This window comes from Microcoleus sp. B13-B6, from assembly GCF_036705405.1.
GTDB lineage: Bacteria > Cyanobacteriota > Cyanobacteriia > Cyanobacteriales > Microcoleaceae > Microcoleus.
The window spans coordinates 1-57,671 of record NZ_JAUBUJ010000042.1 but is presented as its reverse complement, the minus strand read 5'-3'; the positions used below and the strand labels follow the sequence as shown (position 1 = coordinate 57,671).

The following is a 57,671-nucleotide window of genomic DNA, read 5'->3' as shown; positions in this document are numbered from 1 at the left end:
TTACTCAAAGTCAGGTGGTTTTGTTCAAGCCGGGTGAGGTGGCGACAACTCAGGTTGTTTTGGCAGGATTTAGGGTGGCGGTGGATGAATTAATGGCGTAGTTTTGTTGTTATTATTATTGTACTGTACGAAATAAGTAAAAATTTATGAAAATTGTATTTTTTGGCACTCCCGATTTTGCTGTTCCTACTTTATCCAGTTTGCTGAGTCACCCAGAATTTGAGGTTGTGGGTGTGGTGACTCAGCCGGACAAACGTCGGGGAAGAGGGAATCAATTGATGCCTTCACCTGTAAAAGATGTGGCTTTAAATCACAGTCTCCCGGTTTGGCAGCCGCGCCGAATTAAGAAGGATGCGGAAACGCTTGCTAAGTTGCAGGAAGCGGAGGCGGATGTGTTTGTGGTGGTGGCTTACGGCCAAATTCTGTCTCAAGAAATTCTGGATATTCCTAGTTTGGCTTGCGTTAACGTTCACGGTTCAATTTTGCCGAAGTATCGCGGTGCCGCGCCGATTCAGCGCTGTCTTTTTGACGGGGAAAAGACAACAGGAATTACTACTATGCTGATGGATGCGGGGATGGATACTGGGGCGATGCTGTTGAAGGCTTTTGCTGGTATTTCGCTGTTGGATAATGCTGATTCTTTGGCGGATAGGTTGGCGGAAGTTGGGGCGGATTTGTTGGTGGAAACTTTGGTAAAATTGAGAGACGATAAGGTTAAAGCTGTTGTTCAAGATGATGCTGAGGCGACTTATGCGCCGATGATTAAGAGTGCGGATTATGTCCTGAATTGGTCGAAAAGTGCGATCGCCCTTCACAATCAAGTTAGGGGCTTTTTCCCGGATTGCACGACGACTTTTCGCGGCAATTCTCTGAAGGTGATAGCTACTGTACCCGTCGGGCCGGAATATTGGCTGCAAATGCCAGCGGATTTGAGAGTTTTGGAACGCGAATGGCCTGTTTTAGCCCAGTTGTCGGGCGCAAATGGGGAAGTTGTCAAGGTTGTGAAGGGGTTGGGGGCGATCGTCCAAACCGCTGATGGTTTGTTATTGTTGCGGGAGGTGCAGTTGGCGGGGAAAAAGGTGCAGTCTGGGGCGGATTTTGCCAATGGAACTCGGTTGGCGGTGGGTGAGATTTTTGGGAGTTAAATAGTATATTTAGGGCGGGCAAGATGCCCCCACTACAATATTTGACAGCCAAATCATTTTGTAATTAGATGCGCGATTCTTGACTAAAATTCAACCAAAACTTCCTCCGCACCGCCCAACAAACCCTGCGCCGCTTCCAACATACTCTCCGCAACATCTTTCAAATCTTCGCGACTTGCCAGATAAGTTTTCAAAGCTTCTAAGGGTTCTATACTATTATTAGCATTCAATTCTGGCAACCGGGGTCTCGCTAACTGACTGACTAATTCCGGTTGAATTGTGTAGCTATGCGCTTCGCCCAGAAGTGCGTGCAATTCTCCGTTGTCGATTAAATCTAATTGTTCCGATCGCAATTGGTAAATTAATCTCACAACCGCATCTTGGATTTCCTTCTTGCCAATAGCTTTAACTAACTCGGCTTGCGGGTTTTCCGATTCTGCCACATTCACTTTAATAGTCTGAAACACCCGCACTGGCAAAGTGCAAAATTCCCACTCTGCTTTCCCCCGTTCCAAATTAACTAACACAAAACCTTTATCTTCTTTCTCTTCGCTAAAATCAACTCGTTCGATACTTCCGGGGTAAATTACGGGCGGATTGTTGGAAGCATTGAGATTTTGGTGTTTGTGAACGTGGCCGAGAGCAACGTAATCAAAACAAGGGCGAGTTAGCATGGAAACGGGTATGTTAAAACCTTTGCCAACTGCTAAAAAACGTTCGGCGCCCAGACTGGCTTTATCTGCCATTAAGTGCGCTAAAAGTACGGTTGGTATGTCGGGGTTGAGGCGGCGAATTTCGCCTTCCATTGCGATCGTCAGTTTTTCGGTTAATAATTGGTTAACATCGCCCATAGACAGGCTTTCAGTCTCGGAACGTGTCATTAAGGTCGATCGAGTCAACCAAGGCAATGTTACCACCTGTACGGGCCCGCTGCGGGTTTGAATGAGGTGAGTGTCCAGGCGATCGCCTACAATAAACTTAGGTATTCCCAAAGTCCGATAAATTCCCAAACTCGCGCCGCCTTGTCCCTGAGAATGTTGGTCGTGATTTCCTACTAGCAAAACTGTCGGAATTTGCGCGTCAACCAAGCGGCTGAATTGGCGAGCAAAAGCCTCTTTAACAAACGGTGGAGGCGTCGAATCCGGGAAAGCATCGCCGCCGAATATGACTAAATCTACGGGTTCAGAAATTGCTCTATCCATACATTTACTCAGCGTCGCCGCGAAGTCTTCCAGCCGCGTATTTAAACCTGTTTCGGGATTAATCCGGCCGTGGGAAAAGCCGCTGCCCATGTGAATGTCTGAAAGGTGTAAGATTTTAATCATTTAAGCACGGTGGTGTTGTAGTAGACGTAACAGAAGAGTACACATCAAAAACCTGCTCAAAGTGTGGACAGGTCCATACTAAATTAGGCGGGTCTAAAGTCTTTAAATGTCCAGAGTGCGGACACACTCTGGACAGAGACAAAAACGGTGCTTTCAATATTTTGTTGAAAGCTTTGAGAGATACCTCCTTGATAGGAGAGCTTGCTGCTTTCTCTATCTTGCCATACACGGTTATTCCTGGCGAGCGTCCGGGATTTACCGGGTTAAATGTATCTGTCTAGTTGAATGGAAACTGGTTCTGGTGCTAATGCTTCCGGCCCAGGTGGCGTTGCAGTTGGCAATGCAGTTTCCTGTGTTGGTTGTGTGGGTGGTGTTTCCCCTATTAGTGATGCTGTGGGTGTTGTTGCGAGCGATACAACGAATGGTGGTGCTTGCACACCTGTTTTTATCTGTGTTAGCTTATTACTTAGAAGGGAATATGTGTCAACGATTACCGTCCGTGGTCGTTGTTCGAGAATGAGGAGCAGTTGAATGCTTCTGATTCGGGGCCGATGGTTGTTCTGGTTAAGCCATCCACTCCAGCAAAACGGAAAGCTTCAACAAAATTTACTTTTGAGGGTTTTCCAGTTCCAAGTTTTGGGGCGTTAATAACAAATTTATCGACAATCGCTAAAAATCGAGTCTAGCCTAAATTGCGTCTGGTTTCAGTTAGTTTCGACCAACTGACGATGCCGGCTCCTTTGCAACGCAGAGAGCTTTGGATTTACTGAAGGTTTCCCTAATATTGTAGTTATCTATTGGGCGAGGGCGTTAGCCCTATTGCCCGACTGATGGGGTTTTTGCTTGGATGCGATCGACCAATTGAGGAAAGTTCCGCACTAAAAGTTGAGACTATTTCAACTTGGTGACTGCTTTCGGGAAAGCAACGCTTACGCATCACACCAGGAAGCATACGCGAGCTCGCTTTCTATTTAGCTACCCTTAAACAACGAAACTCTACCTTACATCTTGCACCAGTCGAATAATCTCACATTCCATCTGCCCTGCTTGACAACAGGGGTGAAAACCCAAAGTTAATTTCTGGCTTCTCTGACTGAGGTGAAACTTCCTAATTGGTGCATTGTCTTACTTAGAGGCATCCAGCACAGCCATGATTTTTCCATTCAAAGCACGTTTGAAGAGCCAGAAGAATTCACCAAAAATGGTGCTGCCGTTAATTAACCAACATTGGTTGGTGCGGATCGTCCTGCGCTCTATTTTCTACTTCCGCCAAGATTTATGGCTGATAGTCACACTCTTGCTTTTAATCGGGGCATCGGTGCTTTTCAACCTTCTCAACGCCTGGCCGATCGCGATTCTAGTCGATACGGTTTTGTCACCAACTCCGAAATCCAACTGGATTCATACACTGTTTCTTGCCCCGTTCGGTGAAAGGACGCTGAACCGAATTTTCGGAATGGCGTTCGTCGCGATGATTATTAGAATCCTGAGCGATACCGTCTTCATGCTCCGTAGGATGTTGAACTACCGCATCCAGTACAACGGAACCTTGCGCGTTCGTACCGAACTCTACGACAAAATGCAGGCGCACAGTCTCGGTTGGCACGGCGAGCGATCGCAGGGTGACGCAATCTATCGGTTGAGCTACGACAGTCTCGGCCCCTGGGGGGTAATCGATACGCTCATCGGCTCCACGGCCGCATCGGTGACGCTGACGGCGATGATCTGGATCATGTTGTCGCGCCACGTCCTTCTCACCGTGTTTGCGCTTTCGTTCACTCCGCTTCTAATACTGGCGAATTGGTACTTCGAGGGAAGGATTAGGAGTCGAGCCCTGGAGTCGAAGCAGACCGATGCGGTGATGACCTCAACCATGCAGCAAGCTATAGAATTGATCGGGCTAATCCAGTCATTCGGTCGAGAAGCAACGGAGTCGCGACGCTTCGGGCAGGCGGTCGAACGCAGCGTCAAGGCCTCCATGCGGCTCAATTGGCAAGAAAATCTCTATCCGCTAGCGGTTCAGGTAGTCTTCGCCCTGGGAAGCGGGGTAATCTTAGGCTACGGCGGATACCTAGTTTATCGCGACCAGTTCTTGCGTCCGGTACAGGGCGGCGTGACCATTGGCGATCTGCTCGTATTCATGGCGTACCTGGGGCAGTTCTGGGACCCGATAGGTTGGGTGTTGGGGTTCACGACCAAGATCCAGACGTTTGTAGCTTCATGCGATCGCGTCTTTACGGTTCTTGACGAGCCTCCCGCCATACAAGACGCGCCTGAGGCGCGATCGCTTACCGTCTATCCCCGCACACTAGCATTTGCCGACGTGAGCTTTGAGTACAACGCTGGGCAACCCGTTTTACGGAATATCAGCGCTAGTATCGAGCCCGGTCAGATGGTGGCGTTTTTGGGCGCTAGCGGGACGGGAAAGAGTACGCTGCTCAATCTTTTGCCTCGCTTCTATGACCCGACATCGGGCAGCGTCCTTCTCGACGGCTTTGACCTCCGCACCCTTAAACTTACCGATGTCCGCAAACACATGGCGCTCGTCTCGCAAGGCAGCCCACTCTTTCCCGGAACGATCGCAGAAAATATTGCTTACGGTCGCCCGGATGCTCTGCTCTCGGATATTCGAGAGGCGGCGGTTGAATCTGGGGCAGCCGAGTTCATCGAAACCTTGCCGGATCAGTATGATACCTCGATCGCTGAGGGCGGTCAAAACCTATCGGGGGGACAGCGACAGCGCCTAGCTATCGCGCGGGCACTCGTCACTAAGGCTCCCATACTCATCCTCGACGAACCCACGAATGCGCTGGACTTGAAGCACGAGCAGTGGGTATTAGAGACTTTGCAACGTCTACGTCGCAACAGAACCATCATCTTGGTCACGCACCGACTCGAAACTGCCGTAGACTGCGATCGGATTTTTGTGATGCAGGAGGGCGAGATTAAGGAGTCTGGCACCCACGGCGAACTCCTTACCCAGCAGGGGTTCTATTACCGAATGTTGGGCTACAACCCAGTCAGGTCAATAGGGCTTACTGATAAACCCTGCATCGAGTAGGAGTACGACATGGCGAACTTATTTCTTATCCTTTTGCTTCAATTGGTTGCCTGTCTGCCTAGTAAATTATCTTTTGGGTTAGTAGTGATGACTTCAGCCCTCCTTTAGCTTCGGCAGAAAAACTAAAGTCTTTACTAAGAACTAGGTTTAAGGTTTTTGTCCAAGTACAGACGAGAGGAGATTACTACTAAAAATATTGTTTCATACATCACAATACCATGCCGGGTACTTTTTGATAAACTTGTGCGATCTGGCAGCGAAAATCTATACTCATTAACTCTAACTCATCTCCTTGTCGGTAAATCTGAGAAACCCAATTTCCCTCAGCATTAAGCCGAAAACACTCAATTTTAATCTCAGATTGAGTGATGAGTACGTATTCTTGCAAACTCGGAGAAGTTTGGTAATCGGCAAATTTATCGCCTCTGTCGAAAGCTGCTGTTGAGGGCGACAATACCTCAACTACTAAAGATGGATATAAAATGAAATCTTCCGTAGTTGAGGTATCCCTTTCGTCGCAAGTCACCGCTACATCAGGATAGTAATAGCAATTTGCCTCTTCCAGTCGGACTTTTATATCTGATGAAAGAACTAAGCAGGAACTCTCGCGGAGATGATTGTTAAGCAAACTTGCTAAATTTACTGAAATAACAATATGAGGTTTTTTTGCCCCTGTCATTGCATAAACCTGTCCGCGTCTGTATTCGTGTTTGATCGGGCTTACTCGCTCGCCTTCTAGGTAATCTTCTGGGGAGATGTAGAAATTATTTTTGCTGATAACCATTGATTTTTACTCCGCTGATTTTATCTGATCCTATGTGTTGGAACTCACATATTTTGGGAAGGAAACGGCAGTGCCGTTTCCCTACAAATTTAACAAAACTCCAGAAATCGTGCGTGCCATAATTTGCCACTTTCCGTCAAACCCTGCGATCGCACTTTAATTTTGACATTTTTGGGGTTAGCCTCGTAGAGTCGGGCAATTTCCTGCATTTCCTCCCCGCTAAACCCGGTTCCCACTGTTCCTACTGGCACTAATTTGCCATCAATTTCTTGCGCTACTTTGACGGCGCTAAACGGCCTCCCCGCTACTTTTGTCGCCGTCAAACCCACAATAAACAAATCGTGTTCTTGACAGTATTTAGTTCTCACCATCGGATATTTTTTCACATCTTTTCCGCCGACATAGTGACAGTTGTGCAACACCCAAACTTCGCCTTCTTTATTTTCAGATTCCTGCTGATTTGCCAGGACGAGTTTTTCGGGGGTGGTGCGAAATGTCGGTACAACTTCAAAGGCTGGGGATAAATTCGCCAGCATTTCGCCAACTTCAACACCCGCTGCAATCCGTTCGGATTCTGCCACGGTAGTTAAATCATTGCCTTTGAAAAACAAACTTTTAAAAATAGCATAAATTGTGTTGGGCTGAGTAGTCGGAAAACCGCTTTCAATATTAACTGTAGCAGCTTGCGCCCCGGTGCGGTGTTCGCTGCCGGTACAGCTTTTGTAATACAGTTCGCCGTCTAAAACAAAGGTGCCAATTTTAGCCGCTGTGTCGATTAATGTGCGATCGATCTCAATCGATGCCTGTTGCCGCAGGTTAGTCGATCGCGATTGGTAGTATACTTTATCTGGCGTGGCAATGACCACTACTCGATTGCCGTCGCGCTTGGGCTGTCCCCAATAATCGGGATTTTCGATGTAATAAGAACGCTCACTCGGCGCGTCAACCGGCTGCATTGTCACAATCCTTCCCGGCTGCAAATGCGGCGGCAATTCGGGAACTACGGGGTTATTAACAGTCTCTATGTTGGCAGCGGTAGCTGATTTGGCAGCAGCAAGATTGGTGCTAGATTTGTTTGGAGGATTCAGGGCGATCGGCTTTTCTCCGGTTTCCAATTCAAACGCTCTTTTCCAAAAGCCGATCGCCATTTCCGGGTATCCTTCCGACTCCGCGCACAGTGCAAAACCAATAACTTTTGCCGTACCGATGCCGCGCCCGTAATCAGCCAAATACTGCACGGCCCCCGCTTCTCCCATCAAGTGCAATCCTCGCGTGACGATGCGATTGTTCCAGCGTTCTCGAATGTCGGCGCTAATTTTTTTAGCTGCTTTTCGCTTGGCTTCTGCGTATTCGGTGCAGTCCATACTGCCTCCTTTATGTAGGGCTATTTATATACTATACTAAAGATTGATTTATTAGTCAAGTATAATTTGACAATTAGGTGGTGTGAATAAATTTAACTCTTTCATTTGTGAACTAGATTTATTTTTTAACCGCAGAGGCGCAGAGGGCACAGAGGAAGAGAAGAAAGAGAGGGATGGGGTGTAGTGTTTTGATTGTCAAACGCGGTAATCTGTTCGCTGCCAATGCTAAGATAACTTCGATCGCGCATTGCGACCAATAAAGCCCTGAGTTGTGTCTTACTCGCGTTGAGTTCGCCAACTGCCGATCGGACATTTCAGAATTTAAGATCGAGTTTAATCTTACTGTTATGATGCGATTGATTTTGTACACCAAACCCGGATGCCACTTGTGCGAAGGGTTGCAAGAAAAACTGGAACAGATTGAAAGCCTGAACTTTCAACTCGAAGTCAGAGATATTACCGAACGCGATGACTGGTTTCAAGCTTATCAGTACGAAGTTCCTGTTTTGTTTAAAGTGCAGCCCCAGCCAACAAATTCTGCTAGCGAGGCTGGATTCTCCCCTGAAGAACTGTTACCCCGTCCTTCTCCCCGCTGTAGTGTCGCCCAATTGGAGCAAATGTTACAGAAATATTTGCAAATCGATCCGTCACAATAATACGATTTACTCAGATGTTGCACCCTTGTCAAGAACGGGCAAGATGCCCGTTCCACAAACAATGAGTTTTCTTGTGGAACAGGCATCTTGCCTGTTCCTAAACAAGTAATTGAATGGTGCAAAATGTGAGATTTACCCAAAAACTCAGGTTTTAATCCTGACATCGGGGTACTCGGTGTGCAGCTTACTCTAGGCAGATAGATTTTACATCGCGCACCAAAAAAAATTAGGCTTTGCACCGCCCACAGCAAAAACCTGTAGAGAGTGGCTCAAAAATCGGTTCCGCCAGTCATATTCAAGACATCCAAGTGAGGAGTTTTTCAGATGAAATTGAGAGAATTATTAGCAGCAGTTCCCAGCATTTCCTTTGATGCCAAACATCCCGCCCTCGATGCCGAAGTCAAGGGTTTATCCACTAATTCCCACGCTTGTCAGGCGGGCGATTTGTTTTTGGGAATGCCGGGAACTCGGGTTGATGGGGGAGATTTTTGGCAAAGTGCGATCGAATCTGGTGCACTTGCCGCCATAATTTCCACCCAAGCAGCCGAGAAGACACCCCCCCAACCCCCCCTTGCTAAGGGGGGGCTAGAAGAGGTTCCCTGCGTCATCGCAGCAGCCGATATGGCCCAAGTTTGCGGTCAAATAGCAACTGCTTTTTACGGCAATCCAGCTAGCAAATTAAAACTTGTCGGCGTTACCGGGACTAACGGCAAAACTACAACAACTCATTTAATCGAATTTTTGCTTAATGAAATGCAGTTGCCGACGGCGATTTTCGGCACGCTTTACACTCGCTGGCCGGGCTTTCAACAAACTGCACTTTACACCACACCTTTTGCGGTTGACCTGCAAAAGCAATTAGCAGAAGCTGTAGCAGCCGGATGCAAACACGGGGTGATGGAAGTCAGTTCCCACGCTTTAGCACAGCAGCGAGTTTTAGGGTGTAATTTTGAAGTTGCTGTCTTTACAAATTTGACTCAAGACCATCTCGATTATCACCGCGATATGGAGGATTATTTTGAGGCTAAATCGCTTTTATTTGGTTCCGATTACCTCAAAAATCGCGCTATCATTAATATTGACGATCCCTACGGACAGCGGATAGTTGAAAGTTTAAAGTCCGATCGACTTTGGAGTTATAGCACTGTTCTGAAAACGGCAGATTTGTATGCTTTTGATTTGGAGTATCAGCCCAATGGAGTTAAGGGAATGCTGCACACTCCGAAGGGCGAAACGGCTTTTGTTTTGCCTTTAGTCGGTCAGTTCAATTTATCAAATATGTTGGCTGCTGTTGGTGCTGCTTTAGAATTGGGTTTAGATTTGTCCGCAATTGTGGAGAAATTATCTCAGTTTTCGGGAGTTCCGGGACGGATGGAACGGGTGCAAATTAGTCCCGACCAAGATATTAGCGTTATTGTGGATTACGCGCACACTCCAGACAGTTTGGAGAACTTGTTGAAGGCGTCGCGGCCGTTTATTCCCGGTCAGATGATTTGCGTGTTTGGCTGCGGTGGCGATCGCGATCGCACTAAGCGGCCGATCATGGGTAAAATAGTGGCAGAATTAGCCGATTTAACTGTTGTTACTTCCGACAATCCGCGCACTGAAAATCCCGATCGCATTTTGGAGGATGTTTTAGCAGGAATTCCCGCCGCAGTAAAGCCGATGGTTTTGTGCGATCGCGCCGCTGCAATTCGCACTGCTATTATGGACGCTAAACCGGGAGATGGCGTGCTGATTGCAGGAAAGGGACACGAAGATTATCAAATTTTGGGCACCGAAAAAGTCCATTTTGACGATCGAGAACAAGCGCGAGATGCCTTGAAAGCCAGAATGAATTCGGTTAACTGACTTCGGTTAACTGTTAACGGTTAACCGAATCCGGTTAACCGTTAACGGTTAGCTGTTCGCGCGCTGCGAAATTTGTTATATTTTTAAGTATTAATACCAAGGAAGAATCTGATTTGCACTAGATTGTAAGAGTAAATCAAATATTTATCTAAAAAATAATTATTGCTATGATAGAATTAACTGGCTATCAAATTCTCGCTCGAATTTACTCAGGCACTCGCACCCTAGTTTATCGCGGAATTCGCCTCTCGGACCAAAAACCGGTCGCCATCAAAGTCTTGCGGAACGAGTATCCCAGCTTCAGCGAACTCTTGCATTTTCGCAATCAATACACGATCGCCAAAAACCTAAATTTGCCCGGAATCATCCAAACCTACAGCTTGGAACCCTACCGGAACGGCTATGCGCTGATTGTGGAAGACTTCGGGGGAATTTCTCTGAAGGAATGGACGGGGAAAGGAAAAGCCGTGCCATCTCTTGTTGATTTTTTCCAAATTGCGATCGACCTAAGCAATACATTAGATATACTTTACCGCCACCGCATCATTCACAAAGACATTAAACCAGCCAACATTTTAATAAATCCTGAGACTCAACAAGTCAAACTCATTGACTTTAGTATTGCATCTTTGCTGCCGCGAGAAACTCAAATGCTGATGAGTCCCAACGTGATCGAAGGAACACTCAGCTACTTATCTCCCGAACAAACAGGAAGAATGAATCGCGGCCTTGACTACCGCACAGATTTTTATTCATTAGGTATAACTTTTTACGAATTGCTGACAGGAAAATTGCCATTTCAATCCAGCGATCCGATGGAATTGATCCACTGCCATATTGCCCAGCACCCACCATCTGTACGTGAAATTAATCCCGAAATACCCATTGTCCTCTCGGAAATTGTCAGCAAATTGATTGCCAAGAATGCCGAATGTCGCTATCAGAGTGCATTAGGGCTGAAAGCAGATTTAAAAAAATGTTTGCAACAACTCAATGATACAGGTAAAATTGAGAGTTTTGCCATTGGGCGACGAGATTTTTGCGATCGCTTTATCATACCCGAAAAACTCTACGGCAGAGCAACCGAAGTCGCTGCATTATTAGCAGCATTCGAGCGAATAGCAAACCCCTCTAAATCTCGTTCCCCACAAGAGCCTGGGAACGAGAGAAACCAGGGAAAAGAAGACTCACGCCTTACTAAGGGCGGCTGGGCGGACTCGAACTTATCCCGCAGCCAAATGATGCTAGTTGCCGGATTTTCCGGCATTGGGAAAACCGCTGTAGTCAATGAAATTCACAAACCCATAGTTCGGCAACGCGGTTATTTTATCAAAGGCAAATACGACCAATTTCAACGCAACATTCCCTTTAGTGCTTTTGTGCAAGCCTTCCGAGATTTAATGGATCAATTACTCTCAGAAAGCGACGCTCAGCTAGAACGATGGCAAAGGAAAATTATCAAGGCTCTTGGCGAAAACGGTCAAGTTATTGTAGAAGTAATTCCTGAATTGGAGCGAATTATTGGCAAACAACAGCCTGTCTCGGAACTTTCGGGAAGTGCCGCCGAAAATCGTTTCAATTTACTATTTCAAAAATTTATCTCGGTTTTTGCTACAAAAGAACATCCCTTAGTGATTTTTTTGGATGATTTGCAATGGTCAGATTCAGCATCTCTGAAGCTTTTGCAAGTGTTGATGAGTGAAAAAGATAGTCAGAATTTGCTGGTAATTGGGGCATATCGAGATAACGAAGTATCTCCGGCTCATCCATTTATGTTGGCAGTAGCAGAGATGGAAAAATCCCAAGTAACGGTAAATACTATTACCTTGGAACCTCTGAGTCAAACGGATATTAACGATTTGATAGCAGATACGCTCTCGTGCGAGATCCCTCTTGCTCAGCCATTAACCGAGTTAGTTTATCAAAAAACCAAAGGCAATCCATTTTTTGCCACGCAATTTCTCAGGGCGCTACAGGAAGATGGGCTGATTGCGTTTGATCCCACCCCCCTTTCATGCCCCCTTACGGAGGGGGGAGAGAGGGGGGTAACATCCCCCGTTATCAGGGGAGGACACAGGGGGGTAACAGGGGGGTGGCAGTGCGATATCGCCAAAGTCAAAGCCCTAACTATCACCGATGATGTAGTGGAGTTTATGGCGGTGCAATTGCAGAAATTGCCGCCAAAAACTCAGGATGTGCTGAAGTTGGCTGCGTGCATTGGAGCGCAGTTTGATTTGAATACATTGGCGGTAGTCAGCGAGAAGTCGCCGGAAGAAACTGCTGCCGATTTATGGAAATCCTTGCAAGAAGGATTCATCTTACCAACCAGTGAAATTTACAAGTTTTATATAGGGAAAGAAGAGGGGAAAAGCACCCCCAACGTGCCAAATACCGCCGCTCAATTACCTCACTACAAATTTCTCCACGATCGGGTTCAGCAAGCTGCTTATTCATTAATTCCCGCTCACCAAAAGCAAGCAACCCATCTCAAAATTGGACAGTTACTTCTTCCGAATTTCTCCGAGGTTGAAAGAGGAGAAGAGGTGTTCGATATTATTAATCACTTTATCATTGGCTCGGAGCTAATAACGCAGCAAGAAGAACGAACCAAGCTTGCTAAGATTAGCCTCTTTGCAGGGCAGAGAGCTAAACTCTCAACTGCTTATGAATCGGCGACTAAATATCTCGCTTTCGGTTTAACTTTTCTACCAGCTAATAAATGGGAGTCGGCTTATAAATTAACATTTACGATGTATCTAGAAAGCCTTGAGGCTGAATTTTTAGCAGGTCATTTTGAGGAAGCTGAAAATTTGATAAAAATCGCATTTAGTTATGCCAACTCAAGTCTTGAGCGAGCCAAAATTATTGCGATTCAGCTAACTCATTATCAAAATAATGCCCTGTATCAAAAGGCGATTCAGGTAGGAATTGAAGGGCTGACACTGTTAGGCTTAGAACTGGCGATTATGCCAAACGAAGCAGAGTTAGAAGAGATGGCTCTGGAAGTTAAAAAAACCTTAAATCAGCGCCAAGTTGCAGGACTAATCGACGCACCACTCATTGTCGATGAAGAACGCCAGATGCAGATCAAACTGCTAATGAACATGGTACCGCCCACTTACCTAACTAATCAGGAGTTGTTAGTGTTGGTTGTTTTACACATGACCAATCTCTGTTTGCAATACGGGAATACAAATGTGGCGGGTTTTGTTTATGTTTGGTATGGAACAATTCTCTGCCAACGCTTTCAAGACTATGAATTGGGCTATGAGTTTGGACTTTTAGGGTTGAAGGTGAATGAAAAATTTCATAACACCACCCTGAATGGCAAAATTTATATGTCCTTCGGCAACTTTATCAACCATTGGCGCAAGCACGTTAGTTCTAATCTTGTTCTGCAACAAGCTGCTTATCAGGGGGCAATGGAGGTAGGGGATTTTTCTTGGTGTCATCACAGTGCTCTGTTCAGTTTCTGGCAGCAGGCGATCGTCTCAAGCGATATTCACAGTTTGCTGGCTCGACATGAAAAGTACATCAGCTTTGCGGAACGGACTGAGATTACGACAGCCTTTGCCCTAATTCTTCAGTGCAAGCTCCTAGAGAACTTGCAAGGGCTAACGATAGGGAAGTATAGCCTTAGCTCTGAAACATTTGATGAAGAGTCGGCGCTAGCAACATTCAATGAAATTGGCTATGGCTATGGCAGTAGCACTTACTATTTCGCTAAAGCCTTTTTGTTTTTTACCTATGGTGAGTATGCTAAAGCTTATGAAATGTTAGTAGCTGCGGCCGAGTTTACTAATGCACTATATGGACAATTTCAACCGGTTCTGCATTGTTTTTATCAGTCTTTGACTGTCTTGCAACTTTATGGGGAAGCACCGGAAAAACAACCAAAAGATTATCAAGAATTGGTTCAGAATAATCGGCAACAACTTCAAATTTGGGCACACAACTGTCCTGAAAACTGTCTGTCCAAATTTCTACTTTTAGAGGCGGAGATGGCCCGTGTTGCTGAAGAAAAATGGCAGGCTGCTGATTTTTACGATCGCGCCATTCAACTCGCTAAAGAAAACGAATTCCTCAACGAAGAAGCCTTAGCAAACGAACTCGCAGCTAAATTATACCTCAATTGGGGCAAAGAAAAAGTTGCCGCAGGCTATATGCAGGAAGCCTATTATTGTTACGCTCGCTGGGGAGCAAAAGCCAAAACCGATGACCTAGAAAAACGTTATCCCGATCTGCTGCGTCCCATCTTACAACAGTGCGTCCAACCCTTCACTATTTTAGAAACCCTATCCACCCTCACCAATCCCACCTACTCAATTCCTTCGATCACCCATCACACTACCTCAAGCACCTCCATTAACCAGGCTCTAGATTTTTCGACTCTGCTGCAAATCTCCCAAATGATTTCCAGCACGATCGACCTGGATGAGTTGCTGCAAATTGTGACCCAAACCATGCTACAAAACTCTGGAGCCGATCGCTGTGTACTGATGCTGTGCCAAGATCAACAATGGCAAGTGCGGGCGATAGCTACCTGGGAAAACATTAGCCTGCAAAGGGAACCCCTAGAGAACAATCCCACCGTTCCCGTTAAATTAATCCAGTATGTCAAAAACACCCTAGCAGCAGTTGCCATCGATCACCTCAAAACTGATCTGCCTGTGATTGACGATTATTTAGACCACCACCAACCAGAGAGTTTGCTGGGTTTGCCAATTCTAAATCAGGGGAACTTGGTCGGCATTTTGTATCTAGAAAATCGGATAACCAGTGGGGTGTTTAGTCGCGATCGCCTCCTAGTGCTGAATTTTCTCTCTAGTCAAGCGGCGATCGCTCTGGAGAATGCCCGCCTCTATCACCAAGTGCAGCAGACTTTGAATGAACTTCAGCAAGCTCAGATGCACATGATCCAAAGTGAAAAGATGTCAGCATTAGGTAATCTAGTGGCAGGGGTTGCCCATGAAATCAACAACCCCGTTGGTTTTATTGCCGGGAACATTAATGAAGCTCATGCTGGAGTTCAAGACTTAATTGATTATTTGCGCCTGTATCAAGAAAAGTTTCCTCCATCCGAAGCAGAATTGATTGAGAAAGCAGAGGAAATAGATTTAGATTATCTAGTAGAAGATTTACCCAAGATGTTGAGTTCAATGAAAATAGGATGCGAGCGCATCAAAAACATCAGCACCTCCCTCCGCACTTTCTCTCGCGCGGATACGGCACATAAAGTTGAGGCCAATATCCACGAAGGCCTCAACAGCACTTTGATGATTTTACGCCATCGCCTGAAAGCGAACGACAAGCATCCAGAAATTGAAATCATTAAAGAGTACGGCAATATTCCCAAAGTAAAATGTTATTTGGGACAATTAAACCAGGTATTTATGAATTTGTTAGCAAATGCGATCGATGCCTTAGAAGAATCGAATCAAGGACGGACTTTTGCCGAAATTCAAGCCCATCCCAATCACATCACTATTCAGACAAAAGTAGAAAGTGAAAAGGTAAAAATTTCCATCGCCGATAACGGAAAAGGAATGTCAGAAGAGGTGAAAAATCATATCTTCGACCATCTATTTACCACTAAAGATGTGGGCAAAGGAACTGGGTTAGGACTGGCGATCGCGCGTCAAATTGTAGAAGAAAAACACGGCGGCAAACTGAGTTGTTTTTCTACACCGGGAGAAGGAACCGAGTTTGTCATTGAGATTTTAATTGATTAATGCGATCCGGCTGTAGGGGCGGGTTTTACCAACAATATTTGAGGCTCACAAACAATCTATAAAAACCCGCCCCCACCCAACCAATAACCCTGATTAACCTGATGTTCGATCCCCTTCAAAAAATATTAATTCGGATTTGTCGTTGGGCTGGGGCGGGTTTATTATATTGTTCATTTCTGACAGAGATGGTTGGTAAAACCCGCCCCTACAGATTTGGCCAATAATTAATCACTATTGCAACGGCAAAAATACCGTCATCACCTCGCCCTTTTGGGGCCGCTGGCGAATTACCAACTTCCCGCCAGCAGCCCGAAATAAATTCTTAGTCACGCTCAAATTTAAACTCAAACTTCCCGTCTCCGGCTGCACCATCAACAAAGGCCCGATCGATCGCAAAGGAGCATTCGCCGCTTCTGCAAAAGTCGATGCGACATTACCTTCAGGTAAGTGTTCCGATTCCAACTGCAACTTTAACTGATCGCCCGCCAATGTCACCTCCACCTGAATGCGACTCCCCGAAGGCAAAGTTCGAGTAAAATTCTCAATCAAATTAGTTAAAACCTGATCCAGCATCGTCGGATCGCTGACTACCGCTGGCAACTTTTTCGGCACAATAACTTCCAAAGTGTGGTTTCGCACAGCCGCCTGTTTTTGCCAGCGGGGAATGCTATTTTGTAGCACTTCACCGAGGGACATTGCTGTTAGCTGCACGCCAGAATTTTTAGCTTGCGACATTTCCAATTCCACGGCGCGGAAAATTAAACCGAAGCGATCGATCTGAGCGGTACACTCAGCATCAATCATTTCCAAACGCTTGACCACCACCGCATCGAGTTTGGGACGTTTCAGCAACAATCGAGTCAGCGTGCGGATAGTAGCCAAAGGAGTGCGGACTTCGTGGGCGATCGCCTGTAGCAATTCCACCTCTTTAGTAGCCAGAGGCATTGGAGATTTGCAGTTGATATCTGTAGCCGATAACTTGTGATGTCTATGGTTCAAACCATCATCACTTCTTTCATCTTTTATCCTGCCTGCTTCATCTTTCCCAATCGGCAAATTATGCAACAGCAAGCGGCTGAACTGCATCACTGTTTGATAATGGGGCTCCACAGGCAAAAACTGCTGGAACAGCGCGTCTAATTTAGTAGAATTATTAGTTAATTTGCTAACCGGTAAATTGAAGCTACCGTCAGAATTGGCAAGCAAACATTCGCTTTCAGTCACCCGGCGCCGCAAAACCTCCCAAGCTTTGGCGACTACTTGCGGATCGAAAGAAAATAGAAAAGCCGGAATTCCCGCAGAATTTTCACCCAAAACCATCACCAGGCTAAAACTAGCAGTTAAAACCAAACAAAACTGCTCGTTGGCTAAGGGATCGCCACTTGCCAAAGCCAAAGCCGGGGCCGCCGCAGGCACTGATGTTTGCACATCAGCCGCCGGCATTAAAGCTAAAGTTTGTCTAGCCCGAAAAGACCACAAAGCTGCATCGTTGTCGGGAATACTGGTAAAAATCCAATTGGCAAAGCCGTTGGCCAAAGCGGGGTCAGTCAAAACCGAAGATGGGCCAGACAACACCAATCCCTGACAGGAATTGGGGATTGTCGATCGACCATTTGCTCGATCGGCATCTGTTTTTTGTCCTGCTTTTTGCCGATCGAGCATTTGATTCAAAGCTGCGATCGCCCCATACCATTCCTGTTCAGCTTTCAGCCGAGAAGCCCCACGGCTTACAGGACACCGATGGCGGTTGTTTTCTCCCGCCAACTTAGCATCAAAGAGACGGAGGTCATTTTCTTGGCCTTCGGAGGCTAAAATTTCGCTTATTGTCGGTAAAAAGTAAGTATTCACAGTTATAAACCCACCTTCGGAGGCATGAAGGGTGAAGTATTTATGTATAGGAAAGTTCAGGAGTTAGGAGTCAGTCGATTTTAGATTTTAGATTTTAGATTTTAGATTTACCCCACAGATAAATCTGGGAGATTGAACTAGGGTCTAAAATTTTTATCTTTCCACGACTTAAGTACGTGGCACGGTATCCGTTTTTGGGCTGGGTCAAGCACCAGCACGATCGAAAAATCCCGCATAATTTCTTGCGCCTTCCTCCTAACTCACAGGATATCCACATTTGTCAACTAACGATATTGGCAGAACCGTACCAATAAGTCGCAATCTCCGCGCTTGGGGCGATATTTTGGACGATCGCCCTGACAAAAGTGCAAAATGAAGTAAGTTAAACACCGTGCTTTCCTTATGCCCACCTCGATCGCCGACTCGAAAAATCTGCTGTCAGACTTAATGGCACGCTACCGCCACCAAGTCGATTATCTGGCAATTCGACTGGAAGAAGCCGAAGGCACCGACATCCTGCTGCGGGGCGAAAAAATTGAAACCCTCAGCGAAGGAGTCTCAATTGGCGGCCAAGTCAGGGCTTGTCACAAAGGCGGCTGGGGCTTTGCCAGTTTTAACCGACTTTCCACCCTCGCCGAAAGAATCGAAGAAGCCATCGCCGCGGCAAAACTGATCGGCGAAGAAGAAACGATCCTGGCGCCAGTTACGCCAGTACAAGACATTTGCTTGCTGCCGCTGACAGGAACAGACCCCCGTCTGGTTCCCCTAATTGACAAAAAGCAATTGTGCGATCGTTACGCGGCCATCCTCCGCAGCATTGACCCCCGCATCGCCACAATCTCCGTGCGCTACGGCGACAGCACCCAGCGCATCATCCTCGCCACCTCCGAAGGCACCATGCTAGAACAAGGTTGGGCAGACATGGAAATGCGCTTTGCCGCCACAGCCCGCAGCGGGGAAACCGTACAAACCGGCCGCGAAACTACTGGTTCCCGCAAAGCTTACGAAGATTTAACCGATCTTGATGTGCAAGTTCGCAGCGCCGCCCAGAGAGCCGTAGATTCCCTAGCCTTACCCCCCGTCCAAGGCAACACCTACACCGTCGTCATCGACCCGATTTTGACCGGATTATTCGTCCACGAAGCCTTCGGACACCTTTCCGAAGCCGACATGGCCTACGAAAATCCCGACATTTTGGAAATTATGACCCTCGGTCGCCAGTTCGGCCCCAAAAACTTGCAAATTTTCGACGGTGCAGCGCCAGAGGGACACCGGGGCAGCTATTTCTACGACGACGAAGGCACTCCGGCGACTACTACTCAGTTAATTAAAGACGGCGCTTTAGTCGGGCGACTGCACTCGCGGGAAACGGCGGGTAAATTGGGAGAAACGCCTACTGGTAATGCTCGCTGTTTGAATTATCATTATCCGCCGATCGTCCGCATGACGAATACTTGGATCGAACGAGGTGACACGCCAGTTGCAGACTTATTTTCTGGAATCAAAGAAGGGGTTTATGCGCGCAATTGGCAAGGCGGCACGACTAACTGCGAAATGTTTACTTTCAGTGCCGGCGAAGCTTGGATGATCCGCGACGGAAAACTAGACAATCCGGTGCGGGATGTTACTCTTTCGGGTAATGTTTTCAGCACTTTAGCTGATATTGAGGCGATCGGCGACGATTTCTACTGGGATGAATCCGGCGGCTGCGGCAAGGCAGGGCAAAGCGGTTTGCCCGTCGGCTGTGGCGGCCCGAGTTTGCGGATTCGCGATGTCGTTGTTGGTGGCGAAGCTGCTGAGGAGGATTGATATCAAGTCCGCTTAAATTCACATCAGGCATCATTCTTAGGAACAGGCTTTCCGGCTTGTTCCTAAGAAAATTAAATTTTCTGGTGGGGTGTCCCGCCCGCCCCAAAAATATAGAAATCTTAATCCTAGATTTTTGTTGGCATTCCGAGATTTAATTCTACATATCACTGACGTTATCTCGGCGAGAGCACCCCGGAGTCGGGGAGGAGTTACAGCGTTTTGATTTGCTACCGCTATCTTTAGCTAATAACAGTTTTTGAGATGTAGTAAACTGATTTTCCGATCTTAAACTGTTTTCTGGTTTTTGAGTAACAGCTATGGCGCTAGCCAATAGTGCGCTTAATAATGCCAATTGCTTCAGAGTATACATTGTGAAGTTTTAGCTCAAAGTTTCTTCTCCCCGATACAGACTTTTTTTTGCATATCCGGAACTAATGGCGGTTAATTTTTAGTTTGATAAATTCTGAATTCCTTCGTTAATATAAAAAAAGCAAAATTTACACAAGTAATAAGTCAGTAGATTTCGCTTTTTTTTTGCAAAAATAGCCATTTATTTGGGTTTATCTCCCGCCGCCTCGTGGTGGCGGGGTAGTTGGATCGTTGTTATCTGCGTAAAAGGTCTGAGTCTCGGCTACGGCGGTTAAAATTTCTGGAACACTGTTGTCTTGAGCAAAAAAGGTCGATCGAGTTTCTAAGCTTTGAGCATTAACTGCGCCAGCACTCAGTAACAGGCTTGACATCAGGATGGAAGAGTAAACGCGCATCATAAATTTTGGTGTTTGTATTTTCCCCTTCTTGATACGCAGTCTGTACTCTGCTATCAGGATAAAAAAATAATTGTGGCGAAGTCATCAATTAGTAAGTGACTGCACCTGCAATTTTTTTGATTTTTGGTTAAAAGCGGGTGAAATCCATCATCTAGCTCGCTTGTTCGCTGGTAATTTCTAGTTATCTGCTACTGGCGGGCCACCAGCAGAACTCAAGACCATGTTCAAAAAAATAATGCTACTCTTCTATGCCCGTATTCCCAACCCTGGTAGTTATAAATCATTCCCAAATCTAAAATCTAAAATCTAAAATCTAAAATGGTATCGCCCCTGGAATCCTTTTGAAACAGTCTTCCAAGAAAGAAACAAAAACCGCCAATTGTAAAGTTTTACTACTTTTATGATTAACTCGATAATTTATTGAGGTGAAGCGGCAACCCGGGGATTAAAGACACAACAGGAGAGTACCCAGGCGCGCCATCAGCACGTTACATATAAATATCTTGGTGAATGAGATTCCTTAAAGGGGGCAATGCCTAATTTTTCACATTAACTTCATAAATGGTTGCTATTGTATTTTTAAATAAATTGTGAACCTTTTATTTTTTCTGATCTTTTCTGATCTGGCTTTGTGACAAGAGCGCTGACGCGCCACTCCGAAAGAGGAGTCGAAAGCGGTTGGGGAAAAAAAGCCCGTTCACAAAATCGTGGAGTCAATCTCAAATCTCAACTCTCAAATCGAACTGCCGCGCAGGAATTAAAAAAACCAGGTTTTAAAACTGATATCGCCGAGTCAATCTCAAGTATCAAATCTCACAGCGACTGACTTGCACATCTACCTGCAGGAATAGCGAGTCGAGGGTTGACGAGTTGTCCAAAATAACGTCAGCTTGTTGACACTTTTGAGCTAGTGGCAACTGGGCGTTAATACGGGCATTAGCTCGATCGTAACTTAAGCCGTCTCGCTGCATTAGTCGTTCTAACTGCACTTCGGGTGAACAGTACACTACCCAAATTTCGGTACACAAGTCAGTCATGTTAGCTTCAAACAGCAGCGGCACTACCAAAACCAAAGTCAACGTGTCAGCCTTGGCACAGAAACCGGGTTTTTTTTCAACAATACTCGGTTCTAGCTTGTGGTCAAACAAGTCGGTTTCTTGAGTCTTTGTACTTAAATCCTGTGTCCCTTGGGATACCAAACTCGATGCAGCAATGCAGCTTTGAGTTTCCTCAACTAATCGGCGGCGCACGTAAGGGTGAATCTGTTGTTCCAACCACTGCCGCTCGTCTGCGTTACAAAAAATAATACTTCCCAACTCTGGCCGATTTAAATTGCCGTCCGGGAGCAAAATACCCGCGCCGTATCGTTTTACAATAGAGTCAAGTATTGGCGAACCGGGGTTCACAGCTTCGCGGGCGTAAATATCGCCATCTAAAATCGGAAATCCACAGGCATCTGCCAGATAATTAGATATAGCGGTTTTACCCGTGGCGATGCCCCCAGTTAAACCGATCCGACGGACAATTAGATCGCTCATAATTTTCTCTGTTTAAACTTCCTGTGTTTCGACACTTACTGTCAGTCTTTGCTATGTTGGTGACACAATCAAATTTAGACTTAAATTTTAAGATTTGCGATCGAGAGTTCGCGTTAAGAAGTGTCAGCATAGGGGTGCGATCGACTCTTTTTTACCTAAAATCTCAATTTTCAACTCGAATTAAGGTCTAGACCGAGGCAAACTTATGAATGCTCAACGTGCTGTGCGGTCGATTCTGGCAGCAATTCCCTTTGCTGGATTTTTGATATTAGATTTTTTCCCCAACCTGGTTTTCCTCAAAGAAAACAGCAGGGGATGGGTACTGGTGGCAATTTATCCCCAATCTCAAATTGCTGCAGCACAATCCATTACTCCAGCCCCAGACGGCACCGGAACCACTGTCACCGCCCCAGGTACAGGGTCGCCTCCTCGCTACGACATTAAAGGTGGCACTACCTCCAGAGACGGAGCAAATTTGTTCCACAGTTTTACTCGGTTTGGTCTGAATGCTGGCGAAACTGCCAATTTCATCTCCAACCCAAGCGTTAAAAATATCCTCGGCCGCGTTGTCGGGGGCGACGCTTCCTTAATTAACGGCCTAATTCAAGTTAGCGGCGGCAATTCTAATTTGTTGCTGATGAATCCCGCAGGCATTATCTTCGGAACAAATGCCCGACTCGACGTGTCCGGGTCTTTTTTGGCTACCACCGCTAGCGGTATCGGTTTTGACAACGGCTGGTTCAACGGTACTGGGGCGAACGACTTCGCGGCCCTCGTCGGAACGCCGAATGCTTTTGTTTTTGGCACACAGCCCGCGAGTATTGTCAATGCCGGTAACTTGGCTGTCGGCGCGGGGCAAAATTTGACTTTGCTGGGCGGTACGGTGATCAGTACGGGCCCACTTTCAGCCCCAGGCGGTCAAATTACTGTGGTGGCGGTTGGAGACAAAAATCTGGTGCGGTTGAGTCAAAACGGACTTTTGCTGAGTTTAGAAGTTTCTCCAGCAGCCGGAGTGTCGGGTTCCGAAGGTGTTCCCTTCTCTCCGCTGAGTTTACCTGGACTGCTTTCGGGCCCCGGCGTGGCTAACGCTACGGGTATAACTACGAACGCTCAAGGTGAAGTCGTGCTCACAGGCGGCCAAACAGTGCCTGCCGGTGCTGGAACTGCGCTGGTAGCGGGTTCTGCGGACGTGTCTGCCAGGGGGGGCGTCGGAGGCAGCGTCAACGTGTTGGGCGACAAGGTAGGGCTGTTTGGAGCGAAGATTGAGGCTTCGGGGCCGGACGGTGGCGGAACGGTGCGGATCGGGGGAGATTACCGAGGCGAGGGAACTGTGCCGAATGCCAGGATGACTTACGTGGATGGCAAAAGTTCGATCGCAGCCAACGCAACTGAATCAGGCAACGGCGGCCGAGTTTTGGTCTGGGCTGACAACACAACAGCATTTTTGGGCAGCATCAGCGCAAAGGGCGTTTCTGCAACGGGAACCGCAGGTGTTGGGGGGTTTGTGGAAGTTTCGGGCAAGCAAAGATTGATTTTTAACGGTAATGTTGATACCTCTGGGACAAACGGTTTGGGGACTTTGCTGTTAGATCCAGACAATATTTTCATTACAGATTCCCCAGAAGCTGCGGGCGATGCGGAAATAATTGCCAACAATAATATTTTGGCAACAGGAACGCTACCAGGACAGGAAAACAATTCTGAGCCTTCGCTGACAATTTCGGCTACAGCTTTGGAAAGTATGTCGGCTACGTCAAATGTGGTTCTCGAAGCCCTCAATGATATTACAATTGCTGATTTGGCGGACAATCAGTTGAGCTTTCAAGCAACTACTGGTTCGGTAACATTTAGAGCAGATGCCGATCGCAATGGTGCGGGTGCTTTTTCTATGAATGCGGCCGATACAATTAGCACCGGTGGCGGTGCGATCGCCCTGGAGGGAAGTCAAATTACTGCGGGCAATTTGTCAAGTAACGGCGGAAATATTAGTTTGATTAGTCCGGGTTCGACTGTTGCAAACAATATTTCTTCATCCAATCCCAGCACCGGCAGCAGCGGGAATATTGCGATCGAAGGCCTGAACGTAACGGCCCAAAAACTTGATGCCAGCGGCCCGGAAGCGGCGGGAAATGTAACTGTGACGGCTCGGAATGTTCTGGGGGTTAGCTCGATCGCAGCGGGTGCTGGAAACATTACTTTGACTGGTAATGAAATTAATTTCAAAGGCGACAAAAATTCAGTCAGCGGCACTGGCTTTTTGGTACTGCAACCTTGGAACCCCGGTCAAAATATTGCGATCGGCGGTTCTGGAGATGTCGGCACTAATATTTATTTGAATCTGACGGCAAACGACCTCGGAAGTTTGCAAAATGGATTTGCTGGAATTACGATCGGCCGCAGCAACGGTATCGGTTCAATTCTGATGGCCAACGATTTCACATTTTACGATCCGCTAATTATTCAATCGCCAGCGGGTTTGGGAACAATCACTACCACAAGTTCCCTGACAGGGGCCGACAATGCCTCAATTACTCTCAAAGCTGACGGCAATATCCGTACCGGAAATATCACTACCAACAATCAGGAAATTCGCATCGTCAGCACCGCAGGCAATGTCACAACCGGTCAGCTAGTTACTGGAACTGCGCGCACTATCAACACTTCTGTCAATTCTTCCCAAGATATACGCAATTCGGCGGGAGATGTTAGTGTTACCGCACAGGGCACGGTGACTGCTGGGGCGATCGACACGAGGGGCGATCGCGCGGGGAATGTGACGCTGACGGGACCTAATGGAGTCACTGCGGGCGCGATCGAAGCTGGCGGCTCGAAAAGACCGGGAAATATTACTTTAACCGGCAGCGAGATTGACTTGACGGGTGACAAAAATTCGATCGCCAGCAACGGCAATCTGGTGCTGCAACCGGCCGATCCCAGTCAAAATATTATAATTCAAGGTTCGGGCAGTACAGAAGCTCTGAACTTGACTGCTGCTGAATTGAACACTTTTCGGAATGGGTTTGCTTCGATCGCGATCGGACGTTCTGACGGTAGCGGTGCGATCTCGATTGGTTCTCCAGCGCCCAATTCAACGCCGAATTCCACGCCAGTAGCGGTGACATTTCAAGATCCGACGACGATTCAATCGCCGTCGGGCACCGGCGCGATCGTGGGAACGGGTGCGATCGTCGGCACTGATAACGCCACCATCTCTCTGATGGGCGGTACTGTAGCCGTCGGAGACGTTACCTCGACTGCGGGGATTAACATCACTAGCAGTCAAGGCAAGTTGACTGCTGGTACGGTTTCATCTCGCTCAACTTCCGGGGAGGCTGGCCCTATCAATATTCGCAGCGCCGGTGCGGTAGAAACCGGCAACATCGATGCTTTTGGTGCCAGAAGCGGCGGAAATATTTCGATTGCGGCGCCGGGCCGGATCGTTACAGGGGTGATCAATTCGAGTTCGCAGTCGGGAAGTGCGGGTTCGAGCCAAATTACCGGGCAGAAAGATGTTGAAGTTGTTTCGATCAAAGCTCGTGGCAATACGGGCGGCGATGTGGCAATCGAAGCTGGGGGAGCGTTTCTGGCTGCGGGAACAGGAACGGCTGCTGAACGCGCCGAGGTTAGCATTTCTACAGACGGGCTGGCTCGATCGGGTTCACAGACGCTGCTGCAAAGCACTTGCTCGTCGGGAACCTGCACGGCGGCGACTGTTGGGACGGGAAACTTGAAGTCGAACACTGCGACTTCCTCAACTGCGATCGGGCCGCTGGCGATCGTGCCGAGTCCGGCACCAACTACCACCGTGGAACTGAAAACTACAGCCAATTCTCAACAAATTGTGACTCAGGTGAGTCTCGGCCCCGCAGCGCAGGTGCCCAAGAGCACTAACGCAAATGTCTCGCCAGAAGCTGCTGCTGTCTCTTTTGAGGATCAGTCGAACGAGAATGCTGCCGGCTCGGTACTGCTGTCGCCGTCGGTGTTACAAGACAATTTAGGCGCGCCTGCGACGACAGAAAACGGCACCTTGCAGGCAACTTCACAGAAGTCGGCGAGTGCGGTAACAGCAGAAAGTATCGGGAATGTGAGGGTTCCTGAGATTTCTCGATCGAACTCGATCGCGCAAATAAATCCGATCGACGCAGTGCAGCAAAGGGATAGAACTCAGGGCCGGGAATTTGAACGTTACTTTGGGGGCACTGTCACTGAAAAGTCAGTCACGCAGCAAAGTATTCGAGATACTCTCAGCAGCGTCAATCAGTTGACTGGGGTTAAACCGGCCATCCTTTACGTGTGGGCGAAAGAAAAACATTTAGAACTTGTGTTGTTATTGCCAGACGGCAAAAATGTTTTTAAAAGCGTGCCTGCAAGCCGCGAGACAGTCTTGCAAGTTGCTAAAAAATTCACTAATGCTATCAGAAGTCCCAGGAGATTGAATACTGCTGACTACAAGCAACCTGCCGAGGAACTTTACCAGTGGTTAATTGCACCGCTGCAACCGGAATTGGAGGCTAACAAGATTGACACCTTGGTGTTTTCGATGGATGTCGGTTTGCGAACTTTGCCTTTGGCTGCTCTTTACGACGGCAAGCAGTTTTTGGTAGAAAAGTACAGTTTGGGCTTGATTCCGAGTTTGAGTTTAACTGATACTCGCTATGCCGATGTTAAGGGTTCTGAAGTGTTAGCGATGGGTGCGTCGAATTTTCCTGCCAAATACGATCAAAATCCTTTGCCTGCGGTGCCACTGGAAATATCGACAATTGTGGGCAAGATTTGGCCGGGTTCGTCTTTTCTCAATGAAGCTTTTACTTTGGCAAATTTGAAGCAGAAGCGCAATCAACCGCAATACAAAATTATTCATTTAGCTACTCACGGCGATTTTCAGCCTGGGGGAGCCCAAAATTCTTACATTCAGTTTTGGGATACTAAGTTGCGGTTGGATCAGTTGGATCAGTTGAAGTTATCTAACCCGCAGGTGGAGTTGTTGGTTTTGAGTGCGTGTACTACGGCGGTGGGGGACGAACAAGCTGAGTTGGGGTTTGCAGGGTTGGCGGTGCACGCGGGGGTAAAATCAGCTTTGGCGAGTTTGTGGTATGTCAGCGATGTTGCTACTTTGGGGCTGATGACTGAGTTTTACCAGGAGTTGCGTACAGCGCCGATTAAGGCTGAGGCTTTGCGGCAAGCGCAGTTGGCGATGTTGCGGGGAGAAGTGCGGTTGCAAGATGGTTATTTGGTACGATCGGGCAACAATCAAGCTCTGCCTTTGCCGTCGGAGTTGGCCACCAGGGGCGATCGAAATTTCTCGCATCCTTATTATTGGGCTGCTTTTACCATGATCGGTTCGCCTTGGTAATTCTGAAGGAAGAGGGTGCGATGCCCAAAAAACCGGGAGAGAACAAGTCGCAAAACTCGGAGGGTGGGAATACCTAAAAAAGTGCGGTCACTCACACTAGAGACCGCGACCTCAACATCCAAAACGGGATAAAATGGAACAATAAAATTTTAAAAAAAACTCGACTGCTAGCGCCAGAAATATTGAGCGTCTATAGCGGTTCTCAAAAAAGTGAGGTATGCCCACGGAGGCCTATGCCCTATGCCCTATGCCCTATGCCCTATGCCCTATGCCCATGAGTACCTCATATGAGAGCTCGAAAGGCTATACAAGTCTTTACTAAAAACTTTTAGCCCCGATAAATTATGATAATTCAATCAAAAAGTTTCGATTACCCAACAACAATCGCTCTTGGTTATCAAGCCATAACGCTCGGCGGTGAGAATAAACTCATTGGGAGCCACGCTTTCTCCGTTTTTCTCTACCATTCTTAACAAAATTTCCTAATGATCTAATGATGGGTTAGAGATAATAAAGCCAATCTTTTGGGAGTAGAGACAAAAACGATTGGTTTCTAACGCACGGCTGATTTTGGAAATCAAGTGCGTCTCACCACGTTGTCTAATTATATGAGTTCGCCATCATCTAGACGATAAACATGAACACAGTTGCGACCTTTGCCTTTGGCTACATAACAAGCTGCATCAGCCGCCCCCATAACCTCCATCAAATCTTGGCTGGTTTGGTTAATTGCAACAACTCCAATACTGACTCCTATGATAAAGGTTTTGCTATCCCAAATAAACCGAAACTGATGCACTATGTCTTTGAGCTTTTCCGCAATCTGAGTTGCTTTAGAGAGGGGACATTTAGTAAGCAAAAGACCAAATTCATCACCTCCCAAGCGAGCCAGTGTGTCATTAGCGCGGACTCCCTTTTGTAAAAGTCTAGTGATTTGGCGCAGTAGCTCATCGCCAGCAATATGACCTGCGGTATCGTTAACGACTTTGAACTTATCTAAATCTAAATAACAGAGAACGTGCTGCTGATTGCTATCTTGAACAGAGGCGATCGCCTCAATTAGTCGCTGCTCAAATCCTCGACGGTTGATTAAACCCGTCAGAGCATCGTGATTGGCTTCCCAAGAGAGTTGACGAGCAATATTGCGCGATTCGGTAACATCATGAAAGACGATGACTGCCCCGATAATTTGACCTTGGCAGTCTCGAATGGGTGCTGCTGAGTGTTCAATGGCATACTCAGTCCCATCGCGCGCAATGAGTATAGTATGGTTAGCTAACCCCACAATTCGCTTCTCCAATAGAGCCTTGTCGATCGGATTCTCTAATGGCTTTCGCGTTACTTCATTGACAATTTCAAAGACTGTAGACAGGGGGAGTCCCTTAGCCTCATGAGCCTTCCAGCCTGTCAGTTGCTCAGCGATAGGATTGAAAAATCGCACATTACCTTGAGCATTGGTAGTAATAACTGCATCACCAATCGATTGGAGAGTCACTTGAGCGAGTTCTTTTTCGGCAAAGAGGGATGCTTCGAGACGTTGGCGTTCTTCCATTTCTCTCAAGAGACGTAAATTCTGCTCTTGGAGGCTTTGTTGCAACCGTCGAATGGTTAGGTGAGTTTCGACACGAGCTAATACTTCTTCGACATGAAACGGCTTAGCAATATAATCTACGCCACCAACAGCCAGCCCCTGAACCTTATTGAAAGTTTCATTGAGAACACTCAAAAAAATTATCGGAATGCCTGCGGTTTGCTCGTCAGATTTTAATTTTTTACAAACTTCATAGCCATCAAAATCGGGCAATTTAATGTCGAGTAAAATTAGTTCCGTCCCTGGCGATTGGGCGGCTCGGATCGCCATTGCGCCTGTTGTGGCACAGCGAACTTTATAACCCTGTGCGATCAAAGTACGGCTCAGAAGACGCAAGTTATCAGGCAGATCGTCAACAATTAAAATATTGCCGCGGTAGTTGGTATGTGGCTCGCTAACTCTATCGCTAGTTCTATCGAGAATCCTACTCCTTTCCATAGTTTGTTGCCAGAGGACTATAAGCCTATGAATAAGAGTATAGTTGAATTATTAGGTTATAAACTCACTTTACGCAGCCAGAAGTCCTGCGATCGCAGAGTTCGAGGAGTGGCACGCTGGCACAGCCCATACAAAATCTGACTTGTGGAGGTAGGGAGAATCCCCCCGTGGTTGCCCTTCTTTGTTTTGGCTAACATTAAAAGGACATTTTTTTAACGCAATCTGCTGTATGAACAAGCACATTTCTGAAAGGGCAAGTCTACTCGTCATTGCGATCGGAGGTCTCGTGCTGCTAGATTGGCAATTTGACATCTCCCTACTCAAAAGTGGTTTTCCCGGTAAGACTTCGATGATGAAGCGGGCAATGGCAGAACTCAATCGCTAAGCACTTCAGCACTCATGAATAATGCAGGTTAGGTATGATTACACAATTTTTTGAAAGTGGAGGATTCATTCCTCATGGTCACTGCTATCTCTGGCAAACAAACTTAGTAGGATTACATATTTTATCCGATGGTTTAATTGCTTTAGCTTACTACTCCATCCCAATCATGCTAATCTACTTTGTTCGACAGCGCCCCGATACTCCTTTTCCGAAAGTATTATTTCTGTTTAGCGCCTTCATAATTGCCTGTGGTACAACTCATATCATGGAAATTTGGACGCTTTGGTTTCCTACTTATTGGGTTTATGGAGGACTTAAAGCTATTACTGCTCTGATTTCTGTATATACTGCATCTGAGCTAGTATTTTTAATTCCATCAGCCTTAGCTTTACCTAGTCCAGCTCAACTTATTGTGGCGATTCAAGCCTTAGAGAAGGAGATCGATGAGCGCAAGTGGGCTGAAAACGAACGCAAACAAATTGAGGTGGCTTTACGAAACAGTGAAGAGCAGTTTCGCAATGCCTTTGAAAATGCGTCCATTGGAAAGGCGATCGTTGCACTTGATGGGTACTGGGTTAAAGTAAATCCTGCCTTATGTCAGATTCTGGGCTACTCCTCAGAAGAGTTGTTAGCGTTAACTTTCCAAGACATTACCCATCCTGACGATTTAGACCTGGATCTTAGCTATGTACATCAGCTATTAGCAGGGATCATTTCAACTTACCAAATGGAAAAACGCTATTTCCATAAACAAGGACATATAATTTGGATTCTTCTTAATGGCTCGCTAGTACAAGATGAACAGGGAAATCCACTGCATTTTATTGCTCAGATCCAAGAAATTACCGCTAAAAAAGAAGCTCAAAAGGCGCTTGAGCTTCAGAGTCTTATTATCCATAACATGGCAGGTGGAGTGTGTTTAGTTAAAGCCTCAGACCTCACGATCGTCTACACCAATCCTAAATTTGACGCTATGTTTGGCTATGCAGAGGGTGAACTCGCCGGTCAACCCGTTGGTGTAATAAATTACGTCGATACAGAGGTTACACCCGACGAAACCGTTGAAGATGTTGTTGTTAAACTCGCTCGGGACGGAGAAGCACAATATGAAGTCCACAATAAGAAAAAAGATGGAACTCTCTTTTGGTGCAGGGTTCATACGTCTAGGTTTGAGCATCCTGAATATGGAACTGTATATGTTGCCGTTCAGGAGGATGTGACAGAGCTAAAACAAGCTGAGCAAGCCTTGCAATCTACCACAAATCGCCTCAACTTTCTCCTGAACTACAGCCCCGTCGTTATTTTTGGCTGTCAACCTTATGGCAATTATGCAGCAACGTTCATGAGCGAAAATATCAAAGATGTATTGGGCTATGAAAGGATTGATTTTTTAGAAGATTCTGACTTTTGGGTGCATAACTTACACCCAGATGATTTAGAACGAGTGGTTAATGGCTTAGACAATCTATTCGTCAATGATTTTTATTTCCATGAATACCGTCTTCGTCGCTCAGATGGGGTTTATCGCTGGATACTCTGTCAACTCAGACTAATTCGAGATCCTGCAGGTAGACCAGTGGAAATGTTGGGATATTTAATTGACATTAACGATCGCAAACAAGCCGAGTTGGAACTTCAGCAAGCTAAGGAAGGAGCAGAAACAGCAAACCGAGCCAAAAGTATGTTCCTGTCCAATATGAGCCACGAACTCCGTACTCCTCTCAATGCTATTTTGGGATTTACGCAATTGATGAGTTACGATCCTGTTCTGACTCCCGAACTCCAAGAAGATCTGGCGATCGTCAATCGTAGCGGCACACATTTATTGGCATTGATTAACGACATTTTAGATTTATCTAAAATAGAGACCGGAAAGATGACACTCTCTCTTTCTGACTTTGACCTAAAATCTTTGCTGATTTCTCTTGAAGAAATGTTGCAAATTAAAGCCAAATCGAAAGGATTGAAACTAATTTTCGATATCGACCCCAATCTTCCCCAATTTGTGCATACCGATGAGCACAAACTGTATCAAGTCTTAGTCAATCTGCTCGGTAATGGGATTAAGTTTACTAATAAAGGAAGCGTCACCTTACGAGTAAGATCGGAACAGAGCGACCAAACGTCCTGTCACCTATATTTTGAAATTGAGGATACTGGAGTGGGAATTGCTCCAACAGAAATTGAGAGTTTATTTAAGGCGTTCGTGCAAGCTGAAGCGGGGAATAAATTGAATCAAGGTACTGGTCTAGGTTTAGCTATCAGCCAAAGATTTGTCCAACTCATGGGTAGTCAGATTCGGGTTCAAAGCACATTGAATCAGGGCAGCATTTTTTACTTTGAACTTGGGGTAAAGTTACCTCAAGCAGTCTGCCTTGCCTCAGAATTGCTTAAACAAAGAGTAATTGGTATAGTTCCAGGACAACCAACTTACCGCATCCTTGTGGTTGAAGATATAGACGAAAATCGCCGCTTATTGGTCAAACTTCTTACCTCAGTCGGTTTTGAGGTGCGCGAAGCAACACAGGGAGTTGAAGCACTATTCCTGTGGGAAAGTTGGTCCCCACACCTGATTTGGATGGATCTACGAATGCCGATCATGGATGGCTACACAGCTACCAAACGCATTAGAGAACACTCTCAGGGACAAGAGACTGTCATTATTGCTTTAACTGCCAGTGCTTTTGAAGAAGATCGAGAGAAAGCTCTTATGGCTGGTTGTGACGACTTTATGAGCAAGCCATTTCAGGAATGCCTCGTCTTTGACAAACTCGCTCAATACTTGGGAGTAGAGTACATCTACACAGTTGTAGGAAAAGATCCCCAAAAACTATCTGTTGATTCTTTATCTCCAGAAGATCTAGCCGTGATGTCCTCTCAGTGGTTAGAAGAAATGTATCAAGCTGCCTACTATGTTGATCCTGAAGCCATGAACGAGCTAATCCAACAAATTCCCGCATCTAAATCAACCCTTTCCAGTTCGCTAATTGATTCTGTCAATAACTTTAACTATGACCAAATTGTGGAGTTAATTCGACCTCTGCTCCCGAATCCAGTTTAGCGATATAGTTTAAGGACAAAGAAGCTATAGCCTTTCTCAGTAACATGAGGTGTACGCTTGATAAGCGGGCATTGGGCATTGGGCATTGGGCATTGGGCATTGGGCATATCTCACTTTATTGAGAACTGTTGTATAGCGATCTAAGAACTGGCTAGGGAGTATCTCAATGAAAGCAGCCAAGCTAGAAATTGGATTTTTGAGGCTCTATTGCTGCGAGGAAAGAGTCAGAAGGAAGGAGCCAGAAGAAGTGTTTTTACAGATATGAGATGCTCCCCTCCCGATCCAAGTCGCTCTGACTTGCATTCCTCACGAAGAAATGGTAACGGTTATTTTATTTATTGAAGATGATATAATAAGTCAAAATTGAATTCTGCTAATTCCAAATTTTTTGCAAATTGAGAACAAATCCCGGTAAAACATTTTCCCCAGAAAGGGTGAGAGGAGATTGTAAAACTTCCACATCTTGACCGGGGCGATAAATTTCAACTTCGCGTTTTTTGCGGTTAATCAGCCAACCCAAACGGCAGCCATTTTCCATATACTCTTGCATTTTTTCCTGAGTCTTTTTTAAGCTGTCCGTTGGGGAGAGAATTTCCACAGCAAAATCGGGACAAAGCGGGATAAATTTTTCTCTTTGTTGAGGTGTCAAAGCTTCCCAGCGAGATTTCTCTACCCAAGACGCATCGGGAGAGCGATCGGCTTTATTGGGCAGAGTAAATCCTGTTGAGGAATCAAAGGCTTCACCGAGTTGGGTTTGTTCGTTCCAAAGTCCAATCTGTAAGTTGAATTTTGAGTTGCTTCTTCCCGTTTCTCCTCCGGTTGGCGGCATGACAATTAATTCTCCGTTGGCGTTGCGTTCGAGTTTCAAGTCTGGGTTTTCTTCGCACAGTTGATAAAACTGTTCTGAAGTTAGTTTAATCAGGGAGTTGAGGTTTAAGGTGATAGCAGTCATTGTTATTTACCTGCTGTTTTTATGAACTTGATTAAGAATTAAAAATGGGATTAGTCATTTTTAATTCTTAATTCTTAACTTCTAATTTTACTGCAATTGCTTGATTCTGTTGAGCGCGTCTTGATAGGCGCTGGTTCTGCCGCCTTGTTTGTAAAGTTCTGCTGCTTTTTGAAAGTCGGCAATTGCCTTCGGTTGGTTTTTTTGATCTAGGTAGGCTAGAGCCCTGTTGTAGTAGGCGTCAGCAAAGCCGGGATTGGCTTCGATCGCCCGCGTGTAAGCCAGAATCGGGTTAGTGCGTGTATCGGGAGTGCTGGCGATGGTGATGGCATTACCAATATTGAAATGCAATTCCGGTGTGTTGTTAGGTTTGAAAGAGAGTGCTTTGTTGAAAGCCTCGATCGCCTCGAAAGTAGATCCCTCATCTAAGTACACCAGTCCTCGAAAATAAAAGGCCTCAGCGTCTTTTGGGTTGAGGGTGGATAGGGGAACTGCGGTGGGGGGAGAATTGTCTACTTTCAAATCGGATTTGTTCATTCCCGCCGCCGCCAGTTTCGCCATAAAAGTATTGATCGGAACTGCTGCATTAAATCCCGTTTTAATCGGGGCGACTTCGCCGGAGCTCGTTTGGGCGAAACCGAATTCGCCTTGTCCGTGCAAGCCGATGACTCGGCCTTCGGAGTCAAAAACTGGGCCGCCACTCATGCCACTCCAGGTTACGGCCTGATACCGCAAAGTGTAACCTTCCGGGCGGTTGCTGGGGCGGCTGGTAACGAGTCCGGGAGAGAGTTCTGGTTCTCGTTGGGCGCCAAAAAGTCCGCCCGTAGCGGGGTAGCCGTAAACGAAGATTTGAGTGCCGATGACGGCTGTGTCGGAATCTGCGATCGTCGCCACTGGATATTCTTCGGGGCTTTCAAATTTGACTACGGCTAAATCCGCCTCTGTTTCGGCTGTTTGCAGCCCGGTGACAGAGGTTGCTTGATAGTTTTTGCCTGTGGAGGTGCGGACTGTGTATTTGAGATCGGGTTTTTCGACGACGTGGTTGACTGTTAAAACTGTGTAAGTTTTGCCGTTTTTGGCAATAATTACGCCAGAACCGTCTCCTAGGGAACTGTTAATTTGTACTGTCAGCGGCCCGGCAATGTTGGCGACTTGTTGGGGAGTTTTGGCGATCGCACTTTGGCTGATGATTATGGTTAGGGCAGCCGTAGTTCCTGCTAGCAAGGTGGTTAAGGTGTCGAAACGGGAAAAATTTACGTTCATGGTAGTTGCTGATTATATTAATTAGCCTAGTTGGAAATTCAAACATCAAAATGAATAGCTTCATTTTGATGTTTGAACTCTTAAAGGCTAAGTTTATTGCAACTGTTTGATTCTGTTAATTGCGTCTTGATAGGCGCTGGTTCTTCCGCCTTGCTTGTAAAGTTCTGCTGCTTTTTGAAAGTCGGCAATTGCTTTCGGTTGGTCTTGGTTGTCCAGGTAAGCTAAAGCTCGGTTGTAGTAAGCGTCGGCAAAACCGGGATTGGCTTCGATCGCCCGCGTGTATGCTTGAATAGCAGTGGAACCGCGTGTGGGACCGAGTTGGGGCACGCTGGCGGTCATGAAAGTGCGGGCATTACCGATATTAAAATACAATTCAGGGGTATATTTGGGCTTGAAAGCGAGTGCTCTGTTGAAATCGGCGATCGCCTCCCAAGCATCTCCTTGATCTAACAGCGAAAGTCCTCGAAAATAATAGGCTTGGGCATCTTGCGGATTGGCGGTGGATACCGGGCCACTGGTTGGGGGAGTATTGTCTACTTTCAACTCGGATTTGTTGATTCCCGCCGCCACTAGCTTGGCGATAAATGTATTGATGGGAACTGCTGCATTAAATCCGGTTTTAATCGGGGCGACTTCGCCGGAACTCGTTTGGGCGAAACCAAATTCGCCTTGTCCGTGTAAACCGATAACTCGGCCTTCGGAGTCAAAAACTGGGCCGCCACTCATGCCGCTCCAGGTTACGGCCTGATACCGCAAAGTGTAACCTTCCGGGCGGTTGCTGGGGCGGCTGGTAACGAGTCCCGGAGAGAGTTCTGGTTCTCGTTCGGCGCCAAAAAGTCCGCCCGTAGCGGGATAGCCGTAAACGAAGATTTGACTGCCGATGACGGCTTGATCGGAATCTGCGATCGTCGCGACTGGATATTCTTCGGGGCTTTCAAATTTGACTACGGCTAAATCCGGGTCAGTTTCGGCGGTTTGCAAACGGGTGACGGAGGTTGCTTGATAGTTTTTGCCTTGAGACGTGCGAACGGTGTATTTCACATCTGCTTTTTCTACGACGTGGTTGACTGTTAAAACTGTGTAAGTTTTGCCGTTTTTGGCAATAATTACGCCAGAACCGTCTCCGAGGGAACTGTTAATTTGTACTGTCAGCGGCCCGGCAATGCTGGCGACTTCTTGGGGGGTTTTGGCGATCGCGGGCTGACTGATGACTATGGTTAAGGCTGCGGTAGTTCCTGCTAGCAGGGTGGTTAAGGTGTCGTAACGAGAAAAATTTATATTCATGGCTATTGCTAATTAGTAGCTGGGTAGCGGGATTTGGTGGAGGAAGGGCGATCGGCGGTTTGTGCTTTTTTTCTGTGTAGTTTTATTACTGATTTGACGCAAAGGATCTCGGCTTTGTTCTTTAGTGATAATTTTACTCGCTTTTTTGTTCCTCGATTCCCTTTTTCACTCTAGGGTGCTTATGGGCGCACCTTACTTAATCTCGATGAAGGCTGCCCAACTTACTTATTAAAACTAAACAATACATGACTCTAACTCGGTGCTTAATTCTTCCTTAGTCATCGTTCCCCGCGCGACTCGCATGACTAAATCATATACTCCATCGTCCGTCAAATTCAGAGTGCAACCATTTAAACGCAAAAAGGTATCTGTCACTGCAAAAGCCGTTCGTTTATTGCCGTCAATAAAGGGATGATTCATCGCTATGTGATAGAGATAGGCGGCCGCTTGTTCGCTAATTGTTGGATGCAAAAAATACCCGCCAAAAGTTGCTGGCGGTTGAGCCAAAGCCGACTCTAACAAACCTTCGTCTCTGACGCCTGGAGTGCCGCCAAATCTCTCTATCTGTCTGGCGTGGATACTTAAAACCATACTTTTGCTGACAAAATTAGGAGTTGGCAAGGCGACGGTAAACCTCCTTTCTTTCGCGTTCTGAATCTAGATATGCCTGCCATGCTTTGGCTTCTAGTTTTTGTTGTTCTTCTTCACTCTTTAAGGAACGGACAAATTCAAGCACTTTCAGCAGCAAGGGTTCTGATACTTGGTCGAGTTCTTGAAGAAGTTGGTCTTTTGCGGTCATGTTTCTTTCCTCCTAATGATCGTACAACTATTTTACAACCTCGCTTGTGTCCATTCAACGATCGCCTCAGTCAATCCATCTAAGGTATATTCTTTGGCTTCAACGTCTAACTTACCCAATAAATTTTGGCAGCTTTTGGAAGTTTCCGGCCCGATGGATGCGATACAAACGCTTTCTAACCAATCGTTAGACAGGGACAATCCTGGGCTTTTTTCTAGGAGGTGACAAAAGTTATGCACAGTTTTGGAACTGGCAAATGTTATGATATTTACGGCTTGATTTTGGAGTGCGGATAGGGCGATCGGATCGATTGTTTCTGGACAGCAAGATTGGTAAGCTGGCACTTCTATTACTTGCGCTCCTTTGGCGGTGAATTCTTTAACTAAAACTTCTCTGCCGCCGCTTTCTACTCTGGGAAATAGGATTTTGCAGTTTGTAGGGGCGGTGCCCCCGTGCCCGCCCTGCCAGGGGAAGTTCTCGACGAGGGAATCGGCGACAAAGTTGGGGGGAATAAAGTCTGGTTGTAGAGAGTGCGATCGCAAACTTTCTGCTGTTTTTTTGCCGACAACTGCGATTTTAATGCCAAACAAGCTGCGGGCGTCTTTGCCTTTTGCTTGTAATCGTTGAAAAAAGCAGTCTACAGCGTTGTGGGAAGTGAGAATTAACCAGTGAAAGCTTGACAATTGTGCGATCGCACTGTCTAATGGTTCCCAAGTGGACGGTGGCCCAATTACCAAGGCGGGCATTTCGATAACGCGGGCTCCTTGTTGCTGGAGTCGATCGCTAAATTCAGCCGACTGAGAAACCGATCGCGTGACTAAAATGGTTTTTCCTGCTAATGGCAATTTGCTGTTATTAATGGTGACTGGTGTATCGATCATATTTGTGCTTTCTGGCTGGATTAAATATTCGCGCAATCTAACTACTTCCCCAATTACGATCACGCAAGGCGATAGAGATTGACCGGCTGTTTGGTGTACAATGTTGGAGAGAGTGCCGAGCCAAATTTGCTGTTCGGGGCGGCCGCAATCTCGGATAATGGCGATCGGAGTGTCGGTAGATCGTCCGTGCTTTTGCAATTGCCAAATTATCTCGCTTAAATTGCGCCCTCCCATCAATATTACCAAAGTTTCTATCTGCACTAATGCTTCCCATTCCAAAGCATCCGGTTCATGGGCGCTCATCACTGCAAAACAGCGACTCATCACCGGATCTGTGAGGGGAATTCCTGCTAGTAAAGGTGCGGCTAATGCGGAGGATATTCCGGGTATTACTTCAAACTCGCAGCCCGCTGTTTTTAATGCTTGAATTTCGGAACTAGAACGACCAAAAATAAACGGATCGCCACTTTTTAAGCGGATCACTTGTTTTCCTAGTTGGCAATTTTTTACCAGCAAACGGTTAATTTCTTGCTGCTGGGTGGAAGGTTTGCCGCCGCGTTTCCCGACTTCGATTTTTCGACAAGTTGCTGGGATTAATTCGAGTTGCGGGATGTCGATGAGAGCATCGTAAATTAAAACTTCTGCTTGGGATAGCAGTTTGTGCGATCGCACCGTCATCAAGTTACAATCTCCGGGCCCCGCACCGACTAGATAAACTTTCCCTTTGTGGTTTTTCACAATTCCTCCTCCATAGTATAATTTAAGGAAGAAGGAAGAAGGAAGAAGGAACAATGAGCAATTATGAAATAACAAATAACCAATGCCCAATGCCCAATGCCCAATGCCCAATCCCCAACGCCCATTCCTTAACCAGAAATCCTATATTTATGCAGATTATCATCATCACGGCCGCCGATGCAAATTACTTTGAATTGGTGCAAGGTACTATTTTATCGGTGCGGGAAAAACCAGAGGGTGAAAATGTGGCGATCGGCTTTTTCGATCTCGGCTGCACTCCCGAACAGTTGCAGTGGCTGGAAACACAAGTTAATATCATTAAAAAGCCCGATTGGGACTTTGACTTTCCTGGCAGAAATGAATCTCCCGAACATTTAAAAGGACTATTAGTTAGACCTTGTTTGCGAAAATACTTTCCCAATTTTGATATATACCTTTGGATAGATGCAGATGCTTGGGTGCAAGATTGGTCAAGTGTCGAACTGTTAGTTAAAGGCGCGGCAAAACGCGGGCTGGCAATAGTTCACGAATTAGATCGAAATTATAATTTACCTTACGGCAAACAGGCTTGGTACTGGCAATTTGTTTACCGCGATTATCAAGCAGTTTGTGGAGATGAAGTAGCCCAGCAGTTATACAGCTACCCTACCATCAATGCCGGGGTGTTTGCCCTGCACACAACCGCGCCGCACTGGGAAATTTGGGCAGAATACTTGGAACAGGGATTGCAAAATTCCGTTTTAATGACCGATCAAGTAGCATTAAATCGGTTAGTTTACGCTACTGAAATGTTCGACAAAACAGAGATACTTCCAGCTCGCTGCAACTGGAGCTGCAACTTTGGTTTGCCGATTTGGGACAAGCAAAAAGCCTGTTTTGTGGAGCCGTACTTGCCGCAGGAAAAAATTGGTATCCTGCACCTGACTGGATACAAACACGATCGAGTTAAACTAACCGCAACAGACGGAGATACAGTAGAAATTAGCCTCCGCTACCAACCCATTAAAGCGAAAAAAATGACAGCACAAGGACACTCGCAAATCGCCAATAATACTTTATTGCCTACTGGAGATTACGTCTCGCCCGGATTGAAAGTTATTCTCCCAGATGCGTACTTTCCAAACATGATTGTTGGGGATACTCAGACTTCTTCGTGGCCTTATTTGCGCCGGGAAATCAAGCACAATTGGTATGTCGATCGCCGTGCTAATTCAGTCGGATTTCTCAGCCGCGACGAAGCACACATTCTTTACAATACAGCCCTGCAATTCAAAGGTAAAAAAGCCTTAGAAATCGGCTGCTGGCTGGGTTGGTCTGCTTGTCATTTAGCACTCGCCGGAGTTGAATTAGATGTTGTCGATCCGCTGTTAGAAAGAGAAGACATCAGACAAAGCGTCATCGCTTCAATTCAAGGTGCTCTCAATGCGTCGGGAGTTCAAACGACCGTCGAGCTAATACCGGGCTACAGCCCCCAAAGAGTAGAAGAATTTTCCGATCAATTCAACCGCAAATGGTCGTTAATTTTTATTGACGGAGAGCACGGAGGTGATGGGCCGTTAAATGATGCCATTGCGTGTGAAAAATTGGCTGAGGAAGATGCAATAATTTTATTTCACGACTTAACCGCTCCAGATGTTGGTAAAGGTTTAGATTACTTGAAGCAAAGGGGATGGCAAACAGTAGTATATCAAACAATGCAAATTATGGGGGCTGCTTGGCGGGGCAATGTCGAGCCAGTAAAACATCAACCCGACCCTAATATTTCCTGGCCGTTGCCAGCACATTTGCACGGCTACAATATTAGCAGTTTAGAGGCCATTCATTCTCAAACAAGCCGCCAAACCAATCACAACCAACAGTCATCTTATACAAGAAATTTTTACCAATTAATCGGAGAAGGAACTCGCACTTCTGCTAGAGAAATTATTCCCCTGCTGTTAGACTTGCTGCAACCCACTTTACCTAAAAGTGTGGTGGATGTGGGCTGCGGTACGGGAAGCTGGTTAGCGGCATTTCAGAAGTTGGGAATTGCTGATTGTTTGGGAATAGATGGCGATTATGTCGATCGCACTCTTTTAGAAATTCCTTTAAATCAGTTCCAATCCGCCGATTTAAAGCAACCGCTGCAAATAAACAGAAAGTTTGACTTAGCAATTTCCCTAGAAGTTGCGGAACATTTGCCGGCTACCTGTGCCGAAAACTTTGTTAATTCTCTCACTCAACTAGCGCCGGTGATTCTGTTTTCGGCTGCGATACCATTTCAAGGCGGTGTCGAACACGTTAACGAACAGTGGCCACAATATTGGGCTTATTACTTTCAGCAAAATGGTTTTGCAGTCATTGATTGCTTGAGAAAAAAAATCTGGAACAATGAAAAAGTAGAGCCTTGGTACGCTCAGAATATCTTAATTTTTGTCAAACAAGAATACTTATCGAAATATCCCAGGTTAGTAAATAAGTATCAAAATACCGATTTAAATCTATTAGCGATTGTTCATCCAAAGATTTATTTTTACGGCTTACAAGCGGCTCGAAATTCTAGCGAAAATTCACAGTCAAACCCTCCTGAAAGCGTCCAGCAAATTGCGGCTTCGCCACAGCTTGAAAGTCAACCTTTGATATCTGTGATTATTCCCTGTTACAATCAAGCTCATTTTTTGTCGCAAGCAGTAACTAGCGTTATCAATCAAACTTACAAAAATTGGGAAATAATCATTGTCAATGATGGCAGCTTAGATACTACTAGCACAGCAGCCAAAAATTTGATAGCAGCAAATCCCCAGCATCAAATTAGGCTAATAGAACAACCTAATCAAGGGATATCAATGGCTAGAAATACTGCCATATCGGCAGCAAACGGCGAATACATAATTCCCTTAGATGCCGATGATATTTTAGCTCCAAATGCCTTGATTTGTCTTTTAGAAATATGTCTAAAATCAAAAGTACCTTGCATAGCATTTGGTTCTTATCAACTTTTTGGCACTGAAAATCGCACCGTACCCAGTTATGATTTATATTCACCAAAAAAGATCAAACAATCTAATATGATTTGCACGTCTTCATTGTATCACAAATCAGTTTGGAATTTGGTCAACGGTTACAAAGCAGAGATGAAAGAAGGTTATGAGGATTGGGAATTTTGGGTTAATTGTCACAAACATAGCATTCCTTTTTTAGGAACGAGAGAAATAGTTCTTAATTATCGTCGCGTTCATGGTACTAGGAATGAAACTGCTCAAAGTTACCATCATAAATTGGTAGCACAAATTGTTTCTTACAATCCAGAACTATACGATATTGAAAGTGTAAACAGTGCTAACAAACTATTGAAATCAATCGGAAATTAATCTTCTTTCTAAGGACTAAAGTCTTTACTACGAACAATTTTCCGAAAATTTGTAGTCAGGAGTTTAGTGTGATCTACATATCGGCAATCACATCCAAAAAACGCTTAACCTGTTTTTCCCAAGTCCAATCCAGCATAAAATTAGCCGCAGCTAAACCGCGACGTTTTGATTCTTCGCGATTAGTATAAACTTGTTCCAAAGCCTCGACAACTTCTGCAACCTCAGACTCTCCCCAACCTTCTACACCGGAAAAAGGAGCAGTCGGTTTAACTCGTCCTTGACTCCATAAAGGATAGCAAATGTGGCTGTAAATTAAGTCTAAATGACCAGTATTTGCTGATAGAATAGTCGGAATTCCGCAGGCCATACTTTCCATCGCGACTAAATTAGTACCGCCTTCACAGCGGTTGGTGAAAACAGCGCAGTCGGCTTCTCGCAAAATTTGTCCGGTGAGGTAATTGGGAATTAAGCCGATGTCGATAAAAGAGTCAATCGGCAAACCGTTAGCCACTAACCATTGGGAAATTTCTAAACTTCCGTCGCGGTTGATATTGGGAAGTCCGGCTACGTTTCCGGTTTGTTCGATTCCTAGCATATACTGAGGCCAGAAGTTGTGCCATGTTGTTAGTAACAAAGCCTCTGGATGTTTGGCGCGAAATCGTTTGAAAGCGGCAATTACAATATCTTGACCTTTGCGATATTCCAGTTTGCCGCCGGAGAAAATGACGAAGCGATCGCCAAATAGATTAGATTTGGGTGCAGGATGGAAAATTGTTGGGTCAATTCCTTGATGTACCATCGCCACATTAGTCAAGCCGCAGCTTCTCAAAACATCCGCATTCCAGTTAGAACCTGCGACAATCACGCTATATTTTTTGGCCGTTTCTAGTGCTTCTGCTGTGATTCGTGTGTCTTCAAAAAATATGACTCCTATTTGACAAGCGCTGGTAATTTGATTGTCAACTCCAGAGGATGCTAAATTATTCCCCAAAGCGTAAAGTACGGGAAAATTACAACTGATTTGTTTGTCGGAATTTGCTGCTACTAATTCCTGAAAACTTTTGTGCTTTTCAATTACAGGTAACAACAGCGATTTATGCAGCGGATTCATCGATTCTGAGGTGATTGATGGCGGTGCTAAAAGTGCAACTTCCCAGGCAGGATTTTGCCGCAGTTGTAGTGTTAAATTCATGGCGTAAATTCCCCAGCCGCTGGTGATGCTGATCGGCCAACTGATGCCCATTCCTGTAATTTGTGGGGGAGTTTCTGGGGGTTGGATTTGAGGCGGAGTTTCTGGGGGTTGAAGCCGAGGCGGAGCCTCTGAATATGCGTTACCAGGCAGAGCCTGGTAACGAGGGAGAGGATGGGAAATTAGCTGTTCTAAGGCTGCTTTTATACGATCGCAAACTCCCTCCCAATCACCAGCTTTTTGCTGCCTAAACAGACGCACAGTGGGATACCAAGGGCTATCTTCGCGTTCCAACATCCAGCGCCAATCGGGAACAAAAGACAGCAAAATCCAGACAGGTTTGCCCAAAGCACCGGCCAAGTGCCCGACAGAAGTATCTACGCAAATTACTAAATCGAGTTGCGAAATAATTGCTGCTGTGTCGGCAAAATCGACGCAATATTCGCTCAAATCTTCAATTTGGTGTTGCTTTAATAAAGTGCGTGAAGCGCTGCTATCCTGTTGGGAATCGCCCGCTGACAAATCTTTCTGAAGACTGTAAAAACTCACTCCCGGAACATCTACAAATTTCAAAAAATCGCTCAATTTACACGATCGCTGATGATTGTTGCGGTGCAGCGGGCCGCCCGCCCACACAAGACCTACTTTTAGTTTATTGTTCGGCTCTATGGAAAATTTAAAATCCTGTGGCGGGGCTAAATAAGGAATATTTGCCGGTATATTTTCCAAAGTCGTTCCCAGAATTCTGGGCAAACTTAGCAGGGGGGCTTGCACTTGAAAATCTATCAAATCGCTCGGCCTGACTCCTACTCGATCGACTCCTGCAATTCCTTCAAATAAACGCTTCAGCAAGACATGACAAGCAACAATAACTTTGCCGCCTTTTTGCTTAACTAAAGGCGCGTAACGGATAAACTGTATCGTATCACCAAAACCTTGTTCAGGGTGCAATAAAATTGTTTTTCCCTGCAAATCAGAGCCGTCCCAAAGCGGTTGCTCAAAAGAGCGCTGATCCAATTCTTCAGTTTGCCAGCGCGATTCGTACTCCGCAAAACCACGCTTCAAATCTCCAGTTAAGAGCAAAGCGAAGGCTAGTTTCAAGCGCCAATTTGGCGAGTTGGGACGTAGTTGAATTGCTTTATTGTAGAAGTCGATCGCCTCTGCGACTTGTCCCTGTTCTTCGAGGGCTGCACCCAAGTATAAGTTAGTTTCAGCCTGGTTGGGATTGATTTTTAGCGATTTTTGGTAATGAGCAATAGCCTCGGCTATTTGCCCGTTTTCCTGTTTGATATCACCTAAACAACTGTGGGCTTCTGCGTGGCTGGGTGAGGCAGCAATTACTTGTTCGTAGCGAGCGGCTGCTTGTGCTTTTTTACCTTGTTTTTGTAAAGCATTTGCTATGTGAAATTGTACCTGTGCGGGCGATAAATAAAATCGAGGCGAAGCCTCGGAATCTGCGTTACCAGGCACAGCTTGGGAACGAGTAGAGATTAGGTGTTTTAAAGCTGTTTTTACGCGATCGCAAACTCCCACCCAATCGCCCGGTGTTTGCTGCCGAAACAGCCGCGCTGTCGGATACCAAGGGCTGTCTTCGCGTTCCAACATCCACCGCCAATCCGGCATAAAACACAGCAAAATCCATACCGGTTTACCCAAAGCACCGGCTAAGTGCGCGATAGCAGTATCCACGCAAATTACTAAATCTAGTTGCGATATCACCGCCGCAGTATCGGCAAAATCGTTCAAATTGTCGCTCAAATCAATCACGGGAATTTGAGTTAACAAAGTACGATTCCCAGCCGACATTTCTTTCTGAAGACTGTAAAAAATTACACCGGGAACATCTAAGAATTGCAGGAAATAGCTTAAATCGCTCGATCGCTGAAAATCCTTCAAATGTTCCGCACTTCCCGCCCACGCAATCCCAACTTTAAACTTGCCATCGGAATTTAGAGAGAATTGCCAATTCGGCGGCGCAGCTAAATAAGGAACATTGGCCGGTATATTTTCTAAATTTGTTCCGAGAATATACGGCAAACTCATCAGCGGTGCTTGCAGTTGGAAATCCGGCAATTCATCCATCCGAATCACCACTTGTTCAATCCCCGGAATCTGCTTAAATAAACGCTTCAGTTCTTGATAGCAAGAAAGGATTACTTTGCCGCCTTTTTGCTGCACAATTGCCGCGTATCGCACAAATTGAATGGCATCGCCCAAACCTTGTTCGGATCGGAGCAAAATAGTTTGGCCGTTCAAATCTGAACCGTCCCAAACTGGTTGGTCAAAATTCAACCGTGGTAATTTTTTCGCCTGTTCTGTTTGCCACCGCCACTCGTATTCTGCTAAACCGCGCGCCAAGTCCCCAGTCAACAGCAAGACTAAGCTTAAATTGAAGTGAGCCTTAACACAATTTGCATCAATTTCGATAGCTTTAGTGTAACAAAAAATAGCTCGATTTACGTCTCCTAATTGTTCAACAGCACTGCCTAAATTAGTAAGAGCTTCTATATAATTAGGACTCAAAGATATGGCTCGTTCCAGACTAGAAATTGCCTGTTCTATTTTTCCCGCAGCCAAGCATAACGTTCCCAGGTGATAGTGTCCTTTAGGATTGTGCGGTTCTGCTTCAATTGCACGCTCGTAAAGGCGTTCAGCCTCGGCTAGCTGAGATTGTGTTTGCATCGCCGCACCCAAATTTACCAGCGCTGGCGCATAATTGGAATTGACAGAAAGTGCTTGATGAAAACAGGCGATCGCAGTCGGCAACTCGCCCTGCTGCTGGAGTGTCGCGCCAAGATTGTTGAGAGCTTTGACGTAAATCGGATTCAGGGCGATCGCCTTTTGAAAACAAGATACAGCATCGGCTATATTGCCTCGATCTTGCAGCAAAATACCCAAGTTATTGTGCGCTTGAGCGCAGTTCGGATCGATTTCGATCGCGCGCTGATAATAGGCGGCAGCTTCGGCTAAATCGCCTGTTTGGTGCAGCGTCACTGCCAAATTAGTGGCGGTTTCTATCGAATTCGGCTGCCAAACTAAAGCATTTTTAAAACAAGCGATCGCCTCCGAGAATCTACCTTGCGCTTTCAGAACATTTCCGCAATTGAACTGTTCTTGAGCTAAGTCAACACTGGGCTGATTTTCTATTAGTGGTTGAGCTTCCTGATGCTGAGAAATTCTTTCTCTGAGCGCGAAACTAGCTTGTTCTAAAACTCCTTCCCAATCCCCCGCTGTAGACTGGCGAAACAGCCGCGCCGTCGGGTACCAAGGACTATCTTCCCGTTGCAACATCCACCGCCAATCCGGCACAAAACACAGCAAAATCCACACTGGTTTGCCCAAAGCACCAGCCAAGTGCGCCACAGCAGTATCTACAGAAATTACTAAATCCAGAGCCGAGATTGCCGCCGCAGTATCCGCCAAGTCGTGCAAATAAGAGCTTAAATCTGTTACGGCCATTTGCTCTAACAAAGCGCGATCGTCTGCTGTCATTTCCTTTTGCAAACTGTAAAAATCTGCTCCGGGAATATCTAACACTTTGGTTAACAAATTCAGCGGGAACGATCGCACCTTATTTTGGGAATTTTTAGGATTTCCTGACCACACAATTCCCACTTTCAAATTACCAGTTGGACTCAGAGTAAATTCCCAACCGGGCGGCGGAGCTAAATAAGGAACTTTGGCGGGTATAGTTTCTAAAGTTGTTCCCAGAAGGTGTGGCAAACTCATTAGCTGCGCGTGAAATTGAAAATCCGGCGCATCCTCTGGATTAACTATTAATCCATCGATTCCCGAAACTTGTGCAAACAAGCGCTGCAAGTGCGGCAAACACCAAACAATTACCCTCCCGCCTTTTTGTTTGACTAAATCTGCATAGCGGATAAACTGAATTGCATCGCCTAAACCCTGTTCCGGGCAAAGCAAAATAGTTTTTCCCTGCAAATCTTTGCCATCCCAAAGCGGCTGAATAAAGTTGTGGGTTCGGAACTGTTTTTCTTTAACTAGGAGTCGCCATTCGTACTCGCAAAAACCGCGCTGAAAGTCTCCCGCCAGCAGCAAAGCTAAACCTAAATTTAGGTGAGATTCAGGATGGCCGACATTGAATTTAACTGCTTGGCTGTAGCAGGTGACAGCATCTGCAAATTGGCCGCGATCGTGCAAAGCACTTCCCAAACTGGTGAGGGGATTGATATAACCGGGTTTGAGTTCGATCGCCCGACGGTAACAATCGATCGCCTCTGCCATTTTTCCCGATTCCTCAAAAGCTTTGCCGAGATTGTTCAAAGCTTGTGGAAAGTCGGGTTTCAGGCTCAAAGCTTGCTGATAGCAGGCGATCGCATCTTCAATTTTGCCCTGTTTGTGCAGGACAATTCCCAAATTGCCGTGAGCCTGTGCACTGGCTGGCAAGTGCTGAATCGCTTGCTGGCAAACGGCTAGAGCATCATCCAACTTGTCTTGCTGTTCCAGAGAACTCCCCAAAGCGATCAGAGTTTCTGCTAAATCCGGTTGCATTGCAGTCGCTCGCTCGTAGTATGCGATCGCGCGGTCAATTTTGCCCTGTCGGATCGAGGCGTAAGCTAAATGCTGCAGGGCGTCCACATAATTTGGCTCGATCGCGATCGCCCGTTCGTAATTCGCGATCGCCCGTTCGTAATTTGCGCCCGCTTCCGCTTCCTCCCCTTGTGCCTCCAAAGCAATTCCCAAATTCAAATAAGCCACCGCGCAATTAGGATTGACTTGAATCGCTTGCTCATAGCAGCTTATAGCCTCCGCCACATCTCCTTGTTCTTCCCGCAGCAGGCCCAAATTAATCAGCGCTTCCGCGCAATTCGGGTTCAAAGAAAGCGCCCGCTCGTATTCTGCGATCGCCTCTTCAGTCTCCCCTGCTTCCGCAAGCGCGCTGCCCAAATTGCTCGCAGTTTCCGCCAAATTCCCGTCGATTGCTAGGGCTTGTCGGTAGTGTGCGATCGCCTCTGTTAGCTGGCCGCTTTGCTGTTTAACAACGCCTAAATTGCTGTGCGCGGCTGCGTAATTAGGATCGATCGCGATCGCTCGCTCATAACATTTGATCGCACCGCCAAAATCGGCTTGCTGCTGCAAATCCACGCCCAACCGAAACTCTGCATCCGCTGAATCCGACGGCACAAATGCTGCTGCAACCGCGCCTAGAACTTCCGCCACCCGATCGAAAACGTCCTCCCAGTCGCCCCGCTGATGCTGGCGAAACAGCCTTGCGCTTGGATACCAAGGACTATCTTCGCGCTCCAACAGCCATCGCCAATCCGGCGAAAACGCCAGCAAAATCCACACTGGTTTGCCCAAAGCGCCCGCCAAATGGGCGACAGCGGTATCGACACTAATGACTAAATCCAGTTTGGCGATCGCAGCAGCAGTATCAGCCAAATCGCCAAAATGCGGGCTCAAATCTACGATCGACGTTTGATTCAACAGCGCGCGATCGGCCTCGGAGACTTCTTTCTGCAAGCTGTAAAAACTTACCCCCGAAACGTCCAAAAGCGGCAGAAACTGACTCAAACTGCAAGAACGCTGCTTGTTTTTGCGGTGTTTTGGATTTCCCGCCCAGACAATGCCAACTTTCAAAGTGCGATCGGGCAGAAGCGTAAATTCAGCACCCGCAGGCGGAGATAAATAAGCCGTATTTGCTGGTATTGTTTCCAGCTTTGTACCGATAATATAGGGCAAACTCAACATCGGCGCTTGCACGTCAAATTCCGGCAGTGGCTCCCCTTTAACTATTAGCAAATCAATGCCGTCAACCGTTGCAAATAAACGGTGCAATTGCGGGTAACAGCCCACAATGACCCTACCGCCTTTATTTTTGACGATCGCAGCGTAGCGAATAAACTGAAGCGAATCGCCTAAACCTTGTTCGGCGTGCAGCAAAATAGTCTTTCCCTGCAAATCAGAACCGTCCCATAGAGGCCGGTATTCTCTCGCCGAAACAGTATTATCCGGCCCCACCAAAAAACAGGAATGACCAGTGTGAAATTCTTTAATTTGCCAGCGCCACTCATATTCAGCGAGACCATTTTCCAAATCTCCCACCAACAGCAAAGCCAAGGATAAATTCAGGTGAGCGCTAGCATGATTGGGACTTAAATGAATTGCTCGTCTGTAGCAGGCGATCGCATCTTCTACCGCGCCTTTTTCCAGAAATGTCCTGCCTAAATTGTTGATAGCTTCCACAAAATCCGGCAGCAATTCTAGAGCTTTGTGATAATACTCCAGCGCATCTTCTAAATTGCCCTGTTCTTGCAACACTGTTGCCAGATTGTTGTAAGCTTCCCAGCTATGCGGATGAATTTCCAGCGCTCGCCGGTACAGCTCGATCGCCCTTACAAGTTCGCCTTTTTCTTGCAGCGCCACCGCTAAATTAATCAGTGCGGGTACGAAAGTCGGTTCAGCGACAAGAGCTTGTTCGTAATGTGCGATCGCCTCTTCCACTTGAGCTTGTTCCTCAAAAATCTTTGCCAAGTTGTAAGATGTTTGAGGAATATTGGGATTAAGCGCTAAAGCTTCTCGGTAATGCGACATAGCTGCATCTAATTCGCCATTTTCTTGCTTGAGAAAACCAAAATTAATCCGCGCTTGAACGCAATTTGGGTCAAGAGATATAATCTGTTCGTAAATGGCGATCGCCTCTTCCCGATCTCCTGTTTCCATCAAATGCTCTGCTTGCCGCAATAAATCCTCTAAAACAACCAAATTCTCCCCGCCGTTTTCGATCGCAATCGATGTCTCAATCCCCTGCGCTTGCTTAGCTGCAGAGCCTTCTGCTAACCCTTCGCTCGCAATCACAAATATTTGTTTACTCTCTTGAATCCCGCTTCCACCTGTCATTGTGAGAGCCACATAATCGAGGGAAGCCGTATGATTAGCAGTCATGGCGAGTGAAACGAAGTCAAGCGAATCTTTGGCATAATCCTCGGAATAACTAGCAGTATTGGCAATCGCAAAAGAACTTAAAGCCACCTGCACTTCCTCAAACAATTCTTGCCAACTTTCCGGCTGACTTTGGCGGAAAAGCCTCGCAGTTGGATACCAAGGATTGTCTTCACGATCCAGCAGCCAACGCCAGTCAGGAGCAAAAGAAAGCAGCACCCAAACCGGTTTTCCTAAAGCACCGGCTAAGTGCGCCACAGCCGTATCGACAGTAATGACTAAATCCAGTTGAGATATAGCCGAAGCGGTATCAGCAAAGTCGTTCAAATGCGGAGTTAAATCCGGCACTAAGTGTTGGTTCAACAAAGTGCGATCGCTCTCGGACAAGTTTTTTTGTAAACTATAAAAAGCAATTCCCGGAACATCCAAAAATCGAATAAAATCGCTCAAGCTGCAAGAACGCTGATTGTCTTTCCGGCGCTGCGGACTCCCCGCCCAAACAATCCCTACCTTCAATTTTGCATCAGAAGAAAGCGCAAACTTGCACTCAGCAGGCGGAGCTAAATAAGGAACATTTGCTGGTATTGTTTCCAGAGTTGTCCCCACAATTCGCGGCAAACTCATCAGAGGTGCGTGAACGTCAAATTCTGGCAAACCCTCCAGACTAACTGATAAATATTCAATACCAGCAACTGTCGCAAACAACCGCATCAGTTCTGGATAGCAAGCCACCATAACTTTAGCGCCTCGGCTCCGAAGAATCGGCGCGTAGCGAATAAACTGAATAGAATCGCCGAAGCCTTGCTCGACGTGCAGTAAAATAGTTTTTCCCTGCAAATCCGAACCATCCCAAACCGGCTGTTTAAATTGCCTCGGTTGTAGTTGCGGAGTGCGCCACCGCCACTCGTATTCAGCAAAACCGCGCTGAAAGTCTCCGAACAATAGCAAAGTTAAGGCGAATTCCAGGTGGGCGGTGGCGTTGTCTGGCTGCAATTCCAAGGCTCGACTGTGACAAGAAAAAGCTTCTTGAAATTCTCCTAAATCGACCAAAGCGTGTCCTAGATTGTTAATAGCCTCCACGAAGTCTGGCTTTAAGTTTAATGCTTGTCTGTAGTAGAATATGGCGGCTTTTACATTACCTTGTTCGTGGTAAAATGCTCCTACATTGTTGTGAGCTTCGGGATTGTTTGGTTCTAGTTTTACAGCTTGCTGGTAGCAGTTGAAAGCTTCGTCTAATTTACTTTGCTGCTGCAAAACTGTTCCCAAGCCCATCAGGGAATATGTCAAATTTGGATTAATTTTTAAAGCGTGCCGATAACAGGCGATTGCCTCGTTTAATTGATTTTTTTGTTTATATAAATGTCCTAAATTGTGGGCTGTTTCCGGCAGGTTGGGGTCGAGTTGCAGCGCGGTTTGGTAATATAAAATTGCCGAGTCTATTTCGCATAATTGCTGTTTTGCCCAGCCCAAATTATTGTAAGCGAGTGCGGAATTGGGCTGGATTTTGATGACTTGTTCGTAACTGGCGATCGCCCTTTGATACTCGCCTACATCCAGTAAAAGATTAGCTTTATTTAAATGTGCTTCTACAAAATTGGGGTTTTGGGCGATCGCCTTTTCGTAAAAGTCGATCGCCTCTGCAATTTTTCCCTGCTGTCTCGCCGCTATTCCCAACAAACACAGCACGTTTGCTGATTCCGGCTGTACTTCTATGATTTGCCGGTACAAATTCTCAGCTTCTAACAAACGTCCCGCTTGGTGATGTTCCCAAGCTATTTTCAAACAGTCTTCTGCACCCAATTTGCCAGCAGATTTTAGAGATTTTTTTTGAGAAGCCATAGTTGTCTTGGTTGTTTGGGAGTTCGCTAACTTGTAATTGCCAACTTCTTCTAATTTGTTAACTCTTCCTTCCTTTTTCCTTCCCCCTTCCTTCTTCCTTCTTCCCCCTTCCCCATTCCTTCTTCCTTCTTCCGACTTCCATCGGACTGACATCCGTTACATCCGTTACATCCGTTACAGAATCCGTTGCCGAACTTCCTTCTTCCTTCTACCTGACATCCGTTACATCCGTTACATCCGTTACACAATCCGTTGCCGAACTTCTACCCCAACAAACAAGCTGCGGGAAAAATCAGATATTCTAAGAAAAACAACTTCCAGATAAACTGATAAAATGCAGCAATTTCTCTTTTATCGTCCAAATCAACTTTCGCGCTCCAAAACCACATCAAACCCAAAGCCGCCAAATGAGAAACTGCCAGAAACACTAAATTAACATTAGACAATACGATCGCTCCCGCCAAAGTCGCGCCCAAATAACAAACCGTCAACACCCAGCGAGATAAATTAAAGACGGCCGGCTTGCCCAGCTCAATCGTAAACGTAGTAATATTATATTGCTTGTCCCCTTCCATGTCGGGGATATCTTTAAAAATGGCGATCGCAAACGTAAACACCACAACAAAAACCGTCAGCACCCAAACTTCCGCAGGAATCTCAAAAGACATACTCTTCAAACTCCAGCCCGAAAAAGCGCTTTTCGCCATTCCCAAAGCCAACACCCAATTAAAGTGCAAAAATAACCCTAAATTTACGATCGCGCCCCGCACAGTAAAAATGCACAGCGCCGCCCACAAAGGAAAGCGTTTCAGCCGAATTGGCGGCAGAGAATAAGCAGTCCCAATCGCCAAACTAACGCCAACGGTAGCCAGCAAAAACGGGCCTTGCAAAACTGCCGTCAAAATTGCTATAATTCCCGTGGCAATTACAATTAATTCCCCGGTTTTCCGAGAAAACACTCCCGATGCGATCGGCAAATACGGCTTATTAATTTTATCAATTTCAACATCTTCTAACTGGTTCAATCCCACAATATAAATATTGCCGCAAATGCAAGCCAACCAGGCACAAGCTAGGGGCCCAAATACAGGATTCACAAACAGCCGCGCACTTTGGGCTATCGCGTACAAAGCCAATACACTCAAGCTAGTACCCACAATTGTGTGCGGCCGAGAAAACTCCCAAAATGCCCTCACCCAGCTTTGCGGAGCCGAGCCATTTTTATCAATCCAAGACTTGCCCATCGAATCATTGCCCATAAATCTCACACCCGCACCAAACAAATAATATTCTGTAGGGTGTGCAATGCACACCTTACTCATCAACTCAAGACTCAAAACTTCTCTGATATATGCCTGTTATTTTACAGCACAAATCAGCCCAAAACGAATCAACCCGCTCTGATATCCACGGCTCATCAATCCGAGAGCAAGTGCAGCTTGAATAGTAGTCCAACCGCTAGTTAGCAAACCCCAAATCGCGCTCGGAGTCAAAGCAGAATCGATCACCACATCCCAAAAAGGAGCCACAGCTTTTGACCAATCAGCGGTGCGAATACTTGTCAAAGGCAAACTGCGAACAATTTCCTCGTATTCCGGCAAAGAAATCACATAAGGCAAAGCATAAACTCGGTAAATTTCTGCCAATTCCTTTCTTTCTTCATCAGTTAATTCTCCCGCCGTTTCTCCCAGCGGGCGGTGACACCAAGTTGCCAAAATCAAAGTTCCTCCCGGCTTCAGTACGCGGCAGCATTCCTGCAAAAACTTAATTTTGTCTGGCATATGTTCGCCACTTTCGAGCGACCAAACCAAGTCGAAGGACTCATCAGGAAAAGGCATATTCAAAGCATCGGACACCAAAAAATTCACATTGCTTTCTAACCCAGCAATTTTAGCGCGTTCAGTCGCTCTGTTTGCCTGTACCGGACTCAGAGTTATCCCGGTAGCTGTAACGACGCTAGCGCCCGTTTTATTTGGTTCGGCAGATATGCTAAAATCACGATCGCTCCTGCCATCCAACTTTAAATTATTTTCCGCGATCGAACTAAACTTTTGAGTCAAATACAGCGTGCTGCCGCCGATACCGCAACCGACATCGAGAATGCGGTAAGATTCACAGAGTGCCTTCTCTGACGGTACTCCAGCCCAGCCCAGCAGTTCTTCTATCAAATCTATCTGAGCCTGTCGGCGCTCTTTTTTCAAATTGCCATCCGGGCCGTAGTAACCGTGGTGCATATGTTCGCCCCACACCTGCTCCCACAAACCGCTAGAAGCGTCGTAAAGTTGCTGAATTTGCTGGTAAAGTGTTGATGTCATCGCCGGATCGCAAGTTATTAAAGGAATTCTACCGTTATTTTCCCGATGTTGTCATAGAATTTGGCGATTGAGTTCGATCGGTCTCCGGCATTCGCCAGATAGAGATGTCCTGATTTCCAGCCCGACGCTCTATTTGTGGGTTCCCTCTCAAACCTCAAATCTCAAATCCATTTGTGGCTTCCCTCTCAAACCTCAAATCTCAAATCGATTTGTGGGTTCCCTCTCAAATCTAAAATTTCACATTGATTTGTGGGTTGCGTCTCAAATCTAAAATTTCACATTGATTTGTGGGTTGCGTCTCAAATCTAAAATCTAAAATCTAAAATCTAAAATCGAATGACTGTCTCGCGAACCATTGCTTTGGGCTTTCTCGCTGTCATCCTCATAGGTGCTCTATTACTGATGATGCCCTTTTCCACAATTGATGGAACTTGGAGCGATCCAATAACAGCACTGTTTACCTCTACTTCCTCTGTCTGCGTCACGGGCTTGTCGGTTGTAGATGTCGGAAAATATTACTCTTTTTGGGGGCAACTGTGCCTAGTTTTACTGGTGCAAATAGGAGGGTTGGGCTACATGACAGCCACGACTTTCTTGCTGCTGTTATTGGGCCGCCGCTTTGGCTTGAAAGACAAAGTTGCCCTGCAACAATCTCTCGACAAATCCGGGCTAGCCGGCGTCGTACAACTCGTGCAGTCAATTCTAGCAACAACGCTTTTGTTTGAATTAACAGGAGTGTTTTTGCTGATGACGGTTTTCGTCCCCCAATACGGATTTAAACAGGGTGTGTGGTCTGCTATATTTCACAGCGTTAATTCCTTTAACAACGCTGGTTTTAGCATCTATTCAGATAATTTGATCGGCTACATCAGTTCGCCTATGGTTAACTTCACCGTCACTGGTTTAATCATCTTTGGGGGAATCGGCTATCAAGTAATTATGGAAATGTACCTGTGGCTGCGCGATCGCTTCAACAAAAGCCCTATCTGCACAGTTTTTTCCCTGAACTTCAAAGTTGTTACCACTACAACGGCTGTCCTTTTAATTTTAGGAACGCTAGCCTTTTTGGTGCTGGAATACGACAACCCAGACACTTTCGGCGCTCTAAATTTTCCTCAAAAGCTGATGGCAGCTTGGTTTCAATCTGTTACTCCCCGCACGGCCGGGTTCAATACAATTAGCATTGGCCAAATGACCGAAGCCTCGCTATTTCTGACCATCGCGCTGATGTTTATCGGCGCCAGTCCTGGCAGCACCGGCGGCGGAATCAAAACCACAACTTTTAGGATATTGTTTTGCTGTACCACAGCAGTTGTCGAAGGCCAGGAAGATGTGGAGTGCTATCAGCGTCAGATCCCGCCACCAATGATTCTGAAAACCATTAGCGTAGTCTTCGGTTCCCTGTTGGTCGCGTTCACCTCTGCAATTTTAATCGAGCTGACCAATCCCCAAGTAGAATTTATCGCAGCGCTGTATGAAGCAGTTTCAGCTTTTGGCACGGTCGGTCTTTCCACTGGGATTACACCCACGCTTTCAGCGATCGGTAAGTTGATTTTGATTGCTACAATGTACATAGGTCGCGTTGGGATACTGCTGCTGGTGAGTGCTGCCTTCGGCGACCCAAAACCCAGGTCTTTTAAGTATGCTGAGGAAAGTTTGTTAGTGGGATAAAAAAATCCTGTCTCGTTGCTGATAATCTAAACAATGGGTGACAACCCAAATCAACTTTTACTACTTACCCAAAAATCAAAAGGAGGCGGCGCTGTCTCTGTTCAAATTTAAACAGCAAGACGCTCAGCGCTGGAAATTTAGTGAACCTGTCATCTTTGAATTTTTTTCGCACTTTGCGCGCCGACAACAAGCAGTTTGCCGTTATTGGTTTGGGACGCTTCGGCAAAGCTGTGTGTTCGACTCTGCACGGCTTGGGTTACGAAGTCTTGGGAGTTGACACCGATGAAAAAAAAGTAACTCAAGCTTTGACCGATCGTATTGCTGCTCACGTTGTGCAGTTAGATTCTACTGAGCCTAGCGCTCTTGCTGAAGCCGGCATATTTGAATTTGAAACAGTGATTGTTGCGATCGGCAATTACCTAGCAGAAAGCATTACCACCACCCTTAATCTTAAGGAAGGGGGGGTACGTCACGTAATAGCCAAAGCTTCTTCGGAAACTCACTTAAAACTGTTGAAAAAAGTCGGCGCAGATCATGTAGTTTTTCCAGAACGAGAAATGGGCTGCTCTTTGGCCCGCCTTCTTACAAAACCCAGCATTTTAGAACGCTTTGACCTGGACCCAGATCACAGCATCGTTGAGTTGCTCGTTCCTGAAAAGTTTGACGGTAAAACCATCTCCGAATTGGAGCTCCGGCGCAAGTATGGTTTGAACTTGCTAGCAGTCGGGCGCGCCGACAAGTTCGAGATTAATCCGGAGCCAAGCGAACGCTTGAGAAAGGGCGACGCGATGGTAGTAATTGGTTCTAATAAAGATATCAATCGCTTGCCAATTTAACAGAGCGGCATTTTATGCACATATAGCAACAGTCTTGGACTCAGAAACCCGGTTTCTGGAGTTCCGAGTGTCTAAGTCCTCAGCAATTCTTGCGGGATGTGTGAAAATTTCAGACTCTTACAAACCCGGTTTATCTTAGATAAACCGGGTTTCTCTGTCAATCTTGATGTTCTAATTTTTAACTGAAATATCTAAATTGAATTTCACCAGTTCTGGGGTTGGTTCCGTCTTTGCGACCCCCTCGGAGAACCTAGCCAGACAAATCGCGAAAAATTTTAACAAAGTAGCAGCACTCGATCGCGCTCCCGCAAATCATAGGAGCGCTAGCCCTGAAAATTCAGCCGACTTTCAATATTTTTTGCAAATAAGCTTTGCCAAAAACCACCACCGCCAAGACTAGAGCGAGTTCAACAGGCCAAGGACACGCCGCCACAAACCAAATTAACGAACAAACTCCAATAATTGCAGCTATCGGAGCCGGAATTCCGTCTAGCGTTCTATTGTCAGTCCCGGCAGTCACCCACCCAGCAATCAAGCAGACCGTCAACGGAATCAAGCAACTTGTGATCATGATTTTTACCCCATCAATTTTTTTACATATGGCATCTGAACATATTGTAACAATACATCAAAAATTGGGAAATGCACCATGAATTGCGATAAAATTTAAGATTACATACTTAATAAATAGGTAGGCGGAATTAAACTGATCTATGTAACAGTATGTAAACAGGCTTGACGTAGCCACCATTAGGGAATTGGGATACTTTACAATCATTGACATACTTGCGTTTGACAGCGCCTACCTACTGACGCTGGGATCATAATAGTTGGTAATTTTTAGCTTCGGCTATCTCCGAAGGCAGAATTATAGCGGTTCTCAAAAAAGTGAGGTATGCCCTATGCCCTATGCCCTATGCCCTATGCCCTATGCCCTATGCCCATG

General features: G+C 46.2%; 32 protein-coding genes and 1 pseudogene (1 of these 33 running past the window's edge). 14 read left to right on the top strand and 19 right to left on the bottom strand.

Features of this window, described 5'->3' with window-relative positions:
• Together QUB35_RS19485 and fmt are read left to right on the top strand one after the other, a co-directional pair.
• Positions 1-101, top strand: partial view of a Uma2 family endonuclease gene (locus tag QUB35_RS19485; protein ID WP_333143423.1) — the final stretch only. 481 nt of this gene lie to the left of the window's left edge; only the last 101 of its 582 coding nucleotides appear in the window; the start codon falls outside the window, past its left edge; its stop codon occupies positions 99-101.
• A gap of 45 nt (positions 102-146) precedes the next feature.
• Positions 147-1,145 (top strand): methionyl-tRNA formyltransferase, encoded by a 999-nt coding sequence (fmt, locus tag QUB35_RS19480; RefSeq protein ID WP_333143422.1) that lies wholly within the window; start codon positions 147-149, stop codon positions 1,143-1,145.
• An 83-nt stretch (positions 1,146-1,228) separates the two neighbouring features.
• Here fmt and sbcD read toward each other — a convergent pair whose 3' ends face one another.
• Positions 1,229-2,470, bottom strand: coding sequence for an exonuclease subunit SbcD (gene sbcD, locus QUB35_RS19475; RefSeq protein ID WP_333143421.1), 1,242 nt, complete (start codon positions 2,468-2,470; stop codon positions 1,229-1,231).
• 8 nt (positions 2,471-2,478) lie between these two features.
• Between sbcD and QUB35_RS19470 the strand changes: the two are divergent.
• Positions 2,479-2,751: pseudogene (locus tag QUB35_RS19470) on the top strand (zinc ribbon domain-containing protein); the annotation flags it as partial.
• Here QUB35_RS19470 and QUB35_RS19465 read toward each other — a convergent pair.
• The gene (locus tag QUB35_RS19465; RefSeq protein WP_333105884.1) at positions 2,734-2,907 is read right to left on the bottom strand and encodes a hypothetical protein; all 174 of its coding nucleotides are present in this window, start codon (positions 2,905-2,907) and stop codon (positions 2,734-2,736) included. The pseudogene QUB35_RS19470 and the gene QUB35_RS19465 sit on opposite strands and share 18 nt — an antisense overlap.
• A gap of 713 nt (positions 2,908-3,620) precedes the next feature.
• Here QUB35_RS19465 and QUB35_RS19460 point away from each other — a divergent pair.
• Positions 3,621-5,531 carry an ABC transporter ATP-binding protein gene (locus QUB35_RS19460; protein ID WP_333143420.1) on the top strand — a complete coding sequence of 637 codons (1,911 nt, stop codon included), beginning with the start codon at positions 3,621-3,623 and terminating at the stop codon, positions 5,529-5,531.
• A 208-nt stretch (positions 5,532-5,739) separates the two neighbouring features.
• Here QUB35_RS19460 and QUB35_RS19455 read toward each other — a convergent pair whose 3' ends face one another.
• Positions 5,740-6,315 (bottom strand): Uma2 family endonuclease, encoded by a 576-nt coding sequence (locus QUB35_RS19455; RefSeq protein ID WP_333143419.1) that lies wholly within the window; start codon positions 6,313-6,315, stop codon positions 5,740-5,742.
• A gap of 89 nt (positions 6,316-6,404) precedes the next feature.
• Positions 6,405-7,679: an ATP-dependent DNA ligase gene (locus QUB35_RS19450; protein WP_333143418.1), complete on the bottom strand. Its 1,275-nt coding sequence runs from the start codon at positions 7,677-7,679 to the stop codon at positions 6,405-6,407.
• A gap of 350 nt (positions 7,680-8,029) precedes the next feature.
• On the opposite strand from QUB35_RS19450, the gene QUB35_RS19445 reads away from it, so the two are divergent.
• The 3 genes from QUB35_RS19445 to QUB35_RS19435 all read left to right on the top strand — a co-directional run bounded on the left by QUB35_RS19445 (position 8,030) and on the right by QUB35_RS19435 (position 15,918).
• Positions 8,030-8,335, top strand: a complete 306-nt coding sequence (locus tag QUB35_RS19445; RefSeq protein ID WP_333143428.1) for a glutaredoxin family protein — start codon at positions 8,030-8,032, stop codon at positions 8,333-8,335.
• A gap of 324 nt (positions 8,336-8,659) precedes the next feature.
• Positions 8,660-10,186, top strand: coding sequence for a UDP-N-acetylmuramoyl-L-alanyl-D-glutamate--2,6-diaminopimelate ligase (locus QUB35_RS19440; RefSeq protein ID WP_333143417.1), 1,527 nt, complete (start codon positions 8,660-8,662; stop codon positions 10,184-10,186).
• 167 nt (positions 10,187-10,353) lie between these two features.
• Positions 10,354-15,918: an AAA family ATPase gene (locus QUB35_RS19435; RefSeq protein ID WP_333143416.1), complete on the top strand. Its 5,565-nt coding sequence runs from the start codon at positions 10,354-10,356 to the stop codon at positions 15,916-15,918.
• A 231-nt stretch (positions 15,919-16,149) separates the two neighbouring features.
• Here the strand turns inward: QUB35_RS19435 and QUB35_RS19430 are convergent, their stop codons facing one another.
• Positions 16,150-17,766 carry a HAMP domain-containing sensor histidine kinase gene (locus QUB35_RS19430; RefSeq protein ID WP_333143415.1) on the bottom strand — a complete coding sequence of 539 codons (1,617 nt, stop codon included), beginning with the start codon at positions 17,764-17,766 and terminating at the stop codon, positions 16,150-16,152.
• Between the two features lie 402 nt (positions 17,767-18,168).
• On the opposite strand from QUB35_RS19430, the gene QUB35_RS19425 reads away from it, so the two are divergent.
• Positions 18,169-19,575: a TldD/PmbA family protein gene (locus QUB35_RS19425; RefSeq protein ID WP_333143414.1), complete on the top strand. Its 1,407-nt coding sequence runs from the start codon at positions 18,169-18,171 to the stop codon at positions 19,573-19,575.
• 560 nt (positions 19,576-20,135) lie between these two features.
• On the opposite strand, the gene patX is transcribed toward QUB35_RS19425, so the two are convergent.
• Positions 20,136-20,342: a heterocyst-inhibiting protein PatX gene (gene patX, locus QUB35_RS19420; protein ID WP_333143413.1), complete on the bottom strand. Its 207-nt coding sequence runs from the start codon at positions 20,340-20,342 to the stop codon at positions 20,136-20,138.
• A gap of 806 nt (positions 20,343-21,148) precedes the next feature.
• Complete coding sequence (coaE, locus tag QUB35_RS19415; protein WP_333143412.1) at positions 21,149-21,880, bottom strand: dephospho-CoA kinase; 732 nt, start codon at positions 21,878-21,880, stop codon at positions 21,149-21,151.
• A 205-nt stretch (positions 21,881-22,085) separates the two neighbouring features.
• Here coaE and QUB35_RS19410 point away from each other — a divergent pair, with 205 nt between their 5' ends.
• Positions 22,086-27,233 (top strand): CHAT domain-containing protein, encoded by a 5,148-nt coding sequence (locus QUB35_RS19410; RefSeq protein ID WP_333143411.1) that lies wholly within the window; start codon positions 22,086-22,088, stop codon positions 27,231-27,233.
• 604 nt (positions 27,234-27,837) lie between these two features.
• Here QUB35_RS19410 and QUB35_RS19405 read toward each other — a convergent pair.
• Positions 27,838-29,262 carry a diguanylate cyclase domain-containing protein gene (locus QUB35_RS19405; protein WP_333143410.1) on the bottom strand — a complete coding sequence of 475 codons (1,425 nt, stop codon included), beginning with the start codon at positions 29,260-29,262 and terminating at the stop codon, positions 27,838-27,840.
• A gap of 56 nt (positions 29,263-29,318) precedes the next feature.
• The gene (locus QUB35_RS19400) at positions 29,319-29,459 is read right to left on the bottom strand and encodes a hypothetical protein (protein WP_333143409.1); all 141 of its coding nucleotides are present in this window, start codon (positions 29,457-29,459) and stop codon (positions 29,319-29,321) included.
• A gap of 32 nt (positions 29,460-29,491) precedes the next feature.
• Here QUB35_RS19400 and QUB35_RS19395 point away from each other — a divergent pair, with 32 nt between their 5' ends.
• Both QUB35_RS19395 and QUB35_RS19390 read left to right on the top strand, forming a co-directional pair.
• Positions 29,492-29,647, top strand: coding sequence for a hypothetical protein (locus tag QUB35_RS19395; protein ID WP_333143408.1), 156 nt, complete (start codon positions 29,492-29,494; stop codon positions 29,645-29,647).
• A 34-nt stretch (positions 29,648-29,681) separates the two neighbouring features.
• Positions 29,682-32,708, top strand: coding sequence for a PAS domain S-box protein (locus QUB35_RS19390; RefSeq protein WP_333143407.1), 3,027 nt, complete (start codon positions 29,682-29,684; stop codon positions 32,706-32,708).
• A 373-nt stretch (positions 32,709-33,081) separates the two neighbouring features.
• Here the strand turns inward: QUB35_RS19390 and QUB35_RS19385 are convergent, their stop codons facing one another.
• The 6 genes from QUB35_RS19385 to cobA all read right to left on the bottom strand — a co-directional run bounded on the left by QUB35_RS19385 (position 33,082) and on the right by cobA (position 38,622).
• Positions 33,082-33,660 (bottom strand): Uma2 family endonuclease, encoded by a 579-nt coding sequence (locus QUB35_RS19385; protein ID WP_333106196.1) that lies wholly within the window; start codon positions 33,658-33,660, stop codon positions 33,082-33,084.
• Between the two features lie 87 nt (positions 33,661-33,747).
• Positions 33,748-34,920, bottom strand: a complete 1,173-nt coding sequence (locus QUB35_RS19380; RefSeq protein WP_333143406.1) for a tetratricopeptide repeat-containing serine protease family protein — start codon at positions 34,918-34,920, stop codon at positions 33,748-33,750.
• Positions 34,921-35,013: 93 nt separating this feature from the next.
• Positions 35,014-36,204 carry a tetratricopeptide repeat-containing serine protease family protein gene (locus tag QUB35_RS19375; RefSeq protein ID WP_333143405.1) on the bottom strand — a complete coding sequence of 397 codons (1,191 nt, stop codon included), beginning with the start codon at positions 36,202-36,204 and terminating at the stop codon, positions 35,014-35,016.
• Positions 36,205-36,438: 234 nt separating this feature from the next.
• Positions 36,439-36,795, bottom strand: coding sequence for a type II toxin-antitoxin system death-on-curing family toxin (locus QUB35_RS19370; protein WP_333143404.1), 357 nt, complete (start codon positions 36,793-36,795; stop codon positions 36,439-36,441).
• A 16-nt stretch (positions 36,796-36,811) separates the two neighbouring features.
• Positions 36,812-37,003 carry a DUF2281 domain-containing protein gene (locus QUB35_RS19365; RefSeq protein WP_333143403.1) on the bottom strand — a complete coding sequence of 64 codons (192 nt, stop codon included), beginning with the start codon at positions 37,001-37,003 and terminating at the stop codon, positions 36,812-36,814.
• A 32-nt stretch (positions 37,004-37,035) separates the two neighbouring features.
• Positions 37,036-38,622 (bottom strand): uroporphyrinogen-III C-methyltransferase, encoded by a 1,587-nt coding sequence (gene cobA, locus QUB35_RS19360; protein WP_333143402.1) that lies wholly within the window; start codon positions 38,620-38,622, stop codon positions 37,036-37,038.
• Between the two features lie 53 nt (positions 38,623-38,675).
• Here cobA and QUB35_RS19355 point away from each other — a divergent pair, with 53 nt between their 5' ends.
• Positions 38,676-41,972, top strand: a complete 3,297-nt coding sequence (locus tag QUB35_RS19355; protein ID WP_333143401.1) for a glycosyltransferase — start codon at positions 38,676-38,678, stop codon at positions 41,970-41,972.
• A 73-nt stretch (positions 41,973-42,045) separates the two neighbouring features.
• Here QUB35_RS19355 and QUB35_RS19350 read toward each other — a convergent pair whose 3' ends face one another.
• The 3 genes from QUB35_RS19350 to QUB35_RS19340 form a co-directional block, all read right to left on the bottom strand.
• On the bottom strand, positions 42,046-52,056 hold the full coding sequence (locus QUB35_RS19350; protein ID WP_333143400.1) for a tetratricopeptide repeat protein: 10,011 nt from the start codon (positions 52,054-52,056) through the stop codon (positions 42,046-42,048).
• Between the two features lie 110 nt (positions 52,057-52,166).
• Positions 52,167-53,225 (bottom strand): homogentisate phytyltransferase, encoded by a 1,059-nt coding sequence (locus QUB35_RS19345; protein ID WP_333143399.1) that lies wholly within the window; start codon positions 53,223-53,225, stop codon positions 52,167-52,169.
• A 36-nt stretch (positions 53,226-53,261) separates the two neighbouring features.
• Positions 53,262-54,218, bottom strand: coding sequence for a methyltransferase domain-containing protein (locus QUB35_RS19340; protein WP_333143398.1), 957 nt, complete (start codon positions 54,216-54,218; stop codon positions 53,262-53,264).
• A gap of 336 nt (positions 54,219-54,554) precedes the next feature.
• Here QUB35_RS19340 and QUB35_RS19335 point away from each other — a divergent pair, with 336 nt between their 5' ends.
• Positions 54,555-55,889, top strand: coding sequence for a TrkH family potassium uptake protein (locus tag QUB35_RS19335; protein ID WP_333143397.1), 1,335 nt, complete (start codon positions 54,555-54,557; stop codon positions 55,887-55,889).
• Between the two features lie 140 nt (positions 55,890-56,029).
• Positions 56,030-56,725 carry a TrkA family potassium uptake protein gene (locus QUB35_RS19330; RefSeq protein WP_333143396.1) on the top strand — a complete coding sequence of 232 codons (696 nt, stop codon included), beginning with the start codon at positions 56,030-56,032 and terminating at the stop codon, positions 56,723-56,725.
• Positions 56,726-57,062: 337 nt separating this feature from the next.
• On the opposite strand, the gene QUB35_RS19325 is transcribed toward QUB35_RS19330, so the two are convergent.
• The gene (locus tag QUB35_RS19325; RefSeq protein WP_333143395.1) at positions 57,063-57,296 is read right to left on the bottom strand and encodes a hypothetical protein; all 234 of its coding nucleotides are present in this window, start codon (positions 57,294-57,296) and stop codon (positions 57,063-57,065) included.
• Positions 57,297-57,671 lie beyond the last annotated feature (375 nt).

What these genes read in the sequence shown, in the direction of transcription:
- QUB35_RS19340 (WP_333143398.1), bottom strand. Translation starts at nt 54,218, where the DNA reads ATGACATCAACACTTTACCAGCAAATTCAGCAACTTTACGACGCTTCT.
- QUB35_RS19410 (WP_333143411.1), top strand. Translation starts at nt 22,086, where the DNA reads ATGAATGCTCAACGTGCTGTGCGGTCGATTCTGGCAGCAATTCCCTTT.
- QUB35_RS19335 (WP_333143397.1), top strand. Translation starts at nt 54,555, where the DNA reads ATGACTGTCTCGCGAACCATTGCTTTGGGCTTTCTCGCTGTCATCCTC.
- QUB35_RS19355 (WP_333143401.1), top strand. Translation starts at nt 38,676, where the DNA reads ATGAGCAATTATGAAATAACAAATAACCAATGCCCAATGCCCAATGCC.
- QUB35_RS19375 (WP_333143405.1), bottom strand. Translation starts at nt 36,204, where the DNA reads ATGAATATAAATTTTTCTCGTTACGACACCTTAACCACCCTGCTAGCA.
- QUB35_RS19325 (WP_333143395.1), bottom strand. Translation starts at nt 57,296, where the DNA reads ATGATCACAAGTTGCTTGATTCCGTTGACGGTCTGCTTGATTGCTGGG.
- QUB35_RS19385 (WP_333106196.1), bottom strand. Translation starts at nt 33,660, where the DNA reads ATGACTGCTATCACCTTAAACCTCAACTCCCTGATTAAACTAACTTCA.
- QUB35_RS19370 (WP_333143404.1), bottom strand. Translation starts at nt 36,795, where the DNA reads ATGGTTTTAAGTATCCACGCCAGACAGATAGAGAGATTTGGCGGCACT.
- QUB35_RS19350 (WP_333143400.1), bottom strand. Translation starts at nt 52,056, where the DNA reads ATGTCAGTCCGATGGAAGTCGGAAGAAGGAAGAAGGAATGGGGAAGGG.
- coaE (WP_333143412.1), bottom strand. Translation starts at nt 21,880, where the DNA reads ATGAGCGATCTAATTGTCCGTCGGATCGGTTTAACTGGGGGCATCGCC.
- QUB35_RS19400 (WP_333143409.1), bottom strand. Translation starts at nt 29,459, where the DNA reads ATGTTAGCCAAAACAAAGAAGGGCAACCACGGGGGGATTCTCCCTACC.
- QUB35_RS19435 (WP_333143416.1), top strand. Translation starts at nt 10,354, where the DNA reads ATGATAGAATTAACTGGCTATCAAATTCTCGCTCGAATTTACTCAGGC.
- QUB35_RS19450 (WP_333143418.1), bottom strand. Translation starts at nt 7,679, where the DNA reads ATGGACTGCACCGAATACGCAGAAGCCAAGCGAAAAGCAGCTAAAAAA.
- QUB35_RS19460 (WP_333143420.1), top strand. Translation starts at nt 3,621, where the DNA reads ATGATTTTTCCATTCAAAGCACGTTTGAAGAGCCAGAAGAATTCACCA.
- patX (WP_333143413.1), bottom strand. Translation starts at nt 20,342, where the DNA reads ATGATGCGCGTTTACTCTTCCATCCTGATGTCAAGCCTGTTACTGAGT.
- fmt (WP_333143422.1), top strand. Translation starts at nt 147, where the DNA reads ATGAAAATTGTATTTTTTGGCACTCCCGATTTTGCTGTTCCTACTTTA.
- QUB35_RS19425 (WP_333143414.1), top strand. Translation starts at nt 18,169, where the DNA reads ATGCCCACCTCGATCGCCGACTCGAAAAATCTGCTGTCAGACTTAATG.
- QUB35_RS19365 (WP_333143403.1), bottom strand. Translation starts at nt 37,003, where the DNA reads ATGACCGCAAAAGACCAACTTCTTCAAGAACTCGACCAAGTATCAGAA.
- QUB35_RS19395 (WP_333143408.1), top strand. Translation starts at nt 29,492, where the DNA reads ATGAACAAGCACATTTCTGAAAGGGCAAGTCTACTCGTCATTGCGATC.
- QUB35_RS19345 (WP_333143399.1), bottom strand. Translation starts at nt 53,225, where the DNA reads ATGAGTAAGGTGTGCATTGCACACCCTACAGAATATTATTTGTTTGGT.
- sbcD (WP_333143421.1), bottom strand. Translation starts at nt 2,470, where the DNA reads ATGATTAAAATCTTACACCTTTCAGACATTCACATGGGCAGCGGCTTT.
- QUB35_RS19440 (WP_333143417.1), top strand. Translation starts at nt 8,660, where the DNA reads ATGAAATTGAGAGAATTATTAGCAGCAGTTCCCAGCATTTCCTTTGAT.
- QUB35_RS19380 (WP_333143406.1), bottom strand. Translation starts at nt 34,920, where the DNA reads ATGAACGTAAATTTTTCCCGTTTCGACACCTTAACCACCTTGCTAGCA.
- QUB35_RS19390 (WP_333143407.1), top strand. Translation starts at nt 29,682, where the DNA reads ATGATTACACAATTTTTTGAAAGTGGAGGATTCATTCCTCATGGTCAC.
- QUB35_RS19405 (WP_333143410.1), bottom strand. Translation starts at nt 29,262, where the DNA reads ATGGAAAGGAGTAGGATTCTCGATAGAACTAGCGATAGAGTTAGCGAG.
- QUB35_RS19455 (WP_333143419.1), bottom strand. Translation starts at nt 6,315, where the DNA reads ATGGTTATCAGCAAAAATAATTTCTACATCTCCCCAGAAGATTACCTA.
- QUB35_RS19445 (WP_333143428.1), top strand. Translation starts at nt 8,030, where the DNA reads ATGCGATTGATTTTGTACACCAAACCCGGATGCCACTTGTGCGAAGGG.